The organism is Sphingobacterium psychroaquaticum (genome assembly GCF_004421025.1).
In the GTDB taxonomy this organism is placed as follows: domain Bacteria; phylum Bacteroidota; class Bacteroidia; order Sphingobacteriales; family Sphingobacteriaceae; genus Sphingobacterium; species Sphingobacterium psychroaquaticum.
Window position 1 is genome coordinate 57,672 of sequence record NZ_CP038029.1, and the last position, 57,671, is coordinate 115,342.

Consider the following 57,671-nt stretch of genomic DNA (forward strand, 5'->3'; position numbering starts at 1 on the left):
ATGGCGGTCTGTGCTTTTTTAATTTTTAAAGAAGGACTAAGCAACAGCACAGTGCCTGGTTGGGTCAAGGTAATCGATAAGTATAGTTTTGGCGTGTATTTAAGTCATATAATTATTCTTAATTATGTGCATCCCAAAATTGACCTGCCAACCCTTTGGAAGGTTCCTTTAGTTACACTCGTGACGCTCTTGTTAAGTCTATTGTTGACGTATCTGATTCGGAAGATTCCTTTTGGGAAGTATGTTAGCGGATAATCTGTTTATGTACGACCCGCTTCGCAAAAAGGAGATGGGCCATTAGCGCCAATACACCAAAAGAAAAGCCGACAAAACACACTCCTTCCCATCCAGCGGCCTCCCAGGCGAGTGCGGCGAAGTATGTTCCCAGAGAACCACCAATAAAGTAACTGACCATATACACCGTATTTAGTCGACTTGTAGCATTCGTAGGTATAGAGAAGTAATCTGCCTGGTTCATAATATGGGAACTTTGTAGACCAAGATCAATCAAGATGACACCCATGATAAGTCCGATGTATGTATACCGGCCAAAGTAGGTGAAGAGCCAACTAACGAGAAGAATAACCAAAGCTGCTTGTATCAGTTGGTTGATAGAAAATCGTTTTTGAAACCGTCCGACAAAAGCCGCAGATAGAGCGCCAACAGCACCAAAGAGACCAAAGCTGCCCACGACGGAAGCGCCAGCAAAAAATGGCGGACCTTCCAAATGAAAAACGAGTGTTGTGAAAAGTGCAGACATGGCGCCGAAGCCCATTGCGCCTCGAAAGGATGCTAACTGTAACCTGGGTTCTGTTTTTGCAAGCTGCCAAACAGATTTCATTAGCGAGCCATAAGAACCAATAAAATTTGGTTGTAAGTTCGGTAAGAAGCGATAAACAATGAACCAGGTAACGATCATTGCGATGGCGGCAATTTCAAACATGGCACGCCAACCAAAGTATTCACCTATAATACCACCGACAAAGCGAGAGAGAAGGATGCCAAGTAACAAACCAGACATGACAATACCAATATTAGCAGCTTTTTTTTCGGGGGTAGACAACTCGGCAGCAATAGGCACAAAAAGTTGCGGTATAACCGAAGTAACACCAATAAAGAAACTGGCAATAAAAAGCATCCAGATTTGTGTAGCAAAAGCCATCATAATTAAGGCTAGCACAACAAAAATCAGGTCAATCAAGATAAGTCTTTTGCGCAAGACCTTGTCTCCGAGTGGGATAATGAATAATAGACCACAAGCATAACCCAACTGTGTTAATACAGAAACCTTACTTACAGCGGCTTCCTGGACGTTGAAATCTTCAGCAATTAATGCCAGTAAAGGCTGGTTATAATAATTGTTGGCAACCACGAGTCCCGAAAGGACGGCCATAAGAAGCAACAAAGGACGGGTGATTGTGGGTTGGCTTGTCTCAATCTGCATGATTTGAAATTTGTACGAAAGTAGTGATAAAGAAAAAGACTCGCAATTAAAGCAAGTCTTTCCTCTTTATAGCGTATAGCCACTATTATTATTTCTTATGTAGCGTATATAGGTCTGCATGTTCACCTGTAATTTCTTTTCCTTCCGTATCAAGCTGGATCAGTTTGTTCTCTCCAACTTTGTACTGTGTTTTGTTCTCTTTTCCTTGCAGTTGAATGGTGGATCCGTGATTAATCCACGCAAAGTTCCCTTTTTCTTCGAATTTATTCTTCCGTTCAAGGTACTCGCTTTGGAGTACAAATGTACCGTCATTATTCAGTTGTAAAGAGGTTTTAATACCCGGACAGTCAGCGCAAGGGATCGTCGCCTCATAGGTTCCGGCCCAGTCTAATGAATTTTGAGACGTGTGTACCGTATCCACCGCGGTTGTCGATGAAGTCGTTGTATCTACTGAAGATATACTTTCCGTTGTTTCTACCTTTTGTTGCGAAGGGTTGTTACAGGCCGAGAAGGCCACTGCGGTCAAAGCAAAATAAATAAGTTTTTTCATGGTCCAAAGTTTAAGGATTCCCAGCAATTAATAGACCAAACTCAGGTGGAAGAAATAAATATGATGGAGATGATGTGATTTCGCAGAAATGAATGGGCGAAATTTTTACTTTATGTTGGCCGGTAGTTAAATAAAAAAGGGAGATGCTTTCACATCTCCCTTTATATATGACCTAGAATGGTAAATCGTCGTCGTCAGCACCTGAAGCAGAAATATCAACAGGAGGCATATCAGCATATCCAGGAGCAGGCGCTGCAGCTGCAGTACCAGCAAGCTTGGTAACGCGCCATGCAACCAAAGAGTTAAAGTAAGTGGTTACACCATCTTTGTTTGTCCAAGGTCTTCCACGTAAGTTGAAAGAAACCTCAATGTCTTCACCGACAGAAAGGTTGTCAAATATATTTACGCGATCTTGCGTTGCTTCAAAACGAATATACTCTACGAATTGCGGGTTTTCGGCAAATGCAACGATTAAATCTCTTTTTTTGAAAGATTCAGTAACCTGTTGTGTTGCACCGATTTCGTGTACTTTTCCTCTAATTTCCATATCAATACTATTAAACTGTAAAATTAAGCATTTTTTGCTAAGCAGAATAAGTAACTTTGCAAAAATATGATGGAAGTTTTCAACACCCCGAATAAAGTTATTGTAACCTGCAATAGGCGCTTGTCTCCTTATCTTGAGCAGGAAGTTAGAGATTTAGGCTTTACCCCCGTTCGTGTATTCAATACCGGATTGGAACTGAAAGCATCTGTAAATGAATGCGTTCGATTGAATTTGCACCTGCGTGTCGCAAGTCAGGTTTTGTACGAGATCAAGTCTTTTCGCGCAAGTAATCCAGAGGAACTATATCGTAATTTGGTGGAGATTCCTTGGGAAGAATTGATCCCGTTCGATAGTTATTTTTCGGTCACATCAACCGTACACAACGAAACGATCACCACACCGTTGTTCGCGAATGTTAAAGTGAAAGATGCGGTGGTGGATCGTATAAAAGATAAAAAGGGAATGCGTCCGAACTCAGGGCCAGATTTTCACCGGTGTGTGATACATCTACACTGGATGGAGGATCGGGCCGAGATCTTTTTGGATACATCAGGTGAAACCTTGGCTAAACACGGGTATCGTAAACACCCAGGAAAGGCTCCTATGCTAGAGGCTTTAGCGACATCAACCATTATGGCAACCCAGTGGGATGGAAAAAGCCCTTTCGTGAATCCGATGTGTGGTTCTGGAACCTTAGCGATTGAAGCAGCTTTGATTGCACAGAAGCGTATGCCAGGACTTCAGCGGATGAACTATTCTTTTATGCACTTTATAGGTTATGATGAAGAGGTGTTTTTTGAGGAACGGAGAAAACTAAAAGATGTAACCGATAAAAATAATCTACCCAAAATTATTGCTTCCGATATTTCGGAGGAAGCGATAGAAATCGCAAAGATGAATGCTAGAACCGCAGGGGTAGAGCATGTTATTGAATTTGAGGTGTGCGATTTTGCGAAGACAACAGTACCAGAAGGTGCCGGGGTAATTATGTTCAATCCAGAGTATGGCGAACGTCTGGGGGTACATAGCAAGCTCGAGGAAACCTACAAGCGAGTGGGAGATTTCTTGAAGCAAGAGTGTAAAGGATACCGCGGATATGTATTTACGGGAAATCCGGATCTGGCGAAGAAAATAGGCTTGCGTGCATCACGTAGATTTGAATTTTTTAACGGAAAATTAGATTGTCGTTTATTGCAATACGAACTATACGACGGTTCTAAAGAAAAATAACATGTCGGAGTCAGAGATTATCGAAAAAACGGCACTCTTTGTTCAAGACCAATTAAAAGGTGCAGAGTCGGGCCATGATTGGTGGCATATCCAACGGGTGTGGAAGAATACGAAGCTGATTTTGGAATCAGAAACTGCCGACATTTTGGTGTGCGAGCTGACAGCTTTGCTGCATGATATTGCAGATAGTAAATTTCATGGAGGCGATGAAACCATAGGTCCACGTATTGCAGGCGACTTTCTGCGGACTTTGCCTATGGAGGAAGCCAGGATTCAACATGTTCAAGATATTATTCTTAATATGTCTTACAAGGCATCCCTTGGAACGGTATTATTCCATTCCAAGGAACTTGAAATAGTTCAAGATGCAGATCGATTGGACGCGATTGGTGCCATAGGTATCGCACGTGCGTTTACATATGGCGGATTCAAGAACAGAGAAATTTATAACCCCAATATTCCATTTCAGGAGAACCAAAGTAAAGAAGAATATAAAAATACCACCGCTCCGACAATCAATCATTTTTATGAAAAGCTGCTTCTGCTTAAGGATAAAATGAATACGGATACCGGGAAAAAGATTGCGGCAGGAAGGCACCAATATATGGAGGCCTTTTTGCAACAATTTTATGGGGAATGGAACGGAGAGTGCTAACTTAATACTGCCTTAATTTGAAATCGCTATATTCGTCTTACTAAATCTAAGAAATATACCGATGAAAAAAACAACCCTGTTATTAACAGTGCTTTCCGCCATGAGCATCACCGCTTTTGCGCAAACCAATATGATTGCCCACCGTGGAGCGTGGAAGAACACACATGCGCCACAAAACTCTTTACAGGCGTTAAACGATGCCGTAAAACAGAACGCTTGGGGATCTGAATTTGATGTGCACCTGACCAAGGATGATGTGCTTGTTGTCAACCACGACAACGATTATTACGGAATTGATATTGCGACAGCTACGTACGACGAACTTTTGGCGAAGAAACATCCAAATGGAGAGTCGATCCCCACAGCGGAGGCTTATCTAAAAGAAGGGCTTAAGCAAAAGGGAACCAAATTGATTTATGAGTTGAAAACAAATAAATTAGGTAAAGAGCGGACACTGAAGGCGGCCGAACTCTCGGTTGCATTGGTTCATAAACTAAAAGCCGAAAAGCAAGTGGAATATATCGCATTTAGTTATGATGCGTGTTTAAAAATAAAAGAGAAAAATAAGAAGGCAAAAGTTCATTATTTAACAGGAGATAAGTCGCCTCAACAGTTAAAGGAGGTTGGTCTAGATGGTTTAGATTATCATTTTGCGGTTTATAAGAAAAATCCAAATTGGATTCAAGAAGCAAAAAGTCTAAAGCTCAAAACTAATGTTTGGACCGTCAATACGGAAGCTGATATGAATTATTTCATCAACGAAAAGGTTGATTATATTACCACCGATGAGCCAGAGTTGCTAAATAAGATTTTGAAAAAATAATAGAATGAAAAAGATTGCTTTGTGGGGCGTATTATTGTTCTTCTGTATGGGAACGGCGCTGGGACAGGAGATGAATGTTGCTTCCTATAATATTAGATTAAAGACAACCGCTGATGTCGGTAACCTGTGGGACGACCGTAAGGATGCGTTAACTGACCTGATAAAATATCATGAATTTGAAATTTTTGGTGTACAAGAGGCTTTCATAGAACAGCTTCAAGATATGGAGGTGCGGTTGCCGAATTTCGGCTATGTGGGAGTCGGGCGCGATGATGGCGCACAAAAGGGAGAACATTCAGCTGTTTTTTACAATAAAAAGCGATTTACTGTTATCAAAAGTGGTACGTTCTGGTTATCTGCAACGGATACAGAAAAACCAAATAAAGGCTGGGATGCTGCTTTACCTCGGGTTTGTACCTGGGGTGTTTTTAAGGACAAGAAAAGCGGCAAACAGTTTATTTTTATGAACACCCACTTTGATCATATCGGAAAAGAGGCGAGAAGAGAAAGTGCTAAGTTAATTATGATGAAAGCAAAAGAGCTGGCCAAAGGTCTTCCCTTGATCTTAACGGGCGATTTTAATGTAAATGAAAATGATGAAGCATATTTCACACTGGCAAATTCGGGCTTTGTGCAAGACGTTTATACCTTGTCTCCGCTTGTTTATGCACCCAATTCTTCTTTTAATGGATGGGGAAAAAGCCTGAAAAAAGCAGAGCGGATTGATCATATTTTTATAACAAAACCATTCAAAGTATTGAAATACGGAATTCTTACAGATACCTACATGAGTAAGTTCCCATCGGATCATTTTCCTGTGGCGGTAACGCTAAGATGGTAACTGTTGGTTAATTCTAGCGTCGAAAAGCACCCTTTTCGATTTTATCTATTACCTTTGTTGTTCGATAATAAAGGGAAAACAGGGCGTCTGAATATCCTTTAGATGCCCTGTTTTTTTAGAACATATCGACATACTAAAATAATACCCAATGAGTTTAATAAATTCGATCAAAGACTTTACTGTGGCGGAACGCTTTATGCGTTACGTGCAGGTAGATACCGAATCTGACCCATCATCAACAAGTTTTCCGTCGACGGAAAAACAAAAAGACCTAAGTCGGCTTTTAGTTCAAGAATTGTTGGATATGGGCGTTAGTGATGCGCACCTAGATGAGCTCGGCTATGTCTATGCCACAATACCAAGTAATACTGAAAAGGACGTTCCTGTTATTTGTTTCTGTTCACATGTAGATACCTCTCCTGATTGTTCGGGAAATGGGGTTAAACCACTGGTGCATGCGAATTATCAAGGACAGGACATCATACTCCCGGACGATAATTCTGTTGTTATTCGTTTTGCAGAACATCCCGATTTAAAAAATCAAATTGGTCATGATGTTATCACGGCAAGTGGTACCACCCTGCTAGGGGCTGATGATAAAGCGGGCGTAGCAGAGATTATGGATGCCGCACGCCTCTTAATGAGCAACCCAGAAATTAAGCACGGTGAGATTAAGATTCTATTTACACCAGACGAAGAAATTGGTCAGGGCGTAAATCACGTCGATCTGAAAAAACTGGGTGCTGATTTTGGTTACACAATGGATGGAGAGAAGGCAGGGACAATTGAGGACGAGACCTTCTCGGCAGATGCTGTACGAATTAAGATCCAAGGGATTTCTGTGCATCCAGGTTTTGCTAAAGGAAAGATGCAGAGTGCATTAAAAGTTGCGGCCCAAATTGTGTCTAGCTTACCAAAGGATAGGCTATCACCAGAGACGACAGCTAAAAAGGAGGGTTTTGTGCACCCGAATGGTATCAGCGGAGGTGTGGATATGGCGGAACTAGATTTTATCGTTCGTGACCACAATACATCGAATCTTGAAGCGCATGAGCTAGAATTACGTACGATTGTAGATGAGGTTGTTAAACAGTTCCCTGGCGTAACCTATACGTTTACTGTGCAAGAGCAGTATCGCAATATGAAGGAAGTTTTAGATCAGCACCCTGAAATTATGGATGTGGGACTAGAAGCGATAAAAAGAGTAGGCTTAACACCGGAGCGAAGAAGTATTCGTGGTGGTACCGACGGTTCGCGTCTTTCATTTATGGGGCTACCTTGTCCGAATGTTTTTGCGGGCGGCCATGCTTTTCATGGGAAGATGGAGTGGGTAAGTCGTCAAGATATGGAAAAAGCGGTCCTCACAATTCTACACATTGTGAATGTTTGGGAAGAACGGGGTTAGTATAATGTTTGTAAACAAAGAACTACATTTTGTTCCCTCAAAATGATTAGTTTTGTTTGTAAGAAATTATTAATCAATAGATATGAAAAAGTTAGTTAGTTTAATTGCGTTTTGTTTTTGCAGTGTACTCCTTTTTGCACAAGGAAATGTGGATGTAAAAGGTAAAGTAACAGACGAAAACGGTAAAGCGATTGCCAATGTAGAAGTTGTGGTAAAAAACACAACACAAACGGTAAAGACAAATGACCAGGGAGAATATACCGTATCGCTTCCAGAAGGAAAGTATGTGTTCAAATTTACAAGACTTTCTTACGGAACAAAAACGGTGCTCGCACAAGTTGTTTCAAATACCGAGTTGGATGTCGCTTTAGAGAAAATTCACAACTCGAAAACATCACGCCGATAACACAATATATGTCAAACGAAGTATTAAAAGCAATTCAGTACAGAAGAACGGTAAACCAGAACAGTTTTACCGATAAAGAGATAACAAAAGAAGATATCCTTACAATTTTGGAAGCGGCCAATGCCGCGCCAACCCACAAACGTACGCAGCCGTGGCGCTTTGTTGTGTTCCAAAAAGAAGGTTTAGTCAGACTTGGGGCAGAATTGAGTCGCATCTATAAAGCAGTGACTCCTGCAGAGAAGTACACCGAGGCTACCGAACAAAACATGGGAAAGAAAGCGACACAATCTAATGTGGCTATTGCAATCGTGGTTAACTACACGGGCGAGCTTCCCGAGTGGGAGGAACTTGCAGCAACAGCGTGTGCCGTACAAAACTTGTGGTTGGCAGCACATTCTATTGGTTTGGGGGGCTACTGGGCTACACCGGGACTAATCAATCATTTAGGAGGTTTCTTGAATTTAGAAGAAAATCAAAAATGTATTGGGCTTTTTTACCTTGGACACCACGAGAGTGAACCACGCGAGCCGGCTCGCTCTCCTATCGCAGATAAAATTCGCTGGGAGCTATAAGAATAAAAAAAGCGCATGTTAAAATTTAACATGCGCTTTTTTTATTCTGGAAATATAATTTTTATACGACCCGCACTGCCGGTCCACTTAGGACCTTTGGCAAACAGCTCTTTAACTTCTTTCGAAATCGGATGATCGTTATCAACATCCGTCTGTATATCGTATGCCGTTCCTGAAGAGTTAACTTTAAAGGAAACAATTAACTCTTTTGTAGGATTGTTACCAGAGTAGTTCGTTGATAAGTAGTTGTCAAAAGACTCCCATCCATCAATTGGCTGTGCATTAAAACCAACAACAGGTTTACTTACCACTTTTTGTAACGCGCTATCCATCAGTTCCACTTCTGTGATGTTGGACTGATCTCTATTGGGAAAATAACGTATCAGAAGAAGTGTGGAAACAGCTATAAACAGAACAGCAGCGACCAAACCGATTGCTAATCGCTGCCAGTTAAAGTAATGTCGATCCTTCAAAAAGGCATGTGCAGCAACACGCTTTTCCAAGCGTTGCTGTAGGAGACTTAGAGAACGAGCATCCACGCCTTTTTGCAGTCGGTAACCATCAATAGCGTCCTGAAGAAAAGGATCTTGCAACGCTTCCTGTTCGAGGGCGTGCATGTCATCTCCGCTCATCAAGCCATTCACATAATTGTGTATTCGAGATAGTTGATAATTATTTTCCATTTTTCTTCTGCTCCATGCAAATTTTTAAATTTCGCTTACCATTCTGGATATAGCTCTTTACTTGATTATAGTCAAAGCCCGTCGTCTCCATGATCTCTTTATAGCACTTTTGTTCCAGATAAAATAACCGTAAACAGGTTTCTTGACCGGGCTGTAGTTGTTGCAGACAGATGCTCATCGCGTCAAAATCGGCTTCTACCCACTTGTGATCCCCGTCATCACGGAGCTTTTGCTCACTCTCAAACAAATGTTCTTCAATATCGACAAAGCTTGTACCCTTTCCTTTGCGCAACTGCATCAGGCAGTAGTTTTTCGCATACACGTATAGCCAACTTTTAAAATTGTCTACCTCGTGTTGACGCAATTTTTGAATGAGCTCTTCAAATATTTGCATAACAGCGTCTTGTGATTTTTCCTTGTCTTGCAAATACTTGAAACAGACCCCGTAGAGTAACGACATATAAGGCGTATACAGCTTTCCCAAGACGGCGAGATCCCCCGTTTGTTTATAGTGTAAAAGCAACTCCTTTTCGTTCATCAGCGGTCTACTTTGTATTGTGATGCTTGAAGATACAAAATTCCATAAAGGATTGTTAAAATTATGTAGTATGCCCCCTTTTTTATTATCTTTCCTTAGAATCGAGGCTTTAACTTTTTTTTCCGATTTTTGTAGTACGATGGATATATATCAAGCACAAATTCTATAGATATGCGGGGGTTGGTTACAAAGTCAACTGGTAGTTGGTATCAGGTATTGGCCGATGAAGGAGAACGGGTAGAGTGTCGTATTAAAGGAAAATTCAGAACAAAGGGAATAAAGACAACGAATCCAATTGCTGTGGGGGACTGGGTCGTGTTTGAGATGGAGCCCGGACAGGAGACAGGGGTCATCACGCATTTGGAGCCTCGAAAAAATTATATTATACGGAAATCGGTCAATCTTTCTAAGCAGACGCAGATTATTGGAGCGAATCTAGATCAAGCAATATTGGTTGTAACTTTGGCCTCCCCGCCGACGTCTCTCGGTTTTATCGATCGGTTCCTTGTAACGGCAGAAGCTTATAGTATCCCTGCGATTTTGGTTTTCAATAAATTAGATCTCTTTTCTGAGGAGGGATTAGAAATTCTACAAGAATATAAAGCTATATATGAAAATATCGGTTACGCATGTTATGAAGTTTCCGCACAGGAAGGGACAAATATGGACGTTCTTCGGGCAATTTTGAAAGATAAAATTACACTGGTATCAGGCCATTCTGGGGTGGGGAAATCAACACTAATCAATGCTATTGAGCCTTCGGTCCAACTGAAAACAGGTGAAATATCAGATTGGTCAGATAAAGGGAAACATACAACAACATTCGCCGAAATGATTGACCTTTCTTTTGGAGGAAAACTGATCGACACACCAGGAATTAGAGAGCTTGGCGTCGTAGACATCGAAAAGGAAGAGCTATCTCATTTTTTTCCAGAAATGCGTGCGCGTTTAAACACATGCCGGTTTAACAACTGCCAGCATATAAGTGAACCCGGATGTATGGTTTTAGAGGCGGTGGAGTTGGGCGAAATAGAGCCATCTCGATACGATAGTTATTTAAGTATTTATAATAAACAAGATAGTAGAGGGTAACACACACCTAAAAAGTGTCGGTGCCTAAAAGAAGAGGTTTTGCAAACATAAGGGAAGGATACTTGTTTATTGTAAAAGGATAAAAAACAAGCGGCTTATGAAGAATATTTGGAAGTGGATTCTTGGCGTTATTGTACTACTTTTTATAGGGGTTCTTTGTGGCGGCTGGTATCTATCCCGAAATTGGAAACCGCTAGCAGAAGAGAAGTTAGCTGCGTTTGTAAAGGAAGCAAGTAAAGGACTTTATACCGTGCGGTATGATGCGCTTGATATTAATCCGACTATAGGTAATATCTCTTTCAAAAACCTAAAGCTCAAAGCTGATACTGCAGTCTATGGATTGCTGGAAGGGCAGCAAAAAGCGAGTAATAATATGTTCGATATCGAGATGAAATCGTTATATATTAAACGCTTTTCACTGTGGGACCTGATCCGAAACAGGAAACTTTCCATTAGCTCCATTGAATTGGAAGATGTGGTGCTTCATCTCACGAATAAGTATCACCAATACAACGATACCATCCCAAATACGGCAAAAAAGGATTTCGGAGAGAGTCTTAAAAAAGTGCTGTCGCAAGTTTCGGTCAATCGGATGGCCGTGGATAAAATTTCTGTTCGATATACAACACTTTCAGAGCAAGGAAAAAAAATAAGCGAGATTAAACATCATGATATCGCGATTCAAGTGGGCGATTTTTTACTTGATAGCGTATCGGCTCTAGATACGACAAGGCTCTTCTATACGCGTAAAATAGTTGTGGCTATCCCCGCATTTAGCCACCGTTTTTCTAACAACCCGTATAAAGGTAGCTTCGAAAAACTAGTCCTAAATACGGAGGAAAAATCAGTTGTGCTGACTAAGGGACGCTATGAACCGACAGTGACACCTGCGGCTTATTATCGTATGAAAGGGGAGAATAAAGCATTAACGTATTTGCGCGTAGATAGTTTAAGGTTGGATGATTTTGATTTTCATCGTCTTTTAGACGAACGCGCATTGGTATCTAAGAAGGTGTTGCTACGGAAGGGGTATGCTAAATTCTATGGAGATAAGCGCTTTCCCAAAAAACCAGAAAATCAGATCGGTCAGGCTCCGCATCAAAAAATTATGAGATTACCGGTGAAGCTTATCTTGGATACGGTCGTCGTGCAGCATATGGATGTGGTATATACCGAGATGGGAGATCGCTATCAGCGAGAGGGAACAATCGATTTTATTAGTTCAAGTGGTCACTTGACTAATGTTACAAATGATACATTAACGCTACAGAAGCATCCCTATATGCGAGCCGATCTGAAAACTAAGGTTATGAATAGTGGAGCTCTGCATGTGATATTTAGTTTTGATATGTTGAGCCGAGCTGGAGCTTACAGCTATAAAGGAGAGGTTGGTCGCATGCAGGCGCCACCTTTTAATCGAATTCTTCACCCTTTGCTCAACTTTGATATTGCGACTGGAAATATTAAACGAATTAGCTTTAATATGCAAGGAACCGATCGCAAAACAACGGGTACCTTTTATTTTGACTACGACCATATGAAGGTTCGATTACCTGATATCCCGCGGAAAAACGGGAAGAAGACATCGGGAAAGATTGTTTCTTGGGTTGTGAATCAGCTGCTGATCAACGATAGTAATCCGGATGCCAATGAGGTCTATCACGTCGGTAAAGTTGATTATGTTCGTGTCGCAGACCATACGTTCTTTAAAAATATCTGGAAGAGTCTGCTTGAGGGTATAAAGCAAACAGCGGGAATTAGCAAAGAACGAGAAGATAAGCTTTTAGGGCAAGCAGAATCAACGGTAAAAGCGGTTGCTGAGACCAAAAAAATTATGGAAGGAACGAAAAAAGTATTGGGAGAGACAAAGAAGGTGGGGCAGAAGACAGGAACATTTTTCAAAGGGTTGTTCAAGAAGAAACCTAAAGAAGCAGAGGAGGAATAACCGTGGGCATGGTGTATGTCGTCCGATTATTTTAAGTTTGTAGCTAATGGAACGTTTTATTGAATTATTACGGTATTTAGTAAAGTATAAAAACAACCGCATAGATCAGATGATGTTCTATCTTAGCCTGTTTTGTATCTGCGTTGTTATTATACATATTGGATATACAACAGATGCTGAAGTCGCTGCGGTAACGGAACGAACGATCTTAGTGATGTTCTACAGTCTGTTTGCCTTAACCTCATTACGTACCTTGGCGACCTTTTTTGTGGAGCGGAAGCTTAGTATTTCTCAAATATCAGGGTTGATACTAATTGCTTATTTTATGTTGATTGCTGTTGCTAGACTTCGCCCAGAGGCTTATTTTGCGAAGCAGGAATGGGTGTATCTTGGAATTGCGATCTTATTTCTGTCTGAATTATCTCGAAATAGTCTTTTCTTTGATAATTTCTACTTCAACCCTACGATCTTGTTTGTTATCAGTTTCATTGCATTGATTTTGCTTGGAACGGTACTGCTTATGTTACCGAGAACAACGATTGTAACGCCCTTAAATTTTATTGACGCCTTGTTTATGGCAACCAGCGCGGTGTGTATTACGGGGTTGTCGGTCACGGATATCTCAACGAATTTCTCCACCTTCGGGCAAGCTGTGGTTATGATTCTTATACAGGTCGGTGGATTGGGGATTATGACATTTACCGGTTTTTTTGGCTACTTTTTCTCGGGCGGATTTTCGTACAAAAACCAACTTATGTTTGGTGAAATTCTTGGCGAGAATAAACTCAATGATGTAATCTCTACCTTACTGACTATTATCTTTATAACACTTCTTTTCGAGTTTATCGGTGGCGTCATGATTTTTTCTTCCTTGGATACAGAGCAGTTTGATTCCTTGGGGGATCGGATCTTCTTCTCGGCTTTTCATGCCATATCTGCGTTCTGTAATGCCGGCTTTTCGATTCTTCCTGATGGAATAAACAATATAGGCTATCGCTTTAATTATGCCTTTCAGCTTTGTTTGTCTAGTCTTTTTATTTTGGGTGGGTTAGGTTTTGGAACAGTATATAATTTTTATACGTTTGCCCGACACAAAATAAAGGGGCTTGTCAGGCGCCTCATTTTACGGAAACCGCATGCACATAAGCCACAGGTTTTTACATTCAATTCTCGATTTGTATTGCTATGCAATGCTATTGTGGTGGCTGTGGCGACTATAGCTTATTTTCTATTGGAACGCGGGAGCACATTGGGCGATGATAGTACGATAGCTGGAGAGTGGGTGACATCCTTTTTTATGGCAAATTCTTCGCGATCAGCGGGCTTCAATAGTGTGGATGTTAATTTCGTAACCGCACCGACGCTTATTATGATTGTTTTGCTCATGTGGATCGGTTCTTCCCCAGGTTCGACAGGAGGCGGGGTAAAGGTAACCACTGTTGCTGTTGCCTTGCTGAACATCTTCTCCTTAGCGCGAGGCAAAGAATCTATTGAAATTCATAAACGACGCATCGCAGCAGAGTCTGTAAATAAGGCTTTTGCCATTATTTTACTTTCGGTTCTGGCTATCGGAGTAAGTTTTATTTTGCTGAATTTTACGGATGATGAAAAGCCTATGAAAAGTCTATTGTTTGAAGTGGTTTCCGCCTATACAACGTGCGGTTTAAGTCTAGGCGTTACGCCCTCTTTATCACCTTTAGGTAAGGTTATTGTTATTTCGACGATGTTTGTGGGTCGCGTGGGAATGTTAACCCTGCTGGTGGCTTTTATTAAGAATACACGGAACAAGAGTTATATTTATCCAACAGAGAAAATATTATTTTAGCGTATGAAGTATATCATATTAGGGCTGGGCCATTTTGGGAAATCACTTGCGGTACATCTGACAGAGCTGGGCCATGAAGTTATTGCCGTAGATAAGAATTTGACTATCGTCGAGCAACTAAAAGATAAGATTACCTATACGGTGTGTATGGATACCACGGATCGCGAAGCGGTAACATCCTTGCCTTTGAGTGACTGCGATGCGGCAATTGTCGCTATTGGCGAAGATGAAGGGGCATCCTTACTGACGACCGCGTTACTAAAGCAGCTGAACGTGAAACGTATAATTGGACGAGTAGTGTCTGATTTACAAAAAACGGTGCTTCAAGCGATGCAGATTGAGGAGCATGTGATGCCAGAAGAGGAGGCTGCTGAACGATTAGCGATGCGACTGGACAATGTGGATATTGTGGATTCTTTTAAGGTATCTGATCGTTATTCGATCATTGAAACGCGGGTGCCCAGTAAGTATATTGGGATGACACTTCGCGAAGCGGATTTGACAAATCGATATAAAATTATTGTACTCACCACGGTGAAGTCTTTTGAACAGCAGGTAAAAGGCAAGCTGATTCAGCGGAAGGAAGCGTCGGGAATTGCGGGGTCAGAGACGGTGCTTGAGGAAGGTGACCTTTTGGTGCTTTTTGGCGAGCTCGCCGATATCAAGAAGTTGATCCAGAAGGTGGAATAGGTTTATCGAGAGAATTAACTGTTTCGTCGAGGTTTAATGCTTGCTTGACGAATTTGTTGGTGAAAATCAGTTGATTATCTGCGTTTCAAACCTTTTGCATTAGTGTGGTAATTTAGAAATGGTGTAAAAAAAAGCAAACTAGACGGGGAAGATTCCTATTAGTGCATTGTTTAGAGCTATAGGAACATATCTAGTGGTAAGAATTAAGGTAAAAGGTTAATCTCACAACAAAATAGAAAAATCCCAAGCCCCGGCCAATTCCTTTCTTTCCAAATAGTCGTGCTTTTCTTTCAAGAGAAAGGCAAACCGGCCATTTCCTTAAACCCACCGATTTTATGCTGATAAATTCAAATCATTTGTATATTTTTGGTGCTTAACTTAATAATCCTTTTATAGTATTTCATGAAAAAGTGGTTTAAGGAAAACTCGACACATTTTATCATCATCGCGATCTTTATTGTGTTGGTGTTCTTCTACTTCTCGCCAATTTTTGGTGGGAAAACATTAATGCAGCATGACGTGATGCAGGCCGAAGGGAGTCAGAAAGAACTCTTCGACTATAAAGCGCTTGATGGACATGCCCCGCTATGGACTAATTCCATGTTTGGCGGTATGCCGACCTACCAGATTTGGTATGCACATGCGACCAATGTCACGACCTATATTGGTAAAGCACTAAAAACGGTATTTCCGGTGCCTACTGATATTGTGCTCCTTTATCTTCTGGGCGGATACTTCTTGTTTTCGGTATTGCGCTTAAAGCCATGGCTTGCTGCGGTCGGTGCGATAGCATTGGCATTTACATCGTACAACTTCATTTATATCGAAGCGGGCCATTTGAACAAAGCATATGCCATTGCATACCTGCCACCAATTATTGGTGCGGTTTTACTTTGTTATAGAGGAAATCGACTGTGGGGAGCTACACTCTTAGCGTTATTCATGGCGTTGGAGATACGGACAAACCACATCCAGATGACCTACTATCTATTCATCGCATTATTGGTATTTGTACTGTTTGAACTATATTATGCTATTCGCGATAAGAAACTAAAGCAGTTTGCGCAGGCCTCAGCCATCCAGATTGGAGCCGTTCTATTAGCGGTCCTAGTAAATGCTTCTGTTCTGTTTCCAACATATGAGTACAGTAAACTTACGACACGCGGTAAGGCGAATATTGTAAAGGTGGAAGACGGAGGAAAAAGCGGTGGATTGGATAAGGAATATGCGTACGACTGGAGCCAGGGAGTAGGAGAAAATATTACATTTTTGATTCCGAACGCCTATGGTGGTATGACTGGCGGAGTGTTGGATGAAAAGTCTGACGTAGTAAAGTTCTTTACCAGCAAAGGTTTTCCAGAAGGACAGGCACTTCAGATTGCCCAAAGCCTACCAACCTATTGGGGTGAAAAGAGAATGACCTCAGGCCCATGGTATTTCGGTGCGGCGGTGATCTTCTTGTTTGTATTGGGACTGATCATTGTGAAAGACCGCATTAAGTGGTGGATCTTGGCCGCAACGGTGCTTATTATTTTCTTGGCATTCGGACGTCATTTCCCACTTATATCGGATATATTCTTCGATTATTTCCCGATGTATAATAAGTTCCGGGCAGTCGAATCAACGCTTGTTATTGCAGCCATTTTAATTCCGGTGTTAGCGATGCTGGCCGTCAACGAATTGCTGACAAAAGGGGATCAGATCGAAAAACTTGATAAGAAGGTTCTGTACACTTTTATTGGTGTTGGTGGTTTATGTTTAGTGGTGGCTTTGATGCCTAGTTTATTCTTAGATTTTAAAACGTCGACACATAGAGATTTTGTTGCCCATTTAGCCCAGCAATTAGGTGATCAAGGTGCCGCCAATGAATTGGCGAATGCCTTAGTGAAAGACCGGACATCGTTGGCTACAAAAGATGCTTACCGCTCTTTATTTATTGTAGCATTAACATTTGGTCTAGTTTGGTTCTATATCAAGAAGAAACTTAATGTAACGGCTTTTATTGCCATCCTTGGTGTGGTGATTTTGGCGGACTTATGGTCCGTTGATAAACGCTACCTAAACAATGATTCGTTTGTGGATGACCGCGCAGCGAAATCGCATGTGGTTGAACGTGAGGTCGACCAACTTATTCGTTTGGATAAAGATCCTAGCTATAGAGTACTTGATCTAACAACGAATCCGTTCTCTGACGCACGTGCTTCTTATTTCCATAAGAGTCTTGGGGGATACCATGCGGCAAAGCTGATGCGCTTTCAAGAAATCTTAGAACACCAGTTTAATGGTGCCATCAACGAAGACGTTTTGGATATGTTCAACGTACGTTATTTGATTACGCAAAATCAACAAAATGGGGCAGAGCAAATTCAACGTCGTAGCACAGCAGCAGGAAACGCCTGGTTTGTCAATAAGGTAACATTTGTAAAAGATAATGCACAGGAGATGCAAGCGATTAGCAGCTTTGATCCAACGAAGGAAGCTTTTGTGCACGAAGAATTCAAGGATAAGCTTAATGCTTCCCGTTTAGGACAGCCGGCAAATGCAGAAATTAAGCTTGTTTCCTACCATCCAGATACATTGAAATATGAATCTACTTCTCCGAACGATGCTTTTGCTGTGTTCTCCGAAGTATATTATGATAAAGGATGGAAAGCATATATTGATGGGAAAGAAGTGCCGATTATTCGCGCCGATTATATTCTGCGTGCATTACAAATTCCAGGAGGAAACCATAAGATCGAGTTTATATTCGCACCAGCGTCTATGCGCATCAGTAGTATGATATCGCTTATTGCGTCGATTGTATTGGTGTTGGGGCTCGCTGGAACCGTGTATTTCTCCTCTCGGAAAAATAAGGCACCAGCCAAGAAATAAACGGCTTAAGATAGCCTATGATGGCACGAGGTATAAGCTCGTGCCAGTCGAAAACCTTTAAAATAACTTAAGCTGCGGCTCTGTTATTTTAAAGGTTTTTCTATGATGTATACACGAACCATACGCCAACACCGCATTGCGATGTTTTATTGTAGGGTATCCTTTATTGGACAACCAATCATATTGCGGGAAATCCAGCGCTATACCGTCCATGTACTCATCGCGGTATGTCTTAGCAAGTATCGAGGCTGCGGCGATGGAAAGATATTTACCATCCCCTTTTACGATACAGGTGTGTGGCACTTGGTGGTAGGTTTTAAAGCGATTTCCGTCTACAATGATAAAATCTGCCTTCGTTGACAGTTGATCCAAAGCACGGTGCATGGCCAGGTAGGATGCATTAAGAATGTTAATCTGGTCGATTTCTGCGGCGGATACGCTCGCTACAGCAAAAGCTAAGGCTTCTTGTTCAATAATCGGGCGTAGCGCCATGCGCTTTTTCTCGGAAAGCTGTTTCGAATCATTCAGTAATGGATTGGAATAATCTGATGGAAATATAACAGCCGCCGCATAGACCGGCCCGGCGAGGCAACCACGACCCGCCTCGTCACAGCCCGCTTCAATAAGCTCTTTTTGGAAAGTAGATAATAACATGAAGCAAAGATAGTCATTCGTCTTTCCATGTAACAACTCTGTGATGGCAATTGATTTACACTAATTTACATTAGTAATTTCTTTCTTTGTATTGAATAACAAAAAACAATCTCGCTACACGAGGGTTTTTCTGTTGATATGTTTGCGATGAAAAGAAATATTTTAGGTATTGTACTATTGTTTTTAGGTTTATGTGGGTTTGCACAAAAGAAAGAGGCAGTAGATTTTCATGTGAATAAAAGCATTATCGTTGATGGAGACTTGTCGGAATGGGCTAACTGGGCTGATGTGGGCAACCAAGGAAAATGGTTCTATCAAATTGCACACGATGCACAAAACATATTTGTCGCTGTCCGTGTAAAAGACCCAACACTACAAAATCTGGTTGCTAGAAATGGTGTTATCCTCAATTTTATGGCTGATCACAAGAAAAAAAAGGACCGCATTTTTGTATATCCTTTTCCAGATAGAGAGGTTAAGCGAGCCATGTTACAGGAAGATTTTGATCCAGCAAAGGATTATAAGAGCGACTTGATTAGCCGGACTCGTGGATACTATGTGTCGGGCTTTCCTACGATTATTGACGGCTTATTGTCGTTACAAAATAATTATGGGCTGAAGGCAGAAGCGCGGATACAGGATAGTGTTTTGTGTTATGAAGCAATTATTCCCAAGAGCTTGGTAACCATTGTCGATCATAAAATGGTGCTGAAATTATCTATTAATGATGAAAGAACTGCTTTTCCGATAACAGCGAATAATAATAACCGATCCGGTAGCAGCTCGCCACATAGAGTGAACTCTTCGCGCATGACAGGGAAGTCAAAAACGAAGATCACGATGGAAGTCGTGCTGCAAGGAACGTTGGTAGAATAAATATAATGAGAAGAGATAATATGATACATGTGTTTAGGGCTATAGGAGTAACAGTAGCTTGTTTACTCTTGATGAGTGGAGCCTCGTTTGCCCAAACGGGAAAAGTCGTGCAAGGTATGTTGCGCGATACGGAATCGAGAACAGTCGCCGGAGCATCGGTACAGCTTATTGCTGGTAAAGACACAATGGGAACAAGCTCGTCCGGAGCAGGGATATATACGTTCAATAATGTGCGCGCTGAAGCATTTAAAATCAAAGTAAGTAGCCTTGGTTTTGAACCGTTTGAAAAAGAATTTACCTTTCCGAAAGGACAGGAGAAAATGATTATTCCTTCTTTCGAATTAACCGGAATTCCAAACATGTTGGAAGAGATTGTCGTAGGAGGAGTCATCAGTGTGCAGGTCAAGGGAGATACAATTGAGTACGGTACCAAAGACTTAAAGCTACGAGAAGGTGCTGTTGCGGAGGATGCGCTAAAAAAACTGCAAGGTGTGGAGGTCGATAAAGATGGTAATGTAACCGCTCAAGGAGAGTCGGTAACGCGTGTTCGGATCAACGGAAAGGATTTCTTTGGTGGAGATGTAAAAACGGCAACACAAAACCTACCTGCAAATATTATTCAGAAGTTACAAATCGTCGATGATTATGGGGATATGGCTAACCTTACGGGGAACAAAAGTGGAAGCTCGGAGAAGGTCTTGAATATCCAAATAGATCCACAATATAATAAAGGTTACATGACGACGCTGCGCGCTGGATACGGAACGGAAGACCGTTATCAAACAACGGGAATGTGGATGGGGTTGAATAATAATACGCAAGTTTCTGTTTTGGGTAACTTGAACAATATGAATGCCCAGCTTTTTGACTTTAACAGCATGGGCGGTGGTGCCCGTCGACGCCAAGGCGGTGGCGGTGGACGCGGCGGAGGTATGTTTGGAGCAACTTCCGGTTTGACCAATACGGGATCTATTGGACTAAATGTACGCCATGATTTCTCGGAGAAGCTTAAAGTATACGGGAGTTATTCCTATGGCCGCGATGATAATACAACACTAACGAGTTCGAGACAAGAGAATCTTGGTTTAAACCAGATCAACAGCTCTAGTTCTGATAATAATGCGATCAAGGCAAGCCATCGCTTTGAGAGTAATATCGAGTGGAATATTACAGATAAGGATTACTTAAAGATATCTCCACAAATTGGTTTTGATAACAACGATGGCCGGATTTATGATAATACCAGCATCTATTTTGGAGATGTGTTAAACAACATTCAAAATCTAAATACATCGTCTAAAACATCTACTCCGCGATATAACGTGAGTGGTTTATATAACCGTAAGCTAAACGATAAAGGAAGAAACTTTTTCTTGAACTTTAACTATGATAATGCTGCAACGGAGAGTGACTACAATCGTATTTTGGAAAATCTAGTTGCAAGCGAAAGTAATCCTAATGCGTCAATGGATTCAATCTATGAACAGACGATACAGGCAATGATGAATAAGAGCTGGAACGCAGGAGGGACGTTATCCTACACCGAACCGTTGAGTAAAAACGGGCGGATGGAAATTACCTATGATTTGAATAAGAATAAATACGACAATTCGAATACCCAAAAAGGATATGACCGACTAGGGAATATTATAGATAATCCTTTGCTCAACTATAGCTACGATTATGATTATTCTTTTACCACGCATCGCGTCGGAGCAAGTTATATTCATAGTGATGATAAATTAACTTACTCTTTAGGAGCCTCGGTGCAACCTTCTGTCTTAAATGGTATGGCCTATAGTCTATCAGAGTCTGCGGTTATCGATCGTAAGAACTTTAATATTGTCCCAATTGCGCGGTTCGAATATAAATTCTCTAGACAGAAAAATATATCTGTAAACTATTCCGGGCAAGCAACAGAACCCGGTGTAAGCCAGATTCTTCCCTTCGAAGTTAGTACGAATCGTACCAATACAACAATTGGTAATCCGGACTTAGATCCTGAATTTAGACATCAAATGCAGGTTCGTTATCGTAGCGGTGATTTCCAGAAAGGGAATACATTTTTCGCCATGTTAAATGCGAATCTTACGACAGATAAAATTGTGAACTTTCGTAAATCGTACCGCGATGAATCTGCTGCTAAATTAGGTGTGTTGCAGGAAATCCGTTATCTAAATGCCGGTGAGAATGTATACGGTATAAATTCATTTTACCATTATGGAAAGTCATTAAAAGAGAAAACATACAACCTGATGTTGATGGGGTCTGTTAATTATAATAAGAATGTTTCCTTTATCTCTAATGAACGAGAAGCACTTTCTGGTGATAAAAACATTGCGAACAATTGGGTCTTTATGCAGGGCGTTATGTTTCGATATAATCCGTCAGAAAACTTGGAGATCAATCCAGGTGTTCGTTATTCGTATAACTATACAAAAAATACCTTTTCAAGCAACAGTAACAGAAGTGTCTCTTCGTGGACACCTAATTTGATTGGATCGGTGAACATAACACCGACTACGATTTTTGGAGCTGATTTGTCAAAAACATTTAATCAAGGGTACGGTGTAAATGCAAATCCATTTGTAATCAATACTTATATCGAGCAGCGATTCCTTGCTGGACAGCGAGCAACGGTTCGTTTACAAGGTTTTGACTTGCTTAATGAGCAAACAAATATTTCTAGAACGATATCTGATAACTTTATCACAGATAGCCAAACGAACCGTTTAGGTCGTTATTTTATGTTGATTTTCACGTTTAAATTACAAAAGTTCTCTGGCGTGAATCCATTCCAGGAAGAGTCTGGACACGGCGGCATGCGTAGACCAAGAATGTAATAGCAAAAAGAGATAGTATAATTAAAACAGCCGTAACAAATTGATAGTTACGGCTGTTTTTTTATGACGGAGAATTCTATTCCTGACGATTAACAGATATATCGCTCTAAGGATTCGTGAATAATTGTGTAACTTTGCAAGTTGAAAAAATCAAATCACATCGATATGGAATATGAAGTTATCCGTTTGGATAATGGTATTCGTGTGGTGCTACACCGACAGGCGTCACCTATCACCCACACCTGTTTAGTTGTCAATGCAGGAGCCAGGGATGAACAGGCCGGTAAATATGGCATGGCACACTTTATTGAACACCTGCTCTTTAAGCAAACAGAAAGAAGATCAACACAGCAGATCTTAAACTATATTGAAGCGGTTGGTGGTGACCTCAATGCCTACACCACCAAGGAATATACCTGTATACATGCTTCTCTTTTAAACCCACATCTCCATAAAGCACTTGATCTATTCGAAGATATTATCTTTCATTCCACTTTCCCAGAGGAAGAAATGGAAAAAGAAAAAGGCGTTATTGTAGACGAGATGGCTTCGTACCTCGATAGTCCCGAAGAATCCATCATAGACGACTATGAAGATCTTGTATTCAAAAACTCTGGATTAGGGCACAATATCCTTGGATTGGAGGAAGACCTGCTCGCTTTTGATCGTCCTGACGTGCAAAAGTTTTTACAAGAAAACTATAATACACACGAAATCGTAGTCGGAATCACAGGAGACTATGATTTGAAGACCGTCGAGCGAATGGTGCGTCGTTATTTTGAATCGGTACCCGAAAATAACAGTCCGAAACTACGAGCGCAGGTTGGTCGTACAATTGCCCAGCATATCGAGATCGAAAAACCGATCAACCAAGTACATTATATGCTAGGAGCGCAGGCATATAGTATTCGGGATGATCGAAAAACAGGTTTGTTACTGCTTAATAATCTATTGGGCGGTATGGGGATGAGCTCGATCCTTAACCTATCAATTCGGGAAAAATATGGAATAGCCTATACCATTGAGTCTAACTACACCATGTTTTCTGATACAGGCTTGTTTACCATTTATCTGGGAACAGATGTGGAAAAAGTAAAGCGTGCAAAGCGACTTGTTTTTAAAGAGTTGGACAAGCTGAAGGATAAAGGGCTGACAGAGATTCAGCTCAAGAAAGCAAAAAATAAATTTAAAGGACAGATTGCGCTAGCAGAAGAAAATCGAATGAGCATGATTATTGCGGTGGCCAAAAATATTATGGACTACGATCGTATCATTTCACTGGACGAAGTATTTGCTAAAATTGATGCGGTTTCGGCACGTGAGTTTCACGATATCGCCATTGATATCTTTGATGAGACAAAGCTCTCTTCTCTGGCTTTTGTTCCCGAATAACCGACCGCTTATTCCCGACAATACTTGCATAGAAAATCAACTTTATCTATGTTTGTGTTTTAACTATGACATTATCAATGAAAACAGCTTATGTTTTTCCAGGTCAAGGGGCGCAATTCGTAGGAATGGGCCAAGACCTTTACAATTTGAACGAAGAAACCAAAGCCTTATTCGAAAAGGCAAATGATATTTTGGGTTTCCGTATTACGGATATTATGTTTTCGGGAACGGATGAAGAGTTGAAACAAACCAATGTTACGCAACCGGCCATTTTTTTGCATTCCGTAATTCTAGCTAAAGCTCTGGGAGCAAGCTTTCAACCTTCTATGGTTGCGGGACACTCATTAGGCGAGTTTTCAGCCCTTGTAGCAGCAGGAGCCCTGTCTTTTGAGGATGGACTACGTTTGGTGGCACAACGCGCAAACGCGATGCAGAAAGCCTGTGAAGCGCAACCCTCGACAATGGCCGCTATCTTAGGATTGGATGATGAAACGGTAGAACGCATCTGTGCGGAAGTTGAAGAAGTTGTTGTACCAGCAAACTACAATTGCCCGGGTCAGTTGGTTATCTCAGGATCGATCGAAGGCGTAGACAAAGCTTGTGTTTTATTGACAGAGGCAGGCGCTAAGCGTGCTCTTAAGCTAAACGTTGGTGGTGCATTTCACTCTCCTTTAATGGAGCCAGCAAAAGTAGAGCTGCAAGCCGCAATTGAGGCGACAGAAATCAAAACGCCTGTTTGTCCGATTTATCAGAATGTGGATGCAAAGCCATATACCGATCCGGCACAGATTAAAGAAAACTTAATTGCGCAATTAACTGGTGCGGTGCGTTGGACACAGACCGTTCAAAATATATTAGCTGACGGAGCAGAGGCATTCGTTGAGGTTGGTCCAGGAAATGTATTACAAGGACTAGTCAAGAAAGTTGACCGTACGGTACAGACCTCGGCAGCGACAGTAGAAGCATAATAATGATACAAGCATAAAAAAAGAGGCCCAGGCCTCTTTTTTTATGCTTCAACTTCCGTTTTTGGCGGAAAGTTCTTGTGTTTTCTTTTACTGATTTTATCCTGGTTGACAGGTTGTGGTACTTTCACATAATAGCCCGTACCATCGTACTCCCGGTTGTTTGGTTGCTCCATACAATCGGTCGAACAACAGCCTTTCATTTCCCATCCACAGGCATCACATTGCGTGAAATGCTCATTACATAAGGCATTCGCACAGTTGATCATCTTTGATGTCGTAACGCCACAGTTCTTACACGTGGAAACGATCGAAGGATTTACCGCATTCACATCTACCGTAACGCGGTTGTCGAATACATAACACTGTCCTTCAAAATCTTCTCCGCCAGCTTCTTTGCCGTACTTAATAATTCCACCGTGCAACTGGTATACATCTTCAAAACCTTCTTTTAACAAGAGAGCAGATGCCTTTTCACATTTGATCCCACCTGTACAGTAGGTCAAGATTTTCTTGTCCTTATATTGCTCCAGCTCTTTTATTTTCTCTGGAAATTCACGGAAGTTTTCGATATCCAATGTAATCGCATTCTTAAAACGACCAACATTGTGCTCGTAGTTCGAACGTACATCCAGAATAACCACATCCTCTTGATCCTTCATCGCCAAGAAATCCTTAGGCTCTAAGTGTATACCGGTCTGCTTATTCGGGTCGATCTCCTTTGGATCACGAAGACCAGAGTGTACAATTTCCGGCTTATAGCGGCAGTGCATCTTAATAAAAGAAAGCTCTTCTACATCGTCGATCTTAAACTCCGTCTTGTTAAAGCGTCCATCTGCATAGACAGCATCCATATAGGCTTTACACGCTTCTGGAGTGCCCGAGATTGTGCCGTTAAGCCCTTCGTCCGCCACAATAATACGGCCGACAAGATTAAGCGATTGACATAATTCTAAGTGTTCTGCGGCAAATTGCTCCGCATTTTCGATAGGACTGTAGCAATAGTACAGTAATGTTTGATATTGACTCATATGCATTGATACCGCTGCAAACGGCGTTTAATGTGTTGTTAAATATAAATTACGGGGCAAAGTTAAGGAAAAAAATCAACCCAAGATTGACCAAGGTCACTTTTTCAAGATCTTCTGAAGAATTGGAGCGATCATTTGAAACAAAAAACGGACATACAAAAGCATGTCCGTTTAAATATTTTTAGTCGGTTCTGATTAACGTACTTGAGTAAATTCCCAAGTGTTATCGAAGATAAATGAACCATTTACACCTGTGCTGATATATCCTTTTCCATTAAGGGTGAAAGATACTGCTTTTTCACGTGCGTCAGCAGGAAGATTCTGGTGTTTATCTGTCCATGAATCTGAAGCCGGATCATATTTCCATACCGTATTCGTGATACTTGATCCACTTCTTCCGCTTACTACATAACCGTTGTTGCCAATTACGAAAGCACCAGCATTGTATTTTCTTACATCATACGTGTAGCTCGCGTCACTTCTGTTAAGATCAGCTAAAGGCTTCCAGTTTGTTCCATCAAAAGAATAGAAATCTTCTGGCAAGTTTGCGCTGTTCGCATAACCACCACCTACATAAGCTTTGTCGCCGATTACAAAAGTAAATGCGAATGCTTTCTTGTATTTAAATGGTGAAGGGATTTCTGTCCATACGTCTGTTGCTGGATCGTACTTGTAAAAATCACTAAATTTATTGTCTGTTTTAGTAGAACCTAAACCAACGTAAGCAAATTTACCTAAGGTAAAAGCTACGGCTCCATAGCGTGCTTTGCCTGGAAAATCTGCGATCTTAGTCCATTTATCTGTTTTAGGGTCGAATTTGTAGAAATCATTTAAATCATCTGTTCCAGTTGATCCTGTACCTACATAACCAATGCCATCAATCGAAAAACCAACGGCCATTTGACGTGCTGTACCTGTAAAGTCAGCGATATCACTCCATGTGGTGCCATTGAAAGATGAACCATCATTGACAACACCTTCATTTCTTACATATCCCCCAACAACATAGGCAACATTATTAATCGTGAAAGATGCTGCTCCATTTCTAGGGTCATTCTTGAACACTGTTGATCTCACCCACTCCGTTGGACCGTCGTCAGTTGTTTCATCGTCATCGCTTTTGCTACAAGAGTTGAATGAGGTAAGGGCAATAGCGCATACTAAAATCAACGATAGCCAATTTTTCTTATTCATAAATTATTTAAATTTAGTGTACAATATATTCAATTTAATTTTTGGTTTGGCCTGTTCTGTCGCAATTACTGCAGTATTAAACGTGCTGAACAAACCTGGTGTTACTGTGCTAAGATACAAAGTCTTGTCATCGTATGTACTCGTCGATTTCAAGGTTTTTAAATAGGAGATCAAATTGAACGTGTATGTTCCGTTTCTTCCTGTTTGATTGCCGGCCTTAAATCCAGCTTGTTGGATTCCTGAGCCGTATGCGGCGGTGATGTAACTCACCGGAATCCCGTCATGATCCGCAACGAAAAGCATTAAGCTTCCAGGAATTGGATACATGGTGTTCATGCTCGGAGTTGATGTCTCAATAACCAATTCGGCCTTGTTGACCGAAACAGTCTCATCTAGAATAAAATCCTTTAACGAAGGGAATGACAATTTCGCGACAACACCTGCCCCTGATTGTACAAACGTAACACCTCCTGTGGCCGATGTCTTCACCTCTTTATTTGTTAAAGAAAGAGATTCAAAGGCTGTCCCTGTCCTGTCATAAGAGATATTGTTGTATTGAAAATCGCGTTGTGTAATAACTAATACTTTGGCGCCCGTCTTTTTAAAACCATCGGTGCCGGTATAGCTGTAATTAATTTTAAACTGTAGCGTGTCGCTTAGTGCGATTACAGCACTGTTGTTTTTATCTGGAACAAGCGCTAATCCATTGAAATACTCTTGGAAGTTTTCATTCGAAGCAACTTTGATATCGTTCGCTTGGATCATATCAAAAATTTCTTTTCCGATACCGCTGTTCAACTTGATGTCTAAGGAATCTATTGCCCGAATATGAGGGGTAAAAGATAATGCTCCTAGTTCGCTTGTTTCATATGTAAACTTGCGCTTTGAAAAAATAGATGGCCCCGTTACATAAATGGGAATCGCTGTATTCTGAATACCTCCTGTTAAGGTCGTTGTTTCTAGAGGCTCCGAAATTTTGTGTACAGAGAATTTCTGAACTTTCGTCGTATCACCATAATAATAACGCGATGTGCTTGGCTTAAGAACGAGGTTTAATGAATCGAATACTGCAGTCGTCGGAATGTCATTGGTGAAGCTGGTAAAGCCTAAGCGGAAGTAAGAGGTGGATTGCACCGAACCAAGATTTGGTATAACCGCTTTCCCGACTAAAATCGCACCTGTTGCCGACGAAGGCATATTATCAAGCTGAACGGTCGAGGTATGTACCGTAAAAGAATCAACTGCAGATACACCAACATTGCTCGTTGCCGAGTTGTCCAACATAACACTCATATCCTTATCACATGCACTTGCTACGATCAGCGTAAATATGGGCAGGGCAAATTTGTTTAGCGTTCTCTTTAAAAATTGATTCATATATCTTGTTTGACTGGCAAAAATAATTAAATAGAACTGTTAATCAGTGTTATATTTTGTTAAAAGTGCCTAATTCTTTATGCGTTGCAAATCTACTAATTTAAATTTGTATTAATAATGTTAAAAAAGTTTAAAATACTGCTGTTAATCATCGCCCTAACGGCAAGTGGGATCGTATTGGTGCTTGGCATCTGGCTGTACGGAAGTTATAAAAACAGGCAGGAGCTATTCTTGGGAACAGCCGAGAGATCCTTGTTTAATGTACTGCAAAACTACTACCAAAACGAAGTCTCTGCTGCCTGGAAAAAGGAGCAAATGGAGCCGCTTGAAAAGAACAAACGCTATGACGCTTTGATGGGACTATTGAAGTCGGTATACCCCGATATCGACTTGACAAAATTCCGCTCAGCACTGGACACTTCGGAGCTCCGGCGCATGCATATGCGGCGAGTCAAACAGGTTGGACGAGGGAAGGATGCGCCGGATCAGTTGTTGCCTCTATACTTGTTGGAAAAGATGAACTTCAATGACCAACTCCTCGATACATTAGAAACACGGTTGGTGAAAGCGTTCGCACGGAATAAGATCGAGGCAAAATTTGTTCTTCGTTTGGAGGAAATCAAACAAGATGAATTTGATCAGTACTATGGACGAAAAGCGCGGAAGGACAAACTTATGACCCGACCAATTTTGGTTAATCCGGCGGAGGATCAATTTCTGGTCGCTAAGTTTCAAGCTCCATGGGGGTATTATATTTCCAAAATGTGGGTGCAGGTTTTGTTTTCTATTCTTTTATTGATTGCACTGCTGGGGACCTTTATATATTTATTGAAAACGATAAAAAAGCAAAACGAGTTAGCACTTTTGCGGCGATCATTTATCAACAATATGACGCATGAACTGAAAACGCCCGTTGCAACCGTTATGGCAGCAATTGAGGCTATTCAACATTTCGGAGCAAAAGATGATAAGGTCAAAATGGAAAAATATCTGGAAATCTCCAAGCATGAATTAGAACATTTACATGAAATGATTGAACGGGTATTGGAGCTGAATGTGGATGAAACAAATGGCGTAGTGCTTTCCTTGAGCCGGTTTGATATACGGCGTGTTGTAGAGGGGGCATTGCAAGCATTGCAGGTGTCTTCGAAGAAAGAAGTTCATATTTCAAGGGATCTTCCTGACGAACCGCTTTTTATCGTAGGCGACGAGTCTCATTTGCGTAATGTGGTTGCAAACTTGTTGGATAATGCTGTAAAATATTCAGAAGAACCAGTTTTGCTCCATATACGCCTTAAGGAAGATCCAGAACGCGTGCAACTCTCGATTTCAGACAAAGGGAAGGGGATAGATCCGGTTCATCAAAAACAAATATTCGATATGTTTTACCGGGTTCCAGAAGGAAATTTACATGCCGTAAAAGGTTTTGGATTAGGACTGGCATATGTCAAACAGGTCGTAAGCCGTCACGGTGGGGAAATCGTCGTTCGTAGTGCGTTGGGAGAAGGAAGTACATTTACTGTTTCTTTGCCGATGAAGGAAGTCCTATTAAAGAAAGAAAACCATGGTTGATATTTTATATGTAGAGGACGAGGCCAGTTTAGGGATGATTGTCTCGGATAGTTTAGAGTCCCATGGCTTCTTGGTGAGGCATAAAGAGAATGGGCGTGATGCGTTGGCCGCCTTCCAACATAAAAAACCTGATATTGTTGTGCTTGACGTGATGATGCCGCTTATGGATGGATTCACGGTAGCAGAGGAGATTAGAAGAGTTGATACAACGGTTCCTATTTTATTCTTGACAGCGTTGACGCAAACAGAGGATGTTGTGAAAGGCTTTCATTTGGGGGCAAACGATTATGTGCGAAAGCCATTTAAGATTGAAGAGTTGGTCGTGCGCATTGAAGCGCTAACGCGACGAACGGCACAATTGGCGGTCGCAAAATTTTGCTATATCGGGGCGTATATTTTAGATACACAGAAGTCTACGCTATCTCACGGCGAGAAACAAGAAAAGTTGTCGTTTCGTGAAGCCGAATTATTAAGACGCCTGTTTGAACATAAGGATCGAGTTGTTCCACGTGAAGAAATTATTAAAGCCTATTGGAACGATGATACCTATTTTACCGGAAGAAGTTTAGATGTCTTTATTAGTAGGATCCGAAAATATCTGGCTGCTGATGAGCGAATCAAGATAACGAATATCAGAGGGGTTGGTTATATGCTAACCATTGATTAACTTGGGTTTGTTCACTAAAAGGATAACTATGAAAGCGTTAATCATTGTCGATATGCAGTATGATTTTTTGCCTGGCGGCAACCTTGCCGTGGCGGAGGGGGATCAAATAATTCCGGTCATAAATAGCATTCAGCAGCAATATGATGTTGTTGTTGCTACGCAGGATTGGCATCCGCTCCATCATATCAGCTTTGCGTCACAGCACCCAGGGAAGAGGGGCGGGGATGTTATAGAAAAAGATGGAAAAGAACAAGCGCTATGGCCAGACCATTGCGTACAAGGGACCCGCGGTGCTGCACTTTCGGAGGCGCTCAATAACCAGCCGATTGCTGCTGTTTTTAGAAAAGGAATGGACCCAAAGATCGATAGTTATTCAGGTTTTTTTGATAATGGACAAGAGAAAAGTACGGGCCTTTCTGGTTATTTAAAAAACATGAATATCGATGAAGTTCATGTGTGTGGATTGGCGGCGGACTATTGTGTGTACTTTACGGCTCTTGATAGCCTATCCGAAGGATTTAATACGGTGATCTTAGAAGATGCAACACGAGCAATTGATGCTGCCGGCTTTGAAATCAAGAAGGAAATATTCACCCGGTTGGGAGGAGAGGTTCAAAAAACAAGCCCCTTTAAGTAAATAAAGAGGCTTGTAGGTATTTGATTGTAAAATGGATTCTACGGTTATATAAGTCCTTTTTGATTTAACAATTCTGCAATTTGTACAGCATTTGTCGCCGCGCCCTTGCGTAAGTTGTCTGCAACAACCCATAAATTTAAGGTTTTGTCCTGAGATTCATCACGACGGATACGTCCAACTAAAACCTCATCTTTACCATGGGCATCCTTCGGCATCGGATATTTTAAATTTGCGGGATCATCCACCACGATAACACCTTCTTCCGCGGCTAAAAGTTGACGAACTTCATTCAAATCAAAGTCGTTCTCAAACTCTATGTTAACCGACTCAGAGTGGCCTCCCATCACAGGGATCCGGACTGTTGTTGCGGTAACACGGATGGAATCATCACCCATAATTTTATTGGTTTCTTTGATCATTTTCATCTCTTCCTTCGTGTACCCATTGTCTTGGAAAACATCGATATGCGGGATAACATTAAGGTCGATCTGGTATGGATATGCTTTTTCCCCGTCGATACCGGCACGCTCATTCATTAATTGATCAACAGCTTTTACGCCTGTACCAGTAACCGATTGATAGGTCGATACGACAACACGCTTGATTTTATATTTTTCGTGAAGTGGTTTTAATACCACAACCATTTGTATGGTCGAACAGTTTGGATTGGCTATGATCTTGTCTGCCGCAGTGAGGACATTTCCATTTACTTCCGGAACGACAAGCTTTTTTGTTGGATCCATTCGCCAAGCCGACGAATTATCAACAACAGTAATGCCTGCTTCTGCGTATAAAGGCGCATATGCAGTCGAAGTTTCACCACCAGCCGAAAACAAAGCAACATTAGGTTTTAATGCAATAGCCTCAGATGGTGTGACAACCTTATATTTCTTTCCCTTGAACTCAATTTCCTTACCCTTGCTCTTCTCAGATGCTACAGGAATTAATTCTGTTACCGGGAAATTACGCTCCGCTAAAACGGTTAAGATTTCCGACCCCACTAGGCCAGTTGCCCCTACTACTGCGACTTTCATACTTAATTAGTTTGTTTTATATGACTGATTGATAAATAATTTGTTTACATTTATTTATAAGGAACCAAACATACGAAATAAGCCGATTCTTTTCTAATAAATAGAAAATTTATTAATGATTTCGCCTTAAATTTAAATTTTTGCCAAAACAAACGCGGTTTGTTAAAAAAAATTCAATGCATTCTCCTTTTTACTTTCGCTTTTTTATCTGGATACAAGACGGCGTGGGCACAGATTGTCCTGACCGAGATACGAACGAACACAATTGGGGCTGACCTTCCTCCATATCCATACATTGAAATCTATAATAATGGTAACGCATCGCTGAACTTAACGGGGTACAAACTACATATTGATTCGGCCTGCTATCTCTTCCCTAATCGCCGTCTCGCTCCAAAGCAGTTCATGCTCTTGGTTCCAGCGGGAACAGAAGCTGAATTTCGTCACTTTGGGAATGTTGTGTCTTTGCTAGGGTGGCGATCACTGTCCCATAAAGGAGCCGTGGTGCAGCTGCTCGATCAGACCGGTATGATGATCGATAAGGTTGCTTACAGCGATCGTTGGTATGAAGGGGAACAAGTAAATAAGGCACCTAGTTTGGAGCGTATAAATCCAGGATATAAATGCAATGTACAGCCTAATTGGAAGGAGTCGTCTGCGCCTTTAGGAGGTACTCCAGGTTTCCGTAATAGTGTTTGGAACGAGTCTTATGTGCCGGCATTGTTGCCACAGGTAGAAATTCGTGATCCTCTCACGTTATGGTTAACTGTTGGGCTGCCGTTGCATCTTGCAGAAAACCTGTCGGGCGCGAGCTTTAGTTTTGTTGATGATCTAAATACGGTGAAGGAGGTTGTGCAGGAGGACGAAGGTATCCGTCTTCTATTAGAAAAATCTTTGGAGGAAGATTTGGTTTACGAGCTGAACATGACAGCATTATATTTTTGTGCTATTTCTTATCATACAAAGTTGGTTATTTTGAGATCTTCGGATGTTATGGAGCAAGATATTGTCATTAATGAGGTACTTTTCAACCCAAAGGACAATGGTGCTGCTTTTGTTGAGATCTATAACCGATCAGGGAAACCGATTGACCTTTCTACCTGCCTTTTGGGAGGATATCCAATTTCTTTGGAAAGGCATTTGTTGCTTTCAGGCGAATTTCGGGTTTTGACCACCTCGTTCGAGAACGTTGCACGCTATTATCCGGCAGCAGTACACGATGTTTTTATAGAAATGTTGCGTTTACCACGAATGGCAAATGCCGGCGGAGAAGTGGTGCTAAAAACAACACGTAAAACAATCGACAGTTTAGTTTATACCCGAGAAATGCATCAGCCCTTTTTGAGAAATGTTAAAGGAATATCGTTGGAACGTCGGGGGTATGATTTGGCCACGAATGCCCCGGGAAGTTTCACTTCGGCAGCAGTTTTGGCAGGTGGTGCGACCCCAGGGTATGAAAATTCGAGCTTTGTGGAAAAAAAAGAAGAAAAAAATAATCTTTTTTTGCGCAGCCAAACGATGTCTCCAAATGGAGATGGTGTAGAAGATTTTTTAACGGTAGTTTATGATTTTTCTATTGTAGATCCGATGCTTAACGTGACGATATTTGATGATAAAGGAAGGATAGTCAACCGATTGATTCGTAATAAAAGTGCAGGTCAGCGGGGAGAAATACGATGGGATGGAAAAGACGATAACGGGCAGGATGTGAAGGGAGGTTTTTATATTTGTCATGCGGAGTTGTATGGCTCTTTAGGTCATTTTCAGTCGTTTAAATTAACTTTTGTGCTGATACGAACATGAAGCAGCTATTGACAGAAGAGTAAAAAATGAACTATCTTTGGGGCAATGAAAGAGCGTATTATTATGATTGGTGCAAATGGTCAAATCGGATCTGAATTGGCTGTTGCACTCCGCCAGAAATTTGGCAATGAGAATGTCATCACTTCTGATATAAGACCCCCGGCAGAATTGAAGTCCGGAGAGATTTTTGAGACCATCAATGTCTTGGATAAAGATGCAGTGAAGGCATTATTAGTGAAATATAAACCGACACAAATATATTTATTGGCCGCGATGCTATCAGCTACAGGCGAGCAATATCCGATGAAAGCATGGGATTTAAATATGAATGGTTTGCTGAATGTGCTTGACCTCGCGTTAGAGTTGGGAATTAAGAAAATCTTTTGGCCGAGTTCGATCGCTGTTTTTGGTCCAAATTCACCAAAGCAACACACCGAGCAATATTGTGTCATGGATCCCAATAGCATTTATGGTATTAGTAAGTTGGCCGGGGAGCGCTTATGTGAATATTATCACCAAAAGTATGGCTTGGATATCCGTAGTGTTCGTTATCCAGGGATAATTTCTTGGAAGACAGCACCAGGAGGAGGTACAACGGACTATGCCGTACATATTTTCTTTGAAGCACTGCGCCAAGGGAAATACGCAAGTTTCTTGTCTGAAAACACGGAGCTGCCTATGTTATATATGGATGATGCCGTACGCGGAACAATTGAATTGATGGATGCACCAGCGGAGCAGCTATCGATCCGTTCAAGCTATAACTTAGCGGGTATATCCTTCACGCCGGCAATGATAGCAGAAGAAATTAAAAAAATTCTTCCTAATTTTGAGATGTCTTATGTCGAGAATGATCCTCGTCAAGCGATCGCCGACTCTTGGCCGGCGAGTATCGATGACGCCTATGCCCGTAAAGACTGGGGGTGGCAACCAACGTTTGATTTAGAGGCCATGACAAAAGACATGATTGAAAACCTCAAAACAAACATATAACAATGGGTAGAGCCTTTGAATTCAGAAAAGAAAGAAAATTTAAGCGCTGGGCCAAAATGGCCGTACAGTTTACGCGTCTTGGAAAAGAAATTGCGATTTCAGTAAAAGAAGGCGGACCACACCCCGAGAATAACGCACGCTTGCGGACGGCAATTCAGAATGCAAAAGCGGTTAATATGCCGAAAGACCGTGTCGAAGCGGCCATAAAACGTGCTTCTGAGAAAGATGCCAAAGGATATGAAGAGTACGTATATGAGGGTTACGGCCCACACGGTGTACCGGTACTTATCGAGACAGCAACTGACAACACGAATAGGACGGTAGCAAATATCAGAAGCTATTTCACAAAATCGGGCGGCTCCTTAGGAAAGACAGGGTCGTTAGACTTTATCTTTCAACGGAAGTCTATCTTTCGTTTCGCAGCAGCTGAAGACCTGGATATGGAAGAGCTGGAGCTGGAGTTAATCGATGGAGGTTTGGAAGAACTGTACTTGGAATCCGATGAGGAGGGTAAAGATATTGTGGTCGTGCAAACGTCATTTGAAGACTTTGGTAATATGCAAAGTTTACTCGAGGAGAAAGGTATAGAAGTTGCATCGGCTAAGTTGGAGCGTATTGCGTTGTCACATACCTCGTTAACAGAAGAGCAGGCTGCCGATGTTTTGAAGCTCATTGATAAAATTGAAGAAGATGATGATGTACAGGCTGTATATCACAATATGGAGTAAAACTCTGTTCTAAGAATAAAAAAAGAGGGCATTGCCCTCTTTTTTTATTAATATTTGCTACTTTTAGTGTTTGTGGGTGTGGTGTTTCTTGTATATAAGACTCCAGGCCCGGAAGATTTACTTTGTTACGCATGATGACGTTTGAAGAGTTTTTTGTTAAGAAGAAGATTGATTTATCTCTGCTACAGCAAAGAGACGAAACGTTATACGCTGAATTTCAAAGTCACTATGCGCAGATGGGCGAGAAGAGTTTCGACCATTCAAAGAAATTTTGGTTCAACAGGTTGCGCAAAGATTTTCTTTTAGTCGATACCGTTCCAAAGGAAGTAAAGCCAACAATAGTGGTGCAAGAGCAGCCTGTCGCAGCTGTGAAGGGTGCTGATGCGGAGGTTTCTGTGCCAACTAAAGCTGTTGGATTTAAACCGCGCTTTAAGGCCGCAACTACTAAAACGGTTGAGTCTGTTCCAGTAGAAGAACCGTCTAAAGAAGAGAATTCTGCCGTTGAAGCAAAACCTACGGCGACGAGTGCCCCGGCAGGGTTCAAACCTCGTTTTAAGGCTGGTGTTACGAAGGCTGCAGAAACAGATACATCGAACTCCTCGGTCGCAGAGCCTGTTAAGGAAGATAATCCTGCAGTAGAGGCAAAGCCTACGACGAGTGCCCCGGCAGGGTTCAAACCTCGTTTTAAGGCTGGTGTTACGAAGGCTGCAGAAACAGATACATCGAACTCCTCGGTCGCAGAGCCTGTTAAGGAAGATAATCCTGCAGTAGAGGCAAAGCCTACGACGAGTGCCCCGGCAGGGTTCAAAGCTCGTTTCAAGGCTGGTGTCACGAGGGCTGTGGAAACAGATACATCGAACTCCTCGGTCGCAGAGCCTGTTAAGGAAGATAATCCTGCAGTAGAGGCAAAGCCTACGACCACGAGTGCCCCAAAAGGGTTCAAGCCGCGTTTTAAGGCCGGTATTACCAAAAATAAACCATCAGATGCGGGTTCATCTGAAAACATATAAAATTATAACCTAATTAATGTAAACATGTTAAAGGAAGAAAGACAAGCCTATATTATTCACCAAATAAATCTACACAACAAAGTGTTATCTTCAGACTTAAGTGTTCAGCTTAACGTTTCTGAGGATACTATTCGTAGAGATTTGAATGAGCTTGCGGAGAACGGGCAGGTGCTTAAAGTATACGGAGGAGCACTATCAAAATCATTTCAATTTCCGTTTCAAGATGGAAATGTATATGCAAAGGAGTCTAAGAAAGAGATTGCTAAAAAGGCTATTTCATTAATCCAAAATGGAATGACGGTTTTGGTTGGTGGTGGGACAACCATGATCGAGTTAGCACGTTTGATTCCCAATGATGTACAGTGTACTTTTTTTACTATTAGCCCGCTTGTTGCCTTAGAATTAGCTGAAAAAGATAATATCGATGTTATATTAGTTGGGGGCAAATTGTCTAGAAATACCAATATTGTCACTGGTGCGCAGGTTATTAATGAGTTGTCTGAAATCCGCGTCGACCTATGTCTACTGGGAACAAATAGTTTGTCCGTAGACGAAGGAATTACCGACTCGGATTGGGAGGTGGTACAAATTAAGCGCGCGATGATCAAAGCTTCACAAAAGGTCGTTATTCTTAGTATCGCCGAGAAATTGAATTCTAACCAAAAAATGCGAGTTGCCCCGTTACGAGACGTCTCTTACTTAGTTACCGATCTAGATCCGGATAATCACAAATTGAAGGAGTTTGCGAAATCGTTGACGGTATTATAAGCTCGAGAATTATTGCTTTTAAGAATTCTGTAAGGATTACGTGTGTATGAGGATTCCGTCATTGCCTGGTTTTACGCCAGAAGCGTTCGACAAATATTTTAAAAACACGGGCTGGTTAATGCTAGCCCGTGTTGGTTCATTGTTTATAAAAATGTTGGTAACAGCTTTGCTGTTACCCAACTATCTAGGGCCGGAGCTTACTGCAGCCTTAAACTATCCACTGATCATTCTTTTTACAGGTATTTGTACCCTCGGAACGGATGCGCTCGTTACCCGGCAGTTATTGCAACATCCGGAAAAGGAAAATGAGCTATTAGGTTCTGCGTTACGATTGCGGTTGGTCGGCGGACTGGTTGCTATCCCCTTGATTTATTTGACATATTACGGGATAAGTCACTTTGGGACAAATGCACCTGCTGCCTCTTTTAAGCAAATTGTAATGATGTCGCTTATCTGTTTAGTGCAGGCAACACAGATTATAGATAGTTATTTTCAATCGAAGACACAAGGCAAGTACATTATGTATGTGCAAGTGACAGCAAATATCCTGTCTGCCTTGTTAAAACTAGGGCTGGTCCTCCTGAAAGCGCCTATCGATGCATTCATTGTCATGTTGGTGATCGATGTTCTCCTGTTACAAGTAGGTTATATTCGGTATTACCGCAAGCAAGGTAAGTCTATTTTCAATTGGAAATACAACCCGGCTATAGCGCGACAACTGTTGGCGTTGGGGTGGCCTCTGGCTTTCTCTGCTATTTTCGTCAGTCTCTATATGAAAGTAGGACAGATCATGCTTGATATGATAAAGGGAAATAGTGTGTCTGGTATATATAGTGTTGTTTCACAACATACGGAAAGTTGGTTTTTCATTGCAACGGCAATTTGTACGGCGGTATTTCCTGCGATTATGAATTTTCGTAAGAACGAACCTACGCTCTACCAGAAGCGGATGACCAATTTGTATGATCTTATGGTGGTCGTCAGCGTGACTATTGCGCTCGCTATTACTTTTGTTGCACCATTTTTGTATGCAACGTTTCTAAAGCCAGAGTACTTGGCTGGAGCACAGGCGCTACAAGTGAATGCTTGGGCTGGTGTGTTTGCCTTTTTAGGAACGGCTAGTGGGCAGTATCTTATTGCCGAAGGCTTAACACGGATCAGTCTCTTGCGGACCCTCTTTGGCGCTATAACCATCATAATTTTGAACCTGTTGTTGATTCCTAAATACGGGATGGTTGGGGCAGCAGCAGCAAATGTTTTGGCACAAGCGGTATCAACGTTTTCGCTGCTTGTTTTTGCGAAAACCAGGGCGCAAGGATTTATCTTACTACGGTCTTTATTTTTTCTTAATATTTTATCGAAAATCGTTGATAGACATTCAAAATAAATCGCTAGTTTAGACCAAAACCATAATTATGAAACAAGAAGGTTCATACACGTCATTATTAAACACAAGGGTCTTACGAGGGCTGTTGTCACTCGGTGGAAAGGGATATTTTGTGCAGCGCGGCTGGCTTCAGTCGTATAAGCATAAACAAGCTTTATCGCCTACAGGCGAACCTATTCCTTGGCTGACGTACTCTTTTTTGGACTTTATTGAAGGGCGGTTGAACAAAGAGCTGTCACTATTTGAGTATGGTGCTGGAAATTCTACTTTTTTTTTCGCTAAACAAGTTAAAACCGTTCGGTCGATTGAAAATAATGAAGAATGGTACGCTAAGATAAAAGGCAACCTACCAACAAATGTTGATATTTCTTTCGTCCCGCTTGGAGATAAAGCGTATCAAGAGGCTATTCTTCATGAAAATAGTGATTTTGACATTGTATTAGTGGACGGTAGAGAGCGTGTTGCATGTCTAAAGAATGCAATGCAAAAGCTGAGCAATAAGGGGGTTATTATCTTAGATGATGCGGAACGGGAGAAGTACAAAGAAGCTTTCGAATATATGAAAGCAAAAGGATTCAGACATATACCTTTTTCTGGCATAGCTATTGGTGCTATCCATGATAAATCCACGGTTGTTTTTTACCGGGATCAAAACTGTTTAGGAATATAGATGCGCGAATTAGCTCCCATTGTTTTATTTGTTTATAATAGACCGAAGCACACACGGCAGACATTGGTGGCTTTGGAAAAAAATCTACTGGCTTCAGAATCCGTTCTTTATATAGTATCGGATGGCCCTAAAAATGCAGATGCGATTGAACTTGTTAATCAAGTACGTGCTATTATCCGTGAACCATGGGAGTTCAAACATATTCATATCATAGAGCGCACAAAAAATATTGGACTTGCAGAGAATGTGATTGATGGGGTAACGAAAGTGGTGAATGAGCATGGACGTATTATCGTGTTAGAAGACGACCTTGTCACTTCGCCCTATGCGTTGACTTTCTTTAATGATGCCTTGGATTGTTATGTGGAGGAAGAACGGGTGATGCAGATTAGTGGTTATATGTACCCGGTACAACACCCAAAGCGATTACCAAAATCCTTTTTCTTTCGTGTGGCCAATAGTTGGGGCTGGGCGACCTGGAAACGAAGCTGGGATAAATTTAACCCGGATATTGATGTCCTAACAAAAGATTTTAAGCGGAAGGATATCCGCCGCTTTAGTATTGATGGTAAAGAGAACTTCTGGAAGCAAGTAAAGGATTTTAAAGCAGGAAAGATTAATTCGTGGGCTATTCGTTGGTATCTTTCCGTTTTTAATCAAAATGGGCTGGTTTTGTATCCGCGAAGCTCCATGACCCAAAATATTGGTACCGATGGATCCGGAACGCATTCCGATGTAGATAATGTATACCGTGTTGAACTGGCTACTACTAAGATAAAGTATTTCCCAACAGAAATTGAAGAGCACAAAAAAGCGTATGAATCGATAAAATATTTTTATGCGCATCGAAAAGGTAATTTGCTTGAACGTGCTGTTCGTTTTTTAATGAAAAAATTCTCTAAAAAATAAAACGTGCTGACACCCAAGATTTCGATTATTACTATTGTGTATAATAATGTCAGAGACATTGAATACACCATTCGTTCTGTAATGAAGCAGACCTATCCTAATATAGAATATATTGTGGTAGATGGTCTTTCTACGGACGGCACATTGGAGGTTATTGAGCAGTATCGGGAAGAGATTTCAGTACTAGTCTCCGAAAAAGATAAGGGGATTTATGATGCGATGAACAAGGGACTGGCCTTAGCGACAGGAGATTACGTCTTGTTTTTAAACTCCGGCGATGAATTGTATGAAGATATGACCTTAGAGAAAGTGTTTTCGAGTGCGGAGAATGCTGATATCTACTATGGGGAAACCAAATTGGTGGATGAGGATCGTAATATATTGGGAGATAGGCGTCATAAGGCGCCAAAGAAATTTGATTGGAAATCGTTTAAATATGGCATGAATGTCTGTCATCAGGCCATTTATATAAAACGGAGTATTGCCGAGCCTTACGATATGCAGTATCGCTTGAGTGCCGATATAGATTGGATTATCCGTGCAGCACAAAAGGCAGATAAGATTGTTAATGTCAATCAGTATGTAGCGAAGTATCTTGTCGGAGGCATGTCCCAGCAACGGCACCGGGAGAGCCTTAAAGAACGGTATGATATTTTTAAGAAATACTACGGTACAGTGCCGAATATAATAAACCATGGGGTTATTGCGGCACGGTTACTTTTACACCGATTAAAAAATGGCAAAACAAGAGACTAACAACGGCATGCTCAACCCGGATATTTTGGTAGAATTGGCCAACACAAAAATGCCTTTTGGCAAGTATCAAGGTTGGTTGTTATGTAATTTGCCTGAGCCATACCTGGTTTGGTTCCACCAAAAGGGATTCCCTGCCGGAAAGCTAGGTGTACAGCTTGCAACCCTCTACGAAATAAAACTCAATGGCTTAGAATATTTGCTTAAGCCATTGATAAAAAAGTAGCGAACAAAAAGTATTATCCAAACAATACTAACGCCACCAATAATGTCACAATCACATTAAATGTTTGTGCAATAAGAAAGGCGTACAAGGGCTTTTTGTTGTTGTGTACAAATAAGTCCTTGAAATTTGTTTCTAGCCCAATGGATGTAAAAGCAAGGGTAAACCAAAGACCTTGAACACTTTTAAGCCCATCTTTTACGGTGTCAATCTTTTCGGGAGATATTACGAATGAAAATAGAAGAGAGGCAAATATAAAGCCGAGGACAAATTTTGGAAAGCGATCCCAGATAACTTTAAGGGTCGGCTTCTCTGCATTTTCGGCACTCTTAGATTTGGAATATGTCCAATAGATACTGATCGCAAATGCTGCAATTCCTAATAATACGTTTTGGGAGAATTTAACAATAGTACTGATTTTTAAAGCTTCATCGCCAACAAGGGAGCCTGAAGCGACAACGGCCCCTGTGGTGTCGATACTACCGCCGAGCCAGGCGCCGGTCACCTCTTGGGATAGACCCATCCAGTTGGCCATGTATGGCATAAAAATCATCATCGGAATAGCGGTGATTAATACCAAAGAGATGACATAAGACAGCTTTTTCGAATCACCTTTTATTGCGCCAGAGGTCGCTATGGCTGCCGAGACACCGCAGATTGAAACTGCGCTAGAGAGCATCATTGACATCTCTTCATCGATCTTAAGCTTTTTACAAAGCCAAAACGCAAAATACCATACCGAGATAACAACCACCAAGGCTTGAATAAGGCCCAATGAACCCGCCTTTAGAATGTCCCCAAAAATAACGGTGGTTCCGAGGAGAACTAAGCCTATTTTTACATAGAGCTCTGTGGACAAAGCTTCTTTAAACCAGTTTGGTAGTTTGAAAAAATTACTGATAGCAAGGCCGATGGCTAAACTGAAAATAACGGCCTCTAGGTTATATTCTTTGACAACATTGTTTCCTGCGATAACCAAAGCAATAAGCGTGACGACAAAAACGATCGGAAAAACAATTAACAGGTGCTTAACTGGTTTGCCTAATAGAAAGGCACCCAAAATGGCAATACCATAAACCAATAAAAACTGCCCACCTATTTTAAGTAAATTGTCTGCGCCAAGGATTTTTGTGCTTAGTACTTCGATTGTTTCCCATGAAAACGAAGGTTTAGGAATGTTAACACGTAATAAAGCCAAAAATATAATGGCTAATCCTAGAATTACAACAACCCAATCTTCCGTGAAGGTAATTTTCTTTGATGTGGACATAATAATGTTTAAGTTGATCAGCTTCCTGATAAAATTGTCGTGAAAGTACACAATTTATAGGAATTACCACCCTTTCGACATTGTTATATCTCAGCATCAAAGAATTGTTACCATCATTTCATAGAAGGATTATTTCCAGCTATATCGTAATGTCACGCCATAGGTACGAGGGTCGCCGACAATGCCAGCGTATTGCCCGTAGCTTCCTGGTGCAGCAAGTAGTTGTTCGTAGTAATCTTTGTTGGTTAAATTGCGGCTCCATACCAAGACCGAAACACCATTGTTTGCACGGAAGCCTACACGTGCGTTAATCAAGCTATATGCGTCGATATTAAGATATTCGGAAGGGGAGGGGCTCGATGAAAATTTGGAGCGGAAGAAAAGATCGGCCGCTAAGAAGAAGTTCCCGGACAGACCAAGTAGGTTTCCTTCTGTGTTTACTTCTCCGCCGAAGGAACCGGACCACTTTGATATACCAGGAAGTGCGCCTCCAGAGATATCTTTGAAGGCCTCTGGTCCTCCGACTTCTTCGAGTGGAACCGGTGCATTGGTAAACTTCACATACTTTCCGTCGGTATAAGCTAAGGCGGTATTAAAGCGGAGGTGCTGCCCAATTCTGACACTTCCATCAAGCTCGATACCTTTTACGCGTACTTTCTCGGCATTCGCTAGGTAGCCCCTGTTTACCCCTGGGTCTGGGGTTTGTACTTGCGTTTGGTAGTCTTTGATGTCCGTTTGGTAGAAGGTAATGTTTAGGATCGAGTTCTTAGTCGGATTAGATTTTAAACCAAATTCTTTATGGTTTACGGCTTCCGGTTTTACGCGTGCTAAATCCAACAGGACTTCGCCATTAGCTGTCGGTAAACCACCAACATTGATGCCGACCGGTTTATAGCTAATTGCATAAGTGGCATAACCATTGAGCTGACTGTTGACTTTATATTGTATCGAAAGCTGTCCGGAGATATTATCCGCGGAGGCATCTGTATTAAAAGACTGATTGCTATAGATACTGTTTTTAAGTGCGAGTAACGCGGGGTCCGTTGTCTCGAGTCCACCGTAGCGCTGACGATCATAATCGGCTTTTTTCTTGTCGTAGTTATACCGTAATCCTGGAAGTAGATGTAATTTCGGTGTGATCGCCCAGTCTATTTGTGTGTAGGCTGCTAAGCTCGTACTGCGAATGCCATAGGTTGTTTTTATACCAAAATTATCGAAAAGGCCCGGCGTTTTCCATAAGGCACTGGTGGATGATTGTGCGAAGCGCCATAAAGCAGAGCCTCCTTCCTCGGTATGCACGGGATCGGTGTTAAGGTCTTGCCATAGACCAAACAAACCAACTACGCCGCTGACAGACTCGCTGATCTTTCCGGAGTATCGAAACTCTTGCGACCATTGATTATGTTTAGAATTGCCGGCAGATATGGTGAAAACAGGAAGACCAATATAGTCACGGTCGTTTAACGGAACCCAGTCCCAATAACGCCAGGCCGACGTTGAAGTTAAGGTGCCGTTACCTATTTTTACATCGGCGGTCAGCGAAACGCCTCCGAGTTCATTGTCGGCTTTGGATTGTGTATCGAGATCGATTTTGCGTTCGAATGCACTTTGATAAGGTAGGGTATAGCCTAAATCGTCAATTATCGCATTAAATTGCCTGTATGCCGCTCGTTTTGTGGTGACAACGCCGGCAACCCCCCAACCGTAACCATCTGGGCGTTGGGTTGTTTTGTCGGCCGCTAGAACGATCTTCACATCATCAGTTGGGGTGTAAAGAAGTTGTCCTCGCAGACCAAGGTTATTGGTGTTGTTGATGTTTCGGTTAGTGTGTACATTGAAGAGCGTTCCATCTCGCTGTGTGCCTGAAAATGAGATACGTGCCGCAAGTTTGCTGGACAAAGGACCCGTGATGGATGTTTTGGCTTGTACATAACCGTAGTTCCCGTAACTGGCTTCAAACGTTGCTTCTGGCTTAAACTGTGGTAAACGTGATGTTATATTGAAAGCACCTGAAGTTGTGTTCTTACCAAATAGTGTGCCTTGGGGACCACGAAGCACCTCTATTTGTTCAATATCTATAAAATCTAATGCGGTGGCGGCAGGACGCGCTAGATAAACGCCATCAAGATAGAAACCAACACCGGGATCAATACCGTCGTTGGTTAAGCCATAAGTGGAACCCAAACCGCGAATATTGAGTGTCGTGTTGCGAGCGTTGGATGCATAGAGTTGAACGGTAGGAATGAGCTCTTTTAATCGGTTTACATTAAATGCCCCTGCTTCTTCGAGTGTTGTACCGCGGATTAAAGAGATGGGAATGGGGACTTCTTGTATTTGTTCTTTCCGACGACGGGAGGTTACTGTAACTTGTTCTAGAGAGGCTAAACTGGGGGTTAATTCAATCTGGGTTGGCGAGGTCTCTATCACTAGACGACGCGTTTGGTAACCCACTCTGCTTACGATTAAGGTGAAAGGGAGTTTTTGTCCGGTCACAAATTGGAAAAAGCCTTGCCTATCTGTTTTGACTTGGTGCGTTACGGCGTCCAGCTGTACGGTGACACCTTCTAGTGGTTCTTTGGTCTCGGCATCAATAATAGTTCCTGTTAAGGACGCATTAATAATGGGTTTTGTTTCGACCTGTGCGCGAGCGGTTTCTATATAGCCTATCGAGAGGCCGGCAAATAGCAAGGCTACTTGAAAAAGTTCTTTTTTCATAAATATGTATATATGTTGTTTGGATATTGTGGTTAGGTAGGGCGTGTCTTTAGCAACACATTCGCATTCGGGAAGTCGAGTAGGTAGAAGAGGTACTAAGCCGTCGTTGTCGAAGTCGGTTTGTTGTTTGGGTGTAGTAAGATGGTTCCATGTTGTATGAATAATTATGTCCGTATTCAAGTTGTCGTTGTCAATGCCTCTTGATAACGAGTGTTTTGCGAAAATATAAATAATATTTATATAACCTATCTTTTTAGTAGACTATTTTTTCAAGAACACAAAAAAGGCTCTCAAAACTAAATTTTGAGAGCCTCATTAAACAAAACTATGTAACCTTAAAAATTGTATTTATTATCGTCGATCATCTTTTTAGCAATACGTTGTCTCGCGTCTTTAACATTAAACGGTTCTGCTTTTGTAAAGCGACGTAAACCAACTAACATCATTTTCAACTCATCGCCTTCACCGAACGAATACAATGCTTCTTTAGCGGCAGCATATACTTTATCTATCGTGCTATACAGATATACTCGAGCCATATCTACCGGGTAGCTTGCTGCATCTGCACCTTGGGTGTGATGAATTTTTTCGGCACGCAGTAATACTGATTCAGCAACGTAGATATAACCTATCACATCTGCAATATTCATTAATATTTCCTCTTCTTTAGATAGAGACATCATAAGTTTCTGTACGGCTGCACCTGCCACAAGAAGTCCCGCTTTTTTTAGGTTGGCCAATATTTTCTTTTCTGCGGCAAAAGGAGTCTCATCTTCTTCCGCAAAGTCAGGAATAGACATCAGCTCATTGGCTACCGCTGTTGCTGGACCCATGAGGTCAAGCTCGCCTTTCATGGCGCGTTTTAAAAGCATGTCTACAACAAGAAGACGGTTGACTTCGTTGGTGCCCTCAAAGATCCGGTTGATTCGTGAATCGCGATAAGCTCTTTCCATTGGAGCTTCTGCTGAATAGCCCATACCACCGTAAATCTGTACGCCTTCATCGACCACATAATCCAACATTTCGGATCCCCATACCTTGATGATGGCACATTCGATCGCAAATTGTTCCACGGATTTAAGCTTTGCATCCGCCTCGCTCATACCGCCAGCGACCAACGATTCAAAGGCATCGTCTATATTTTGTCCAGCCCGATAAGCGGCCGATTCATTGGCATAAAGGCGAGTCGCCATTTCTGCCAGCTTATAACGAATAGCACCAAATTTAGAAATCGGTAGGTTAAACTGAACCCGTTCGTTCGCGTATTTTACAGCTTGTGAAGCCACCATACGAGCCGATCCTATCGTTGCGGCACCCAGTTTAATACGGCCGATATTTAAGATGTTTACAGCGATTTTAAAACCATTCTCACGCGTGGATAGCATATTTTCAACCGGAACCGCACAGTCATTAAAAAAGATCTGGCGGGTAGAAGAACCTTTGATGCCTAGCTTATGCTCCTCTGGATTCATTGTGATTCCTCCAAAGTCTTTCTCTACAATAAATGCAGTTAGGTTTTTATCGTCGTCAATTTTAGCAAATACAATAAAGATATCGGCAAACCCACCATTAGTAATCCACATCTTTTGACCGTTGATCAAGTAATGTGTGCCTTCTGGATTTAGCTTCGCTGCGGTACGTCCCGAGTTTGCATCCGACCCCGCATTTGGCTCCGTTAAACAATAAGCAGCCTTCCACTCGCCGGTAGCGAGCTTGGGGATATATTTGGTTTTTTGCTCGGCATTACCGTAGTACAAAATGGGTAAAGTTCCAATTCCTGTATGTGCTGATAGGGCGACGGCAAAAGAGAAGCCTCCCCCAACAGCTTCTGCAACAAGCATGGAAGTGTTGAAGTTTTTGCCAAAACCACCGTATTCTTCTGGAATAGATACGCCTAGCATACCCAATTCGCCCGCTTTATCCATCAGACTTTGCATCAAACCTTCCTCTTGTGCGTCTATACGATCGAGGTTGTCCAAGACTTCCGCTTCGAGAAAGTCCAGGCAGGTTTGGCGTATCATCTTTGCCTCTTCATCAAACTCTTCAGGAATAAAGATGTCTGTATATGCTGTTTCGCGAATTACAAATTCTCCGCCTTTGATTGTTTTTTTATTTGCTTCCATGTTATTTTCAGTTTATAAATTAATCTAACATTTCGAATATTCCCGCAGCTCCCTGTCCGGTTCCTACGCACATTGTTACCATTCCGTATTTCTCTTTTCGTCGCTGAAGATCATTCAACAATTGAACCGTTAGCTTGGCTCCAGTGCAACCGAGTGGGTGTCCCAAGGCTATAGCGCCACCGTTAATATTTACTTTGGATTCATCCAGGCCGAGTTCTCGAATGACGGCAAGAGATTGGGAAGCAAATGCTTCGTTGAGTTCGATCAAGCTGAGATCTTCCTTTTTTAGATTAGCTTGCTTTAGCGCTTTTGGAATAGCATAGATTGGACCTATGCCCATAATCCTTGGAGGGACACCTGCTGCGGCATAACTGACTAGCCGGGCAATAGGTTTAACGCCAAGTTCTTTAAGTTTGGTCTCTGAAACGACTAATACAAAAGCCGCGCCATCCGATGTTTGTGAAGAATTTCCGGCTGTTACACAGCCATCAGCAGCGAACACAGGGCGTAATTTGGCTAAAGCATCTGTAGTTGTGTCCGCGCGCGGACCCTCATCACGATCTACCGTATACGTCCGTTGTGCGATTTTTCCATCTTTGACGTAGTTCTCGGTAACGGTAATCGGCACGATACCCGCATTTAAATAGCCATTCTTCTGTGCCTCGATTGCTTTTTGGTGTGAGCGTAAGGCAAAGGCGTCCTGATCGGCACGTGAAACATTGTACTCTTTTGCTACAGCTTCAGCGGTAAGGCCCATTCCCCAGTACCAATCTGGATTTTCTTTTGCCACCACGGGGTTTGGTACAATTTTCCATCCCCCGAAAGGCATGCCTGACATAACCTCCACCCCTCCGGCAATAATACAATCGGCCATACCGGCTTTTATTTTAGCAACAGCTGTTGCAATAGTTTCTAGTCCAGATGCACAGTAACGGTTTACAGTTACTCCTGGGACTTTATCTGTATTTAAACCCATCAGAGAAATCAAACGACCTACGTTAAGTCCTTGTTCAGCCTCTGGCATGGCATTTCCGACAATCACGTCGTCTATTTCTTCAACATTAAGATTAGGGACACTCGCCACGAGCTGCTTTATGACGTCAGCGGCTAAATCGTCTGCACGCATAAATCGGAAAGCTCCACGTGGGGCTTTGCCTACTGCTGTGCGATATCCTGCTATGATGTATGCTTCCATGTTTTATTGTTTTTTTAGTTTTAGACACAAAATTTAGCTACGCTGAGCCCTTCGGGATTTGTGTCTCTACAATCTACCCCCTGCCATCTACTCTCTAATTGCGCAATGGTTTTCCCTTCGTGAGCATAAATTGAATTCGCTCTACGGTTTTGCGCTCAGCGCAAAGCTCTAAGAAGGCTTTCCGTTCCATATCAAGTAAGTATTGTTCTGATACTTCTGTTGGTGCAGATAAGTTGCCGCCACACATCACCCATCCTAATTTTTCGGAAATCTTTTTATCGTGGTCAGAGATGTAGTTTCCTGCACGCATAGACGATGCCCCCACATAAACAATACCTAGACCTTGATTACCCAATACTTTAATGTTGTTACGTGGTGCTGGCTGTACATAACCCGCATTCGCAAGTTCAAGTGCTTTTGCCTTAGCATCCGCAAGCAGGCGTTTCCGATTCATTGTAATCGCATATTTACCAGCTTCCAAGTAACCTAGTTCAGCCGCTTCAACAGCTGAAGTTGACACCTTCGCTTGACCTACCGTAAGGAACCGCTCGCGTAAAGTGTTCTGCGTAATCTGGTCCGCTCTAAACTCATCGGAAGCGCGTAATGCAAACTCCTTTGTCCCTCCTCCGCCAGGAATTACACCAACACCGAACTCTACAAGGCCCATATAAGTTTCTGCATGAAGCTGTACAAAATCAGCATGCATGGAGAACTCACAGCCACCACCTAATGTCATCTGGAATGGGGCAACGACAACAGGGATAGAAGAGTAACGGATACGCATGGAAGTATTTTGGAACATACGAACCGACATGTTTAATTCATCATAATCCTGCTCTACTGCCATCATAAAGATCATCCCGATGTTTGCACCGGCGGAGAAGTTCTTGCCTTCATTGGTGATTACCAGCCCCCGGTATTCCTTTTCTGCGAGGTCAATCGCTTTATTTATGCCTTGAATAACATCCCCGCCAATTGTGTTCATCTTCGTATGAAATTCACAATTGATGATGCCGTCGCCCAAGTCAGTAATCGTGACCCCCGTATTTTTCCATATCGTTTTGCTCTCCCGGATATGATCTAATACAATCAGATTTTCTGTGCCTGGGATTGGGAGGTATGATTTTGTTTTGATATCGTAGTAGTTGCGCACGCCGTCGATCACTTTATAAAAGGATTCGACCCCTGCGTCCAGCATCTCTTGTACCCAAGTTGCTACCGTACCTGTTTGTCCGGGAAGGCGCTTTTCTTCGGTTTTTATTTTTTCTATTGTTTCACGTACGCCTAGTGCATCCCACACTTCGAAGGGGCCTATTTCCCAACCAAAACCAGCGCGCATTGCGTCGTCAATTCGATAAAAATCATCGGTTATCTCTGGCACGCGGTGCGACACATATTCAAACAAAGGATAATGCATGGCGCGAAAAAACTGCCCTGCTGTGTCCGTTCCTTTTTCATAAACCTTCATCCGCTTGCGGATATCTTCGACAGGTTTCGTTGCTTCAAGGGTGGCGGATTTGACTTTTGTTTGCTCTTTATATTCAAGCGTCTTTAGGTCTAAGGAAAGAATGGCTGAATTGCCTTGTTCATCCTTGACTTTTTTGTAGAACCCTTGTTTTGATTTCTCTCCAAGCCATTTGTTTTCTACCATTTTTGTCAGATAGGCCGGGAGTTGAAATGCCCCTTTTGCTTCATCATTCGGTGCATTTTGTGTCAGACCGTTAGCGACGTTTACCAGCGTGTCTAGCCCGACAACATCAGCTGTTCGGAATGTTGCCGACTTAGGGTGTCCCATTGCTGGTCCCGTATATTTGTCGACTTCTTCAACCGTTAGGCCCATCTGCTCTACGAGGTGGGCAACCGCTAACATAGAGTATACACCGACACGGTTTCCGATAAATGCAGGCGTGTCTTTACATAGTACGACTGTTTTTCCCAACATTTTGTCACCAAAATGAACCAAAAAGTCAACAACCTCTGGTTTGGTGGCTGGCGTTGGGATTATTTCGAGAAGCTCTAAGTAACGGGGCGGATTGAAAAAGTGTGTGCCGCAGAAATGCGCTTTAAAATCATCCGAACGACCTTCTGTCATCAAGTGAATAGGGATACCCGAGGTGTTGGATGTAATTAAGGTCCCCGGTTTACGGTATTGTTCAACCTGTTCGAAAACAGATTTTTTAATGTCTAAGCGTTCGACAACCACTTCGATAACCCAGTCATATTGAGCAATATCTTTCATGTTATCGTCGAAATTCCCGGTTTTTACGCGCGAAATATAGCTTTTGCTATAAATAGGGGAAGGGTTCGTTTTTAAAGCTGTTTCAAGCGAGCTGTTTACAATGCGGTTGCGTACAGCAGGGTGTTCTAAGGTTAAGCCCTTGGCTTCCTCTGCTGGCAATAGCTCACGCGGAACGATATCTAAAAGTAGCACCTCCATACCGATGTTGGCAAAGTGACAAGCGATCCGAGAGCCCATTACACCCGAGCCAAGGACAGCAACTTTTCTAATATTTCTGTTTGTATGCATACTATTTATCATTTAATCATGCTGGAGACGCGCTGTTTTGGTTTATAACAATATTTCTTTGTTCGAACAGATTGCCTGCCAAGCGATTTATCAATTTATATTATCAAATAGCTTCTTCTACTTTTGGAGCGTATGTTGCTGCTAGCTCGTTGATCCGTTGTAAGGATTTGATGAGCTGAGCTTTTTCTTTTTCTGTTAAATGAGACTCCAGGTGCTCATTGAACTCCCGAACCACATCTTTAGCAATTTTTCGCTTTTCTTTTCCTAATGCTGTAAGGTATACTTTTACCGAACGTTTGTCGGAAGCATTTACCTCGCGATAAATAAAACCTAGTGATTCTAAATTACTTAACACTCTAGATAGGGAAGTTGTTTTGACACCCGTAGAATTAGCGATTTGTGAAACAGAGGTCCCGTCTTTGTGAATGTTTATCAAAATGTAACCTGCCGCCTGGGTGAACCCATATTGACTGGCAATGACATTATACTTATTGGCGACGTTCTGCCAGCTCGTCTTTAAAAAGTAGTCTATAGTATTATCTTGGCTCATAATCTGATTTTAATTTGCTATGCAAGCATAACAAATCTACGAGATTGTATTTTAGAAAACAAGGCTTTTGAATAAAAAAGATAAAATTTGGGCGAAAATAGAACGGCTGTAGAAAGAAGGGAGTATTTTATCGCTTTTTTTAAATGTTGAAAACTTTAATTACTGTATTACTGTTGTTTATATTGGTTTTTTGTGGCATTACAAACATCATTTAGGTTTATGCCATTATTATTCTGTTACCTTTGTATACAAATTTACAAAAACTATGGCATTAGTAAACATTCCGAGATTGGACCTTCTACAATATACAGAAGGTACCGCCGAGCAACGTCACCAATTTGCACAAGATATTGGAAAAGCATTTAACGAGACGGGGTTTGTAACGATCGCTAACCATGGCTTAAGCCAAGATTTAATCGATGAGCTGTATGCCGTAGTAAAGGCTTTTTTTGATCAAGAAGAGGAAACTAAACGAAAGTATGAGTTTCTTGAGCTTGCCGGACAACGCGGCTATACGGCCAAGGGTAGAGAGAAGGCGAAAGATGCTAATACGCCCGATCTGAAGGAGTTTTGGCAGCGCGGTCAAACGATTGTTGGCGAGACGTATAGTAAAGCCGATTTTCCAGATAATCCATTGGTAGAAGAATTACCTCGATTTAATGCAGTAACAGCGGAGGTGTATAAAAAATTGGAGGATGCAGGACGAAACCTGCTTAAAGCTATTGCTACTTATTTGGCATTGGAAGAGGATTATTTTGAACAATATGTAATTAATGGCAACTCGATTTTACGGGCTATTCATTATTTTCCAATAGAAAATCCTGATGCAATTTCACCGGATGCGGTACGCGCTGGGGCCCATGAAGATATTAACTTAATCACGTTACTGATTGGGGCTAGTGCAGATGGTTTAGAAGTGATGACGAAAGAGGGAGATTGGTTTCCAATCAAGGCAAAAGGCGAAGATATTGTCGTTAATGTGGGGGATATGTTGCAGCGATTGACTAATAATAAGTTGAAGTCTACAACGCACCGTGTGGTAAATCCGCCACGTGAATTGATGAAGACCTCTCGTTATTCTGTGCCGTTTTTCTTGCACCCGAAAGCAGCAATGAGCCTGGCGAGTTTGCCTTCTACAGTATCAGAAACGTATCCGAAATTGTATGAAGATTATACTGCTGGACAGTATCTCGATGAACGTTTACGTGAAATTGGTCTTAAGATGTAATTACATCGTAAGCATCTACTTAAAAAGCCGGGGTGTGTTATCGCATTTCGGCTTTTTAGATTCTATTTTATCGGTATTGTTCTTATTTTGATAATACTATTCTTCTGCATGAGGGAATCTCTTCTTCTTTCTGCAAGATCAAGCAATTCTGTTCCTGGCATTCTAACACTACCTTTTCCAGAAAGCGTTTTGATTGGGGTATTAAACTCATAGAGCGTATTAGGTTTTGCAACGGGAATTTCGATCATCGCTTGTTGAGGTGTCGTTTTGTTGCTTGGACTTGCGAAAACTTTATAACGCGTTTTTTCTTCTATTTTATCGCTGCTAGTAACGGAGACTTTCTCCAATGATTTTTTATCGGAATTCGTCTTTTGCGGGGTGTCGCAAGGACTATTTTCTTGTGCTATAACGCCAGCAAGAGCACAGAATGTCCCTAGCGCCGTCAATAAAAAATTTTTCATAATATCTGAGTTTATGGCAGTTAGACTGCCATAAACTTAAAAGGTTTAATATTAAAATTTCACGCCAACACCAACGTTAAGAAAGATGTTATGTAGACCGAAGCTGATACTTTCAAAACCTGTCTTCATAATGTTGTTAAAGCCGTAGTCTAATTGTCCTAAAGCAAAAATACGCTTGGAAATTCCATAACGTGTGCCCGCGCTAAAACCTACATCAATAGGGCGCACACTGTTCTTAAAGTCATAGTCTGCGTTATCAATATCTACTTGGTCTCCAACAGGCGTGCCTTCGCGCATATAGCCATTATAAGCAGATCCAAAGAATTTACGTTTTACCGCAAAGGAGATGTATGGGCCAAGCTCCATCCGCCAACGATGTGATAGCTGATATGTGGCCTGGATTGGGATGCTGATATATAAATTCTGCACATTCGTGGTTATATCACCCGTATAGTATCCCGTGATATTAGCCGTCGGATCTTCATTGGCATTGAACGTTGTTTTATAGCCTTTTACTGTGGCATCGGTGTTCATGCCTTTTCCTTCAAAAACGACTCCTAATGATACGCCCCATTTCGGAGTAATCGGATATTGAGCACCCGCCCCGATGAAGTATGGATTTGCGGGCGAATAGCTTCGGATTTTTCGAATCTCAACCGGCATCGATAGGGGAGCAGCACCACCAACCTTGGAGCCGGCGATTACTTTGAATTCAATTTTAGATAAAATACTGTCTATTGAAGTTGCATGGCCCAAGTTGTAGCATAAAAGAGCTAGAAGGACGATGACGTATGGTTTTATGTTGTTCTTTCTCATTGTTGGGTAATAATCTTTATATCGTCAACGGTCAGTTTGCTGCCTACAGCTCCCAAAAATTGATCGCCATATTTGGAAGAGGACATCACAATGGCAAGGTTGTAATCCATGTTAAATACGAGCCGCTCATTGAAGGCTGCTTTATATTGGAAAGGTACTCGGAAGTGCACAAAGCCTGTTCCTTCTGTCTTGCTTCCATTTTCTAAACGGGCAATAGCTACAATGCTTTTATGTGTTAGAATATCGCCACCATTTAGGTAGGTTCTACCTTTTTCTGTCGCGGCAAGCTCTTCCCGGTTGTACAGGACGGCATATATGTCGCAAGAGTCTGCCATGTTAACCTCTTTCATGTTTTTGTCCGTAACCTTTGGCCCAGGGCTGTATTTATAGTAGCCTTCTAAGGCGAGCGGAATTCTATTGTATGGTAAGCCAAAACGGGTAGCGTTCAGTGGGTCCAATAATGCAGAATTGGTGTTGAATGAACCGATAAACAGATTTCCTGCAGCAATAGGTTTTCCAAACATAGCACCCAGAGCTCCCGTTAACTTCGTCTCTAGTAACGCGGCCGAAGTGCCACTTCTTTTATCTGTTGTTGTGAATGTTGTAGGGTATTGTTCCGGATTGTTAAGCCCTGTTTGACTGATAGCAAATCCACCATTTCCTGATGCCCAGTTGTCGAATGTTTTACCGTTCACAACATCTACAAAAATAGTGTAGTGTTTGGCGGCATCAATGATGTAATTGTCAAATGCAAATTCATTGGGTATCGTGCTCTCCGAAAGCTCAATGACTTGCACCGTGTATTGTTTGTTAAACTGACCATCTTGAGAGGTTACTGTATAGGTGATGGGCGCAGAGAAATCTTGCTCGCTACCTGCTGCAGGGCTGACTTTAGCTCCTTCTGTCGTTTTAAAATCAAATTTGAATTTAGTTACATCATAGATGTTCGGAGAAACATAAAGTACAATGGTGTTGTTTCCAATGATGGGTGTCATGGGGGTTGTGGAAGGATCGATAACCACCTGGGTGATGTCTGCCTCCATATTCTGTGCTTCATCCTTGATACAGCTGCTGAGAAACAGTGCCGTTAGTAGGACTAAAAAAAAGGGTCGTAGTTTTAGCATACGTATTTGTGTTTTATTAGGCCATTAGAATTATGCCTAAATGTTTGTGGTGCGAATATCGCGCCATTTTTTGGATTTTTTGTCTTTTGAATGACAAGAAATTAGGTTTTTTGTTTTGGCTTTTGTGATAAATCCTTTGGGTCAGGGATTTTGTTGTTGTTTATAATTCGTAGGTTAGTGCTTCTTTGTTATAGAAGGCCATTTTTCGGACCGATATAAACGCTCTATATTGAGTTAAATGAAGCTAAGTGTTTATTCTGAGGCTGTTAAAATGTGTTAAAACAAGTTTGTATACAAAGAGCATGGTTATTTTTGTAAAAAATGAAGAAGCGTAGCATAACACTGATCATATGGTTGATGTCCATTGCCCTTTTGGGGGTGATGGCTATGCAATATTATTTTGTACGTGAATCGTACAAGCAAAAGGGGCAGCTGTTCGATGAGGCCGTGAAAGCATCGTTGACTGCAGTGGCAGGCAAAATAGAGAAGCGTGAGATTTTTGAGTTTGCGCAAGAGCAGGAGCGATTGAGCCAGCAGAAATATAAAGCGGATCAAGAAAAGAGACAGCGAAAAGAAGAATTGTTAGCCGATCAGCTAAAGATTCAGGATAAAATTAAAAAACTTCAGATACAACAGTTCGATTACCAACAACAGTATAAGGAGTTTGAAGACAACCTAAAAGGGCAGTATCCAAATGCCATCGCGGTAAATAATGCCTTTTATGAGACCTATATCAAGAGAAAGAGGTACCAGGACCTGATTGATTTCAACGTCGTGGAGAAGTATATTGGAGAGGGGTATTTTGATACCGGTATCGAACTTACTGCGAAGAAGCAGATTCCGTTAATTCCGGCAAAGGATGACAGTACACGATTCATCATCCCGTATGTGCGCAATGGGCAGGTCGTGGCTATCCAAACGGCAACGTTAATGCCGAAGACCAATGCGAAAGTTGCCTTTGAGTTACATGCATTAGAGCAACAGCTTGGATCGTTGAACGAGCGACAGTTTGCGGGAGCGGAAAATCTTTTTGATACCTTAGCAATTATTGGAGGGAAAAGCCGAGATATTTTAAAAGATGTAGAATTTGGAATGGAATTGGCGAAACGCCCATTCCGGGAAAGAATAAATATTGAGTTTCTGAAGAACGAGTTAGAGATAGAACTGGCAAAAAGAGATATTCATGCGCCATTTAATATCGAAGTTCGTGATAACCAGCTTGCGATAATTTACGAAACGGTGCACAGTAAATATCCGAAGAACGATAAACGAAATGCCCGTTATAGCACCAAGCTGTTTGAGAACGATTTGGGGAGCTCACCAGGTTTGTTTTCGGTATATTTCCCCAATAAGTCATCTGTTATCCGGGATACCATGAGTTATCTCATGGTGCCGATGGTTGCGTTATTAGGTTTGTTGATTGGTGCGTTTGCTTATACATTGAGCATTATTTTCCGACAGAAGAAGATATCGGAAATGAAAACCGATTTTATGAATAACATGACGCATGAGTTCAAGACGCCAGTAGCAACTATTATGATTGCAAGTGAGTCATTGCGGGATCCGGAGATTGCTTCGGATGAAAGACGGGTAAACCGGTTGGCGAATATCATTTACGAAGAGAATGTTCGCTTGGGGAATCATATAGAACGGGTGCTTAATATTGCCCGGTTGGAGAAGGAAAACCTGAAAATTGAATCGGTTAATGTGCATGTTAACTCGGTGGTTGAAGGCGTGTTGGATAGTATGAACCTGCAATTGCAAAAGGCGGGTGGTACCTTGCAAACGGAGATGTTGGCAACCGATGACCTCGTGATAGGTGATGAATTGCATCTGTCCAATGTATTTTTTAACTTAGTTGACAACGCTATAAAATACAGTAGTGATAAACCTGAAATTACTGTCAGAACTGAAAATGTGAAGAATAGCATTGTGATAACCGTTGCCGATAAAGGGATGGGTATGACAAAGGACCAGAAAGAAAAGATTTTTGACCAATTTTACCGTATCCCGACAGGGAATGTGCATAATGTGAAAGGATTTGGTTTGGGGCTTA

Annotated in this window: 51 protein-coding genes (2 of these 51 cut by a window edge); 32 read left to right on the top strand and 19 right to left on the bottom strand. The window is 41.8% G+C overall.

Annotated elements, in window-relative coordinates; translation table 11 throughout:
• On the top strand, nucleotides 1–255 hold the final stretch of the coding sequence (locus E2P86_RS00270) for an acyltransferase (RefSeq protein WP_134429960.1). The gene continues 753 nt to the left of window position 1, outside the view; the window shows 255 of its 1,008 coding nt (coding positions 754–1,008); its start codon lies off the left edge, out of view; its stop codon occupies nucleotides 253–255.
• On the opposite strand, the gene E2P86_RS00275 is transcribed toward E2P86_RS00270, so the two are convergent.
• The 3 genes from E2P86_RS00275 to E2P86_RS00285 all read right to left on the bottom strand — a co-directional run bounded on the left by E2P86_RS00275 (nucleotide 245) and on the right by E2P86_RS00285 (nucleotide 2,541).
• The gene (locus E2P86_RS00275; protein WP_134429963.1) at nucleotides 245–1,444 is read right to left on the bottom strand and encodes an MFS transporter; all 1,200 of its coding nucleotides are present in this window, start codon (nucleotides 1,442–1,444) and stop codon (nucleotides 245–247) included. The two genes, E2P86_RS00270 and E2P86_RS00275, sit on opposite strands and share 11 nt — an antisense overlap.
• An 88-nt stretch (nucleotides 1,445–1,532) precedes the next feature.
• A complete protein-coding gene (locus E2P86_RS00280; protein ID WP_134429966.1) occupies nucleotides 1,533–1,994 on the bottom strand; it encodes a copper resistance protein NlpE in 462 nt (153 codons plus the stop codon).
• Nucleotides 1,995–2,166: 172 nt separating this feature from the next.
• Complete coding sequence (locus E2P86_RS00285; protein WP_134429968.1) at nucleotides 2,167–2,541, bottom strand: DUF3127 domain-containing protein; 375 nt, start codon at nucleotides 2,539–2,541, stop codon at nucleotides 2,167–2,169.
• Between the two features lie 69 nt (nucleotides 2,542–2,610).
• Between E2P86_RS00285 and E2P86_RS00290 the strand changes: the two genes are divergently transcribed.
• From E2P86_RS00290 to E2P86_RS00320, 7 genes are all read left to right on the top strand, one after another.
• Nucleotides 2,611–3,771, top strand: a complete 1,161-nt coding sequence (locus tag E2P86_RS00290; protein ID WP_085474198.1) for a THUMP domain-containing class I SAM-dependent RNA methyltransferase — start codon at nucleotides 2,611–2,613, stop codon at nucleotides 3,769–3,771.
• 1 nt (nucleotide 3,772) lies between these two features.
• Nucleotides 3,773–4,426, top strand: coding sequence for an HD domain-containing protein (locus E2P86_RS00295; RefSeq protein WP_085473982.1), 654 nt, complete (start codon nucleotides 3,773–3,775; stop codon nucleotides 4,424–4,426).
• A gap of 61 nt (nucleotides 4,427–4,487) precedes the next feature.
• Nucleotides 4,488–5,249, top strand: a complete 762-nt coding sequence (locus E2P86_RS00300; protein WP_085473983.1) for a glycerophosphodiester phosphodiesterase family protein — start codon at nucleotides 4,488–4,490, stop codon at nucleotides 5,247–5,249.
• Between the two features lie 4 nt (nucleotides 5,250–5,253).
• Nucleotides 5,254–6,090: an endonuclease/exonuclease/phosphatase family protein gene (locus E2P86_RS00305; protein ID WP_085473984.1), complete on the top strand. Its 837-nt coding sequence runs from the start codon at nucleotides 5,254–5,256 to the stop codon at nucleotides 6,088–6,090.
• Nucleotides 6,091–6,238: 148 nt separating this feature from the next.
• Entirely contained in the window at nucleotides 6,239–7,495 is a 1,257-nt protein-coding gene (gene pepT, locus E2P86_RS00310) for a peptidase T (RefSeq protein ID WP_134429971.1), read from the top strand.
• 82 nt (nucleotides 7,496–7,577) lie between these two features.
• Nucleotides 7,578–7,901, top strand: coding sequence for a carboxypeptidase-like regulatory domain-containing protein (locus E2P86_RS00315; protein WP_085473986.1), 324 nt, complete (start codon nucleotides 7,578–7,580; stop codon nucleotides 7,899–7,901).
• Between the two features lie 8 nt (nucleotides 7,902–7,909).
• Nucleotides 7,910–8,473, top strand: a complete 564-nt coding sequence (locus E2P86_RS00320) for a nitroreductase family protein (RefSeq protein ID WP_085473987.1) — start codon at nucleotides 7,910–7,912, stop codon at nucleotides 8,471–8,473.
• A gap of 41 nt (nucleotides 8,474–8,514) precedes the next feature.
• Here E2P86_RS00320 and E2P86_RS00325 read toward each other — a convergent pair whose 3' ends face one another.
• Together E2P86_RS00325 and E2P86_RS00330 are read right to left on the bottom strand one after the other, a co-directional pair.
• Nucleotides 8,515–9,156, bottom strand: coding sequence for a hypothetical protein (locus E2P86_RS00325; protein WP_085473988.1), 642 nt, complete (start codon nucleotides 9,154–9,156; stop codon nucleotides 8,515–8,517).
• Nucleotides 9,146–9,694, bottom strand: a complete 549-nt coding sequence (locus tag E2P86_RS00330; RefSeq protein ID WP_085473989.1) for an RNA polymerase sigma factor — start codon at nucleotides 9,692–9,694, stop codon at nucleotides 9,146–9,148. Before E2P86_RS00330 ends, E2P86_RS00325 begins: the two co-directional genes overlap by 11 nt.
• A gap of 171 nt (nucleotides 9,695–9,865) precedes the next feature.
• Between E2P86_RS00330 and rsgA the strand changes: the two genes are divergently transcribed.
• The 5 genes from rsgA to E2P86_RS00355 all read left to right on the top strand — a co-directional run bounded on the left by rsgA (nucleotide 9,866) and on the right by E2P86_RS00355 (nucleotide 18,120).
• Nucleotides 9,866–10,786 carry a ribosome small subunit-dependent GTPase A gene (gene rsgA / locus E2P86_RS00335; protein ID WP_134429974.1) on the top strand — a complete coding sequence of 307 codons (921 nt, stop codon included), beginning with the start codon at nucleotides 9,866–9,868 and terminating at the stop codon, nucleotides 10,784–10,786.
• A gap of 97 nt (nucleotides 10,787–10,883) precedes the next feature.
• Nucleotides 10,884–12,731, top strand: coding sequence for an AsmA family protein (locus E2P86_RS00340; RefSeq protein WP_134429977.1), 1,848 nt, complete (start codon nucleotides 10,884–10,886; stop codon nucleotides 12,729–12,731).
• A 46-nt stretch (nucleotides 12,732–12,777) separates the two neighbouring features.
• Nucleotides 12,778–14,556, top strand: coding sequence for a TrkH family potassium uptake protein (locus E2P86_RS00345; protein ID WP_085473992.1), 1,779 nt, complete (start codon nucleotides 12,778–12,780; stop codon nucleotides 14,554–14,556).
• A 3-nt stretch (nucleotides 14,557–14,559) separates the two neighbouring features.
• Nucleotides 14,560–15,246, top strand: coding sequence for a potassium channel family protein (locus tag E2P86_RS00350; protein ID WP_085473993.1), 687 nt, complete (start codon nucleotides 14,560–14,562; stop codon nucleotides 15,244–15,246).
• A gap of 402 nt (nucleotides 15,247–15,648) precedes the next feature.
• The gene (locus tag E2P86_RS00355; protein WP_134429980.1) at nucleotides 15,649–18,120 is read left to right on the top strand and encodes a YfhO family protein; all 2,472 of its coding nucleotides are present in this window, start codon (nucleotides 15,649–15,651) and stop codon (nucleotides 18,118–18,120) included.
• A gap of 57 nt (nucleotides 18,121–18,177) precedes the next feature.
• Here E2P86_RS00355 and E2P86_RS00360 read toward each other — a convergent pair whose 3' ends face one another.
• Nucleotides 18,178–18,774 carry a ribonuclease HII gene (locus tag E2P86_RS00360; RefSeq protein WP_134429984.1) on the bottom strand — a complete coding sequence of 199 codons (597 nt, stop codon included), beginning with the start codon at nucleotides 18,772–18,774 and terminating at the stop codon, nucleotides 18,178–18,180.
• 147 nt (nucleotides 18,775–18,921) lie between these two features.
• Between E2P86_RS00360 and E2P86_RS00365 the strand changes: the two genes are divergently transcribed.
• From E2P86_RS00365 to fabD, 4 genes are all read left to right on the top strand, one after another.
• Nucleotides 18,922–19,650 (top strand): hypothetical protein, encoded by a 729-nt coding sequence (locus tag E2P86_RS00365; protein WP_134429987.1) that lies wholly within the window; start codon nucleotides 18,922–18,924, stop codon nucleotides 19,648–19,650.
• Nucleotides 19,651–19,655: 5 nt separating this feature from the next.
• On the top strand, nucleotides 19,656–22,493 hold the full coding sequence (locus E2P86_RS00370) for an outer membrane beta-barrel protein (RefSeq protein ID WP_240775546.1): 2,838 nt from the start codon (nucleotides 19,656–19,658) through the stop codon (nucleotides 22,491–22,493).
• Nucleotides 22,494–22,658: 165 nt separating this feature from the next.
• Nucleotides 22,659–23,885 (top strand): M16 family metallopeptidase, encoded by a 1,227-nt coding sequence (locus E2P86_RS00375; RefSeq protein WP_134433963.1) that lies wholly within the window; start codon nucleotides 22,659–22,661, stop codon nucleotides 23,883–23,885.
• Between the two features lie 77 nt (nucleotides 23,886–23,962).
• The gene (gene fabD, locus E2P86_RS00380) at nucleotides 23,963–24,853 is read left to right on the top strand and encodes an ACP S-malonyltransferase (RefSeq protein WP_085474004.1); all 891 of its coding nucleotides are present in this window, start codon (nucleotides 23,963–23,965) and stop codon (nucleotides 24,851–24,853) included.
• A 41-nt stretch (nucleotides 24,854–24,894) separates the two neighbouring features.
• Here the strand turns inward: fabD and trhO are convergent, their stop codons facing one another.
• From trhO to E2P86_RS00395, 3 genes are all read right to left on the bottom strand, one after another.
• Entirely contained in the window at nucleotides 24,895–25,881 is a 987-nt protein-coding gene (trhO, locus tag E2P86_RS00385) for an oxygen-dependent tRNA uridine(34) hydroxylase TrhO (RefSeq protein ID WP_134429990.1), read from the bottom strand.
• Between the two features lie 195 nt (nucleotides 25,882–26,076).
• Nucleotides 26,077–27,075, bottom strand: coding sequence for a Kelch repeat-containing protein (locus tag E2P86_RS00390; protein WP_085474007.1), 999 nt, complete (start codon nucleotides 27,073–27,075; stop codon nucleotides 26,077–26,079).
• A gap of 3 nt (nucleotides 27,076–27,078) precedes the next feature.
• Nucleotides 27,079–28,452 (bottom strand): DUF4270 family protein, encoded by a 1,374-nt coding sequence (locus E2P86_RS00395; protein ID WP_085474008.1) that lies wholly within the window; start codon nucleotides 28,450–28,452, stop codon nucleotides 27,079–27,081.
• Nucleotides 28,453–28,569: 117 nt separating this feature from the next.
• Between E2P86_RS00395 and E2P86_RS00400 the strand changes: the two genes are divergently transcribed.
• Genes E2P86_RS00400 through pncA form a run of 3 tightly spaced genes read left to right on the top strand, consistent with a single transcriptional unit; the run spans nucleotide 28,570 to nucleotide 31,328 of the window.
• Nucleotides 28,570–30,024: a sensor histidine kinase gene (locus tag E2P86_RS00400; RefSeq protein WP_134429993.1), complete on the top strand. Its 1,455-nt coding sequence runs from the start codon at nucleotides 28,570–28,572 to the stop codon at nucleotides 30,022–30,024.
• Complete coding sequence (locus tag E2P86_RS00405) at nucleotides 30,017–30,691, top strand: response regulator transcription factor (protein WP_085474010.1); 675 nt, start codon at nucleotides 30,017–30,019, stop codon at nucleotides 30,689–30,691. The genes E2P86_RS00400 and E2P86_RS00405 overlap by 8 nt, the downstream gene beginning before the upstream one ends.
• Nucleotides 30,692–30,719: 28 nt before the next feature.
• On the top strand, nucleotides 30,720–31,328 hold the full coding sequence (gene pncA / locus E2P86_RS00410; protein WP_134429996.1) for a bifunctional nicotinamidase/pyrazinamidase: 609 nt from the start codon (nucleotides 30,720–30,722) through the stop codon (nucleotides 31,326–31,328).
• Nucleotides 31,329–31,372: 44 nt separating this feature from the next.
• Here the strand turns inward: pncA and E2P86_RS00415 are convergent, their stop codons facing one another.
• Entirely contained in the window at nucleotides 31,373–32,362 is a 990-nt protein-coding gene (locus tag E2P86_RS00415) for an aspartate-semialdehyde dehydrogenase (RefSeq protein WP_134429999.1), read from the bottom strand.
• 159 nt (nucleotides 32,363–32,521) lie between these two features.
• On the opposite strand from E2P86_RS00415, the gene E2P86_RS00420 reads away from it, so the two are divergent.
• The 10 genes from E2P86_RS00420 (at nucleotide 32,522) to E2P86_RS00465 (ending at nucleotide 41,609) form a co-directional block, all read left to right on the top strand.
• Nucleotides 32,522–34,165 carry a lamin tail domain-containing protein gene (locus E2P86_RS00420; protein ID WP_134430002.1) on the top strand — a complete coding sequence of 548 codons (1,644 nt, stop codon included), beginning with the start codon at nucleotides 32,522–32,524 and terminating at the stop codon, nucleotides 34,163–34,165.
• A 45-nt stretch (nucleotides 34,166–34,210) separates the two neighbouring features.
• Entirely contained in the window at nucleotides 34,211–35,158 is a 948-nt protein-coding gene (locus tag E2P86_RS00425; RefSeq protein ID WP_085474014.1) for an NAD-dependent epimerase/dehydratase family protein, read from the top strand.
• Nucleotides 35,159–35,160: 2 nt separating this feature from the next.
• A complete protein-coding gene (locus E2P86_RS00430; protein WP_085474015.1) occupies nucleotides 35,161–35,886 on the top strand; it encodes a YebC/PmpR family DNA-binding transcriptional regulator in 726 nt (241 codons plus the stop codon).
• 131 nt (nucleotides 35,887–36,017) lie between these two features.
• Nucleotides 36,018–36,896, top strand: coding sequence for a hypothetical protein (locus E2P86_RS00435; RefSeq protein WP_134430004.1), 879 nt, complete (start codon nucleotides 36,018–36,020; stop codon nucleotides 36,894–36,896).
• Nucleotides 36,897–36,920: 24 nt separating this feature from the next.
• Nucleotides 36,921–37,664, top strand: coding sequence for a DeoR/GlpR family DNA-binding transcription regulator (locus tag E2P86_RS00440; RefSeq protein WP_085474017.1), 744 nt, complete (start codon nucleotides 36,921–36,923; stop codon nucleotides 37,662–37,664).
• Nucleotides 37,665–37,710: 46 nt separating this feature from the next.
• On the top strand, nucleotides 37,711–39,051 hold the full coding sequence (locus E2P86_RS00445; protein WP_134430007.1) for a flippase: 1,341 nt from the start codon (nucleotides 37,711–37,713) through the stop codon (nucleotides 39,049–39,051).
• 28 nt (nucleotides 39,052–39,079) lie between these two features.
• Entirely contained in the window at nucleotides 39,080–39,721 is a 642-nt protein-coding gene (locus E2P86_RS00450) for a class I SAM-dependent methyltransferase (protein ID WP_085474019.1), read from the top strand.
• Nucleotides 39,722–40,630 (top strand): glycosyltransferase, encoded by a 909-nt coding sequence (locus tag E2P86_RS00455; RefSeq protein WP_085474020.1) that lies wholly within the window; start codon nucleotides 39,722–39,724, stop codon nucleotides 40,628–40,630.
• Between the two features lie 3 nt (nucleotides 40,631–40,633).
• Nucleotides 40,634–41,386: a glycosyltransferase family 2 protein gene (locus tag E2P86_RS00460; RefSeq protein WP_134430010.1), complete on the top strand. Its 753-nt coding sequence runs from the start codon at nucleotides 40,634–40,636 to the stop codon at nucleotides 41,384–41,386.
• 7 nt (nucleotides 41,387–41,393) lie between these two features.
• A complete protein-coding gene (locus E2P86_RS00465; RefSeq protein ID WP_085474200.1) occupies nucleotides 41,394–41,609 on the top strand; it encodes a DUF3820 family protein in 216 nt (71 codons plus the stop codon).
• Nucleotides 41,610–41,622: 13 nt separating this feature from the next.
• On the opposite strand, the gene E2P86_RS00470 is transcribed toward E2P86_RS00465, so the two are convergent.
• From E2P86_RS00470 to E2P86_RS00495, 6 genes are all read right to left on the bottom strand, one after another.
• Nucleotides 41,623–42,876, bottom strand: a complete 1,254-nt coding sequence (locus E2P86_RS00470) for a YeiH family protein (protein WP_134430013.1) — start codon at nucleotides 42,874–42,876, stop codon at nucleotides 41,623–41,625.
• 129 nt (nucleotides 42,877–43,005) lie between these two features.
• Nucleotides 43,006–45,591, bottom strand: a complete 2,586-nt coding sequence (locus E2P86_RS00475) for a TonB-dependent receptor (RefSeq protein ID WP_085474022.1) — start codon at nucleotides 45,589–45,591, stop codon at nucleotides 43,006–43,008.
• A 335-nt stretch (nucleotides 45,592–45,926) separates the two neighbouring features.
• The gene (locus E2P86_RS00480) at nucleotides 45,927–47,714 is read right to left on the bottom strand and encodes an acyl-CoA dehydrogenase family protein (protein WP_134430016.1); all 1,788 of its coding nucleotides are present in this window, start codon (nucleotides 47,712–47,714) and stop codon (nucleotides 45,927–45,929) included.
• Between the two features lie 19 nt (nucleotides 47,715–47,733).
• Nucleotides 47,734–48,909, bottom strand: coding sequence for an acetyl-CoA C-acyltransferase (locus E2P86_RS00485; RefSeq protein ID WP_085474024.1), 1,176 nt, complete (start codon nucleotides 48,907–48,909; stop codon nucleotides 47,734–47,736).
• 94 nt (nucleotides 48,910–49,003) lie between these two features.
• Nucleotides 49,004–51,436: a 3-hydroxyacyl-CoA dehydrogenase/enoyl-CoA hydratase family protein gene (locus E2P86_RS00490; protein ID WP_134430019.1), complete on the bottom strand. Its 2,433-nt coding sequence runs from the start codon at nucleotides 51,434–51,436 to the stop codon at nucleotides 49,004–49,006.
• A 103-nt stretch (nucleotides 51,437–51,539) separates the two neighbouring features.
• Nucleotides 51,540–51,986 carry a MarR family winged helix-turn-helix transcriptional regulator gene (locus tag E2P86_RS00495; protein ID WP_085474025.1) on the bottom strand — a complete coding sequence of 149 codons (447 nt, stop codon included), beginning with the start codon at nucleotides 51,984–51,986 and terminating at the stop codon, nucleotides 51,540–51,542.
• A gap of 265 nt (nucleotides 51,987–52,251) precedes the next feature.
• Between E2P86_RS00495 and E2P86_RS00500 the strand changes: the two genes are divergently transcribed.
• Nucleotides 52,252–53,214: an isopenicillin N synthase family dioxygenase gene (locus tag E2P86_RS00500; protein WP_134430022.1), complete on the top strand. Its 963-nt coding sequence runs from the start codon at nucleotides 52,252–52,254 to the stop codon at nucleotides 53,212–53,214.
• 62 nt (nucleotides 53,215–53,276) lie between these two features.
• Here the strand turns inward: E2P86_RS00500 and E2P86_RS00505 are convergent, their stop codons facing one another.
• The 3 genes from E2P86_RS00505 to E2P86_RS00515 are packed head-to-tail and all read right to left on the bottom strand — an operon-like array spanning nucleotide 53,277 to nucleotide 55,615.
• Nucleotides 53,277–53,675: a hypothetical protein gene (locus tag E2P86_RS00505; protein ID WP_134430025.1), complete on the bottom strand. Its 399-nt coding sequence runs from the start codon at nucleotides 53,673–53,675 to the stop codon at nucleotides 53,277–53,279.
• A 51-nt stretch (nucleotides 53,676–53,726) separates the two neighbouring features.
• The gene (locus tag E2P86_RS00510; protein WP_085474029.1) at nucleotides 53,727–54,491 is read right to left on the bottom strand and encodes a porin family protein; all 765 of its coding nucleotides are present in this window, start codon (nucleotides 54,489–54,491) and stop codon (nucleotides 53,727–53,729) included.
• A complete protein-coding gene (locus E2P86_RS00515; protein ID WP_134430028.1) occupies nucleotides 54,488–55,615 on the bottom strand; it encodes a PCMD domain-containing protein in 1,128 nt (375 codons plus the stop codon). The genes E2P86_RS00510 and E2P86_RS00515 overlap by 4 nt, the downstream gene beginning before the upstream one ends.
• 321 nt (nucleotides 55,616–55,936) lie before the next feature.
• Between E2P86_RS00515 and E2P86_RS00520 the strand changes: the two genes are divergently transcribed.
• Nucleotides 55,937–57,671, top strand: the 5' portion of a protein-coding gene (locus tag E2P86_RS00520; RefSeq protein ID WP_085474031.1) for a sensor histidine kinase. Its footprint extends 119 nt past the window's final position; the window shows 1,735 of its 1,854 coding nt (coding positions 1–1,735); it begins with the start codon at nucleotides 55,937–55,939; the stop codon falls past the right edge of the window.

Excerpts from the sequence above, each read along its gene's own strand:
- E2P86_RS00465 (WP_085474200.1), top strand. The coding sequence starts at position 41,394 with ATGCTCAACCCGGATATTTTGGTAGAATTGGCCAACACAAAAATGCCT.
- E2P86_RS00515 (WP_134430028.1), bottom strand. The coding sequence starts at position 55,615 with ATGCTAAAACTACGACCCTTTTTTTTAGTCCTACTAACGGCACTGTTT.
- fabD (WP_085474004.1), top strand. The coding sequence starts at position 23,963 with ATGAAAACAGCTTATGTTTTTCCAGGTCAAGGGGCGCAATTCGTAGGA.
- E2P86_RS00370 (WP_240775546.1), top strand. The coding sequence starts at position 19,656 with ATGAGAAGAGATAATATGATACATGTGTTTAGGGCTATAGGAGTAACA.
- E2P86_RS00455 (WP_085474020.1), top strand. The coding sequence starts at position 39,722 with ATGCGCGAATTAGCTCCCATTGTTTTATTTGTTTATAATAGACCGAAG.
- E2P86_RS00405 (WP_085474010.1), top strand. The coding sequence starts at position 30,017 with ATGGTTGATATTTTATATGTAGAGGACGAGGCCAGTTTAGGGATGATT.
- E2P86_RS00345 (WP_085473992.1), top strand. The coding sequence starts at position 12,778 with ATGGAACGTTTTATTGAATTATTACGGTATTTAGTAAAGTATAAAAAC.
- E2P86_RS00425 (WP_085474014.1), top strand. The coding sequence starts at position 34,211 with ATGAAAGAGCGTATTATTATGATTGGTGCAAATGGTCAAATCGGATCT.
- E2P86_RS00395 (WP_085474008.1), bottom strand. The coding sequence starts at position 28,452 with ATGAATCAATTTTTAAAGAGAACGCTAAACAAATTTGCCCTGCCCATA.
- E2P86_RS00315 (WP_085473986.1), top strand. The coding sequence starts at position 7,578 with ATGAAAAAGTTAGTTAGTTTAATTGCGTTTTGTTTTTGCAGTGTACTC.
- E2P86_RS00340 (WP_134429977.1), top strand. The coding sequence starts at position 10,884 with ATGAAGAATATTTGGAAGTGGATTCTTGGCGTTATTGTACTACTTTTT.
- E2P86_RS00290 (WP_085474198.1), top strand. The coding sequence starts at position 2,611 with ATGGAAGTTTTCAACACCCCGAATAAAGTTATTGTAACCTGCAATAGG.
- E2P86_RS00450 (WP_085474019.1), top strand. The coding sequence starts at position 39,080 with ATGAAACAAGAAGGTTCATACACGTCATTATTAAACACAAGGGTCTTA.
- E2P86_RS00445 (WP_134430007.1), top strand. The coding sequence starts at position 37,711 with ATGAGGATTCCGTCATTGCCTGGTTTTACGCCAGAAGCGTTCGACAAA.
- E2P86_RS00360 (WP_134429984.1), bottom strand. The coding sequence starts at position 18,774 with ATGTTATTATCTACTTTCCAAAAAGAGCTTATTGAAGCGGGCTGTGAC.
- trhO (WP_134429990.1), bottom strand. The coding sequence starts at position 25,881 with ATGAGTCAATATCAAACATTACTGTACTATTGCTACAGTCCTATCGAA.
- E2P86_RS00500 (WP_134430022.1), top strand. The coding sequence starts at position 52,252 with ATGGCATTAGTAAACATTCCGAGATTGGACCTTCTACAATATACAGAA.
- E2P86_RS00400 (WP_134429993.1), top strand. The coding sequence starts at position 28,570 with ATGTTAAAAAAGTTTAAAATACTGCTGTTAATCATCGCCCTAACGGCA.
- E2P86_RS00480 (WP_134430016.1), bottom strand. The coding sequence starts at position 47,714 with ATGGAAGCAAATAAAAAAACAATCAAAGGCGGAGAATTTGTAATTCGC.
- E2P86_RS00295 (WP_085473982.1), top strand. The coding sequence starts at position 3,773 with ATGTCGGAGTCAGAGATTATCGAAAAAACGGCACTCTTTGTTCAAGAC.
- E2P86_RS00300 (WP_085473983.1), top strand. The coding sequence starts at position 4,488 with ATGAAAAAAACAACCCTGTTATTAACAGTGCTTTCCGCCATGAGCATC.
- E2P86_RS00475 (WP_085474022.1), bottom strand. The coding sequence starts at position 45,591 with ATGAAAAAAGAACTTTTTCAAGTAGCCTTGCTATTTGCCGGCCTCTCG.
- E2P86_RS00320 (WP_085473987.1), top strand. The coding sequence starts at position 7,910 with ATGTCAAACGAAGTATTAAAAGCAATTCAGTACAGAAGAACGGTAAAC.
- pncA (WP_134429996.1), top strand. The coding sequence starts at position 30,720 with ATGAAAGCGTTAATCATTGTCGATATGCAGTATGATTTTTTGCCTGGC.
- E2P86_RS00280 (WP_134429966.1), bottom strand. The coding sequence starts at position 1,994 with ATGAAAAAACTTATTTATTTTGCTTTGACCGCAGTGGCCTTCTCGGCC.
- E2P86_RS00325 (WP_085473988.1), bottom strand. The coding sequence starts at position 9,156 with ATGGAAAATAATTATCAACTATCTCGAATACACAATTATGTGAATGGC.
- E2P86_RS00470 (WP_134430013.1), bottom strand. The coding sequence starts at position 42,876 with ATGTCCACATCAAAGAAAATTACCTTCACGGAAGATTGGGTTGTTGTA.
- E2P86_RS00375 (WP_134433963.1), top strand. The coding sequence starts at position 22,659 with ATGGAATATGAAGTTATCCGTTTGGATAATGGTATTCGTGTGGTGCTA.
- pepT (WP_134429971.1), top strand. The coding sequence starts at position 6,239 with ATGAGTTTAATAAATTCGATCAAAGACTTTACTGTGGCGGAACGCTTT.
- E2P86_RS00435 (WP_134430004.1), top strand. The coding sequence starts at position 36,018 with ATGATGACGTTTGAAGAGTTTTTTGTTAAGAAGAAGATTGATTTATCT.
- E2P86_RS00285 (WP_134429968.1), bottom strand. The coding sequence starts at position 2,541 with ATGGAAATTAGAGGAAAAGTACACGAAATCGGTGCAACACAACAGGTT.
- E2P86_RS00355 (WP_134429980.1), top strand. The coding sequence starts at position 15,649 with ATGAAAAAGTGGTTTAAGGAAAACTCGACACATTTTATCATCATCGCG.
- E2P86_RS00350 (WP_085473993.1), top strand. The coding sequence starts at position 14,560 with ATGAAGTATATCATATTAGGGCTGGGCCATTTTGGGAAATCACTTGCG.
- E2P86_RS00305 (WP_085473984.1), top strand. The coding sequence starts at position 5,254 with ATGAAAAAGATTGCTTTGTGGGGCGTATTATTGTTCTTCTGTATGGGA.
- rsgA (WP_134429974.1), top strand. The coding sequence starts at position 9,866 with ATGCGGGGGTTGGTTACAAAGTCAACTGGTAGTTGGTATCAGGTATTG.
- E2P86_RS00415 (WP_134429999.1), bottom strand. The coding sequence starts at position 32,362 with ATGAAAGTCGCAGTAGTAGGGGCAACTGGCCTAGTGGGGTCGGAAATC.
- E2P86_RS00485 (WP_085474024.1), bottom strand. The coding sequence starts at position 48,909 with ATGGAAGCATACATCATAGCAGGATATCGCACAGCAGTAGGCAAAGCC.
- E2P86_RS00440 (WP_085474017.1), top strand. The coding sequence starts at position 36,921 with ATGTTAAAGGAAGAAAGACAAGCCTATATTATTCACCAAATAAATCTA.
- E2P86_RS00390 (WP_085474007.1), bottom strand. The coding sequence starts at position 27,075 with ATGAATAAGAAAAATTGGCTATCGTTGATTTTAGTATGCGCTATTGCC.
- E2P86_RS00510 (WP_085474029.1), bottom strand. The coding sequence starts at position 54,491 with ATGAGAAAGAACAACATAAAACCATACGTCATCGTCCTTCTAGCTCTT.
- E2P86_RS00330 (WP_085473989.1), bottom strand. The coding sequence starts at position 9,694 with ATGAACGAAAAGGAGTTGCTTTTACACTATAAACAAACGGGGGATCTC.
- E2P86_RS00430 (WP_085474015.1), top strand. The coding sequence starts at position 35,161 with ATGGGTAGAGCCTTTGAATTCAGAAAAGAAAGAAAATTTAAGCGCTGG.
- E2P86_RS00365 (WP_134429987.1), top strand. The coding sequence starts at position 18,922 with ATGAAAAGAAATATTTTAGGTATTGTACTATTGTTTTTAGGTTTATGT.
- E2P86_RS00275 (WP_134429963.1), bottom strand. The coding sequence starts at position 1,444 with ATGCAGATTGAGACAAGCCAACCCACAATCACCCGTCCTTTGTTGCTT.
- E2P86_RS00505 (WP_134430025.1), bottom strand. The coding sequence starts at position 53,675 with ATGAAAAATTTTTTATTGACGGCGCTAGGGACATTCTGTGCTCTTGCT.
- E2P86_RS00490 (WP_134430019.1), bottom strand. The coding sequence starts at position 51,436 with ATGCATACAAACAGAAATATTAGAAAAGTTGCTGTCCTTGGCTCGGGT.
- E2P86_RS00495 (WP_085474025.1), bottom strand. The coding sequence starts at position 51,986 with ATGAGCCAAGATAATACTATAGACTACTTTTTAAAGACGAGCTGGCAG.